General features: G+C 41.6%; 44 protein-coding genes and 1 other RNA gene. 14 read left to right on the forward strand and 31 right to left on the reverse strand.

All coding sequences use genetic code 11. From position 1 onward, the window contains the following. Positions 1-282: 282 nt before the first annotated feature. From H5203_RS15420 to H5203_RS15445, 6 genes are all read right to left on the reverse strand, one after another. Positions 283-732 carry a hypothetical protein gene (locus H5203_RS15420; RefSeq protein ID WP_145242981.1) on the reverse strand — a complete coding sequence of 150 codons (450 nt, stop codon included), beginning with the start codon at positions 730-732 and terminating at the stop codon, positions 283-285. Between the two features lie 91 nt (positions 733-823). After that, complete coding sequence (locus H5203_RS15425; protein WP_145242983.1) at positions 824-1063, reverse strand: hypothetical protein; 240 nt, start codon at positions 1061-1063, stop codon at positions 824-826. Between the two features lie 109 nt (positions 1064-1172). After that, positions 1173-1553, reverse strand: coding sequence for a hypothetical protein (locus H5203_RS15430; RefSeq protein WP_182819938.1), 381 nt, complete (start codon positions 1551-1553; stop codon positions 1173-1175). A gap of 726 nt (positions 1554-2279) precedes the next feature. Next, entirely contained in the window at positions 2280-3368 is a 1089-nt protein-coding gene (locus H5203_RS15435) for an IS91 family transposase (RefSeq protein ID WP_182819939.1), read from the reverse strand. Next, a complete protein-coding gene (locus tag H5203_RS15440) occupies positions 3365-3976 on the reverse strand; it encodes a tyrosine-type recombinase/integrase (protein WP_259401958.1) in 612 nt (203 codons plus the stop codon). The genes H5203_RS15435 and H5203_RS15440 overlap by 4 nt, the downstream gene beginning before the upstream one ends. Before the next feature lie 14 nt (positions 3977-3990). Further along, a complete protein-coding gene (locus H5203_RS15445) occupies positions 3991-4197 on the reverse strand; it encodes a phage integrase N-terminal SAM-like domain-containing protein (RefSeq protein WP_182819940.1) in 207 nt (68 codons plus the stop codon). Between the two features lie 307 nt (positions 4198-4504). Between H5203_RS15445 and H5203_RS15450 the strand changes: the two genes are divergently transcribed. After that, positions 4505-5476: an integron integrase gene (locus H5203_RS15450; RefSeq protein WP_145240522.1), complete on the forward strand. Its 972-nt coding sequence runs from the start codon at positions 4505-4507 to the stop codon at positions 5474-5476. 187 nt (positions 5477-5663) lie between these two features. Here the strand turns inward: H5203_RS15450 and ffs are convergent. Then, positions 5664-5760: signal recognition particle sRNA small type (gene ffs / locus H5203_RS15455), an RNA gene on the reverse strand. Between the two features lie 140 nt (positions 5761-5900). Next, a complete protein-coding gene (locus tag H5203_RS15460) occupies positions 5901-6776 on the reverse strand; it encodes a DUF3014 domain-containing protein (protein ID WP_145240520.1) in 876 nt (291 codons plus the stop codon). 184 nt (positions 6777-6960) lie between these two features. Between H5203_RS15460 and H5203_RS15465 the strand changes: the two genes are divergently transcribed. Then, positions 6961-8106, forward strand: coding sequence for a patatin-like phospholipase family protein (locus H5203_RS15465; RefSeq protein ID WP_145240518.1), 1146 nt, complete (start codon positions 6961-6963; stop codon positions 8104-8106). 14 nt (positions 8107-8120) lie between these two features. On the opposite strand, the gene H5203_RS15470 is transcribed toward H5203_RS15465, so the two are convergent. Next, the gene (locus H5203_RS15470) at positions 8121-10097 is read right to left on the reverse strand and encodes a monovalent cation:proton antiporter-2 (CPA2) family protein (RefSeq protein ID WP_145240516.1); all 1977 of its coding nucleotides are present in this window, start codon (positions 10095-10097) and stop codon (positions 8121-8123) included. Positions 10098-10247: 150 nt separating this feature from the next. On the opposite strand from H5203_RS15470, the gene H5203_RS15475 reads away from it, so the two are divergent. Continuing rightward, on the forward strand, positions 10248-11144 hold the full coding sequence (locus tag H5203_RS15475) for a GGDEF domain-containing protein (protein WP_145240514.1): 897 nt from the start codon (positions 10248-10250) through the stop codon (positions 11142-11144). 47 nt (positions 11145-11191) lie between these two features. Here the strand turns inward: H5203_RS15475 and H5203_RS15480 are convergent, their stop codons facing one another. The 6 genes from H5203_RS15480 to lpxB all read right to left on the reverse strand — a co-directional run bounded on the left by H5203_RS15480 (position 11192) and on the right by lpxB (position 19158). After that, complete coding sequence (locus H5203_RS15480; protein ID WP_182731388.1) at positions 11192-11539, reverse strand: hypothetical protein; 348 nt, start codon at positions 11537-11539, stop codon at positions 11192-11194. Beyond that, on the reverse strand, positions 11536-12843 hold the full coding sequence (gene tilS / locus H5203_RS15485) for a tRNA lysidine(34) synthetase TilS (RefSeq protein WP_182819941.1): 1308 nt from the start codon (positions 12841-12843) through the stop codon (positions 11536-11538). Before tilS ends, H5203_RS15480 begins: the two co-directional genes overlap by 4 nt. 107 nt (positions 12844-12950) lie before the next feature. Continuing rightward, positions 12951-13907, reverse strand: a complete 957-nt coding sequence (accA, locus tag H5203_RS15490; protein ID WP_145240508.1) for an acetyl-CoA carboxylase carboxyl transferase subunit alpha — start codon at positions 13905-13907, stop codon at positions 12951-12953. Between the two features lie 16 nt (positions 13908-13923). Next, complete coding sequence (gene dnaE / locus H5203_RS15495; RefSeq protein ID WP_182819942.1) at positions 13924-17415, reverse strand: DNA polymerase III subunit alpha; 3492 nt, start codon at positions 17413-17415, stop codon at positions 13924-13926. After that, on the reverse strand, positions 17415-18011 hold the full coding sequence (rnhB, locus tag H5203_RS15500) for a ribonuclease HII (RefSeq protein WP_145240504.1): 597 nt from the start codon (positions 18009-18011) through the stop codon (positions 17415-17417). Before rnhB ends, dnaE begins: the two co-directional genes overlap by 1 nt. Further along, positions 18001-19158, reverse strand: coding sequence for a lipid-A-disaccharide synthase (gene lpxB / locus H5203_RS15505; RefSeq protein WP_145240502.1), 1158 nt, complete (start codon positions 19156-19158; stop codon positions 18001-18003). Before lpxB ends, rnhB begins: the two co-directional genes overlap by 11 nt. A gap of 378 nt (positions 19159-19536) precedes the next feature. On the opposite strand from lpxB, the gene H5203_RS15510 reads away from it, so the two are divergent. The 5 genes from H5203_RS15510 to cydC are packed head-to-tail and all read left to right on the forward strand — an operon-like array spanning position 19537 to position 25940. Beyond that, entirely contained in the window at positions 19537-21138 is a 1602-nt protein-coding gene (locus H5203_RS15510; RefSeq protein WP_182819943.1) for a cytochrome ubiquinol oxidase subunit I, read from the forward strand. Then, entirely contained in the window at positions 21135-22274 is a 1140-nt protein-coding gene (cydB, locus tag H5203_RS15515) for a cytochrome d ubiquinol oxidase subunit II (protein ID WP_145240499.1), read from the forward strand. The genes H5203_RS15510 and cydB overlap by 4 nt, the downstream gene beginning before the upstream one ends. A gap of 13 nt (positions 22275-22287) precedes the next feature. Continuing rightward, the gene (gene cydX, locus H5203_RS15520) at positions 22288-22440 is read left to right on the forward strand and encodes a cytochrome bd-I oxidase subunit CydX (RefSeq protein WP_064667585.1); all 153 of its coding nucleotides are present in this window, start codon (positions 22288-22290) and stop codon (positions 22438-22440) included. Next, a complete protein-coding gene (gene cydD / locus H5203_RS15525) occupies positions 22430-24214 on the forward strand; it encodes a thiol reductant ABC exporter subunit CydD (protein ID WP_182819944.1) in 1785 nt (594 codons plus the stop codon). The genes cydX and cydD overlap by 11 nt, the downstream gene beginning before the upstream one ends. Further along, complete coding sequence (gene cydC, locus H5203_RS15530) at positions 24207-25940, forward strand: thiol reductant ABC exporter subunit CydC (protein ID WP_182778703.1); 1734 nt, start codon at positions 24207-24209, stop codon at positions 25938-25940. The genes cydD and cydC overlap by 8 nt, the downstream gene beginning before the upstream one ends. Here the strand turns inward: cydC and H5203_RS15535 are convergent. The 14 genes from H5203_RS15535 to rpsB all read right to left on the reverse strand — a co-directional run bounded on the left by H5203_RS15535 (position 25937) and on the right by rpsB (position 39298). Beyond that, complete coding sequence (locus H5203_RS15535) at positions 25937-26320, reverse strand: septal ring lytic transglycosylase RlpA family protein (protein WP_182758352.1); 384 nt, start codon at positions 26318-26320, stop codon at positions 25937-25939. The two genes, cydC and H5203_RS15535, sit on opposite strands and share 4 nt — an antisense overlap. Before the next feature lie 140 nt (positions 26321-26460). Next, positions 26461-27231, reverse strand: coding sequence for an acyl-ACP--UDP-N-acetylglucosamine O-acyltransferase (lpxA, locus tag H5203_RS15540; protein ID WP_145240493.1), 771 nt, complete (start codon positions 27229-27231; stop codon positions 26461-26463). A gap of 2 nt (positions 27232-27233) precedes the next feature. Continuing rightward, complete coding sequence (fabZ, locus tag H5203_RS15545; protein ID WP_145240491.1) at positions 27234-27686, reverse strand: 3-hydroxyacyl-ACP dehydratase FabZ; 453 nt, start codon at positions 27684-27686, stop codon at positions 27234-27236. A 13-nt stretch (positions 27687-27699) separates the two neighbouring features. Further along, the gene (gene lpxD / locus H5203_RS15550; RefSeq protein ID WP_182819945.1) at positions 27700-28737 is read right to left on the reverse strand and encodes a UDP-3-O-(3-hydroxymyristoyl)glucosamine N-acyltransferase; all 1038 of its coding nucleotides are present in this window, start codon (positions 28735-28737) and stop codon (positions 27700-27702) included. Between the two features lie 10 nt (positions 28738-28747). Then, positions 28748-29266 (reverse strand): OmpH family outer membrane protein, encoded by a 519-nt coding sequence (locus H5203_RS15555; protein ID WP_145240487.1) that lies wholly within the window; start codon positions 29264-29266, stop codon positions 28748-28750. 11 nt (positions 29267-29277) lie between these two features. After that, complete coding sequence (gene bamA, locus H5203_RS15560; protein ID WP_182731381.1) at positions 29278-31749, reverse strand: outer membrane protein assembly factor BamA; 2472 nt, start codon at positions 31747-31749, stop codon at positions 29278-29280. A 104-nt stretch (positions 31750-31853) separates the two neighbouring features. Beyond that, positions 31854-33206: a sigma E protease regulator RseP gene (gene rseP, locus H5203_RS15565; RefSeq protein WP_182819946.1), complete on the reverse strand. Its 1353-nt coding sequence runs from the start codon at positions 33204-33206 to the stop codon at positions 31854-31856. Position 33207: 1 nt separating this feature from the next. Then, entirely contained in the window at positions 33208-34413 is a 1206-nt protein-coding gene (ispC, locus tag H5203_RS15570; protein WP_145240482.1) for a 1-deoxy-D-xylulose-5-phosphate reductoisomerase, read from the reverse strand. Then, positions 34410-35276 (reverse strand): phosphatidate cytidylyltransferase, encoded by an 867-nt coding sequence (locus H5203_RS15575; protein ID WP_145240480.1) that lies wholly within the window; start codon positions 35274-35276, stop codon positions 34410-34412. Before H5203_RS15575 ends, ispC begins: the two co-directional genes overlap by 4 nt. Before the next feature lie 17 nt (positions 35277-35293). Next, positions 35294-36073 (reverse strand): isoprenyl transferase, encoded by a 780-nt coding sequence (locus H5203_RS15580; RefSeq protein WP_145240478.1) that lies wholly within the window; start codon positions 36071-36073, stop codon positions 35294-35296. Between the two features lie 58 nt (positions 36074-36131). Next, positions 36132-36653, reverse strand: coding sequence for a ribosome recycling factor (gene frr, locus H5203_RS15585; protein ID WP_215909106.1), 522 nt, complete (start codon positions 36651-36653; stop codon positions 36132-36134). A 50-nt stretch (positions 36654-36703) separates the two neighbouring features. Continuing rightward, positions 36704-37453 (reverse strand): UMP kinase, encoded by a 750-nt coding sequence (gene pyrH / locus H5203_RS15590; protein ID WP_145240474.1) that lies wholly within the window; start codon positions 37451-37453, stop codon positions 36704-36706. A gap of 159 nt (positions 37454-37612) precedes the next feature. Continuing rightward, entirely contained in the window at positions 37613-38464 is an 852-nt protein-coding gene (tsf, locus tag H5203_RS15595) for a translation elongation factor Ts (RefSeq protein ID WP_145240472.1), read from the reverse strand. Between the two features lie 105 nt (positions 38465-38569). Further along, positions 38570-39298: a 30S ribosomal protein S2 gene (rpsB, locus tag H5203_RS15600; RefSeq protein WP_145240470.1), complete on the reverse strand. Its 729-nt coding sequence runs from the start codon at positions 39296-39298 to the stop codon at positions 38570-38572. A 271-nt stretch (positions 39299-39569) separates the two neighbouring features. Between rpsB and map the strand changes: the two genes are divergently transcribed. From map to H5203_RS15620, 4 genes are all read left to right on the forward strand, one after another. Beyond that, positions 39570-40355: a type I methionyl aminopeptidase gene (gene map / locus H5203_RS15605; RefSeq protein ID WP_145240468.1), complete on the forward strand. Its 786-nt coding sequence runs from the start codon at positions 39570-39572 to the stop codon at positions 40353-40355. A gap of 53 nt (positions 40356-40408) precedes the next feature. Continuing rightward, complete coding sequence (gene glnD / locus H5203_RS15610; protein WP_145240466.1) at positions 40409-43027, forward strand: [protein-PII] uridylyltransferase; 2619 nt, start codon at positions 40409-40411, stop codon at positions 43025-43027. A gap of 9 nt (positions 43028-43036) precedes the next feature. Next, a complete protein-coding gene (gene dapD / locus H5203_RS15615; protein ID WP_145240464.1) occupies positions 43037-43864 on the forward strand; it encodes a 2,3,4,5-tetrahydropyridine-2,6-dicarboxylate N-succinyltransferase in 828 nt (275 codons plus the stop codon). A 240-nt stretch (positions 43865-44104) separates the two neighbouring features. Then, positions 44105-45118: a tetratricopeptide repeat protein gene (locus H5203_RS15620; RefSeq protein WP_259398305.1), complete on the forward strand. Its 1014-nt coding sequence runs from the start codon at positions 44105-44107 to the stop codon at positions 45116-45118. A gap of 535 nt (positions 45119-45653) precedes the next feature. On the opposite strand, the gene H5203_RS15625 is transcribed toward H5203_RS15620, so the two are convergent. Continuing rightward, complete coding sequence (locus H5203_RS15625) at positions 45654-46682, reverse strand: DUF2804 domain-containing protein (RefSeq protein WP_220494562.1); 1029 nt, start codon at positions 46680-46682, stop codon at positions 45654-45656. A 260-nt stretch (positions 46683-46942) separates the two neighbouring features. On the opposite strand from H5203_RS15625, the gene H5203_RS15630 reads away from it, so the two are divergent. Both H5203_RS15630 and H5203_RS15635 read left to right on the forward strand, forming a co-directional pair. Beyond that, the gene (locus H5203_RS15630) at positions 46943-50053 is read left to right on the forward strand and encodes an efflux RND transporter permease subunit (protein ID WP_149982999.1); all 3111 of its coding nucleotides are present in this window, start codon (positions 46943-46945) and stop codon (positions 50051-50053) included. 17 nt (positions 50054-50070) lie between these two features. After that, positions 50071-51141: an efflux RND transporter periplasmic adaptor subunit gene (locus H5203_RS15635; RefSeq protein WP_259401959.1), complete on the forward strand. Its 1071-nt coding sequence runs from the start codon at positions 50071-50073 to the stop codon at positions 51139-51141. Positions 51142-51203: 62 nt separating this feature from the next. Here the strand turns inward: H5203_RS15635 and H5203_RS15640 are convergent, their stop codons facing one another. Next, positions 51204-51788 carry a hypothetical protein gene (locus H5203_RS15640; RefSeq protein ID WP_145240458.1) on the reverse strand — a complete coding sequence of 195 codons (585 nt, stop codon included), beginning with the start codon at positions 51786-51788 and terminating at the stop codon, positions 51204-51206. Between the last annotated feature and the right edge of the window lie 89 nt (positions 51789-51877).

The following is a 51877-nucleotide window of genomic DNA, read 5'->3' on the forward strand; positions in this document are numbered from 1 at the left end:
TGTACCTGGCAATATTTGCTCAGCAAAATTGATTGGAATGAATTTATTTTGGCAGGATAAGTCAGGCTTGTAGTTGGCCATAACAATTTACCGTGGGTGAATAATATCTATTAGATCACAGTAACCCTGTGGGTTCAATGTCAAAAAACAATCAAGTCAATTGTGTAGAACCAGTTCCTAAAAAGAGTAATTCTACAGCCTCAACGCCCCGCTAAACGGCGAGCGTTAGCGAGTCCGGTGGAGGCCACGCTTTTTGTGGCCGGAACGAATTTGAGCGGCTTGTTAGAGGGCATTTTTTATTACCCCATTTGATACTGATAAAGATACATAATCCATGAACCGCTCAGCGATTGTAAGGCTCACACAAATATTACCCCAAAACCACCTTGCATACGGGTAACCATCATTTTCGCCTACCTCTTTAGGTGAACCAAACTTAGAAAGCAATATAGTCTTTACCTGCTCATATTCTTTTTGCACTGAATCTGCTTGGTCTTGAGTTTCAGGATGTAAAAAGAAGATGCCATTGCCTTGCTGCATTGCTTGAATTGAAACAACCAAGTCATCAAATATAGTTTCTTGCTCCCAGAATAATTGGCTGGTTTTTCCTTTTTCAGGTAACGGTTTTCCACCCATTTTTGTTATTTGGTGCAAGCTTTTAAACCACGGCAATACTTTCCCTGAGCCTTCAAGGCATAAGCCTTCAGATAGTTTGTATGGCACTGACTCCATAATGCCCTCTAACGCCCCAAGCAGGGGATTTTATGAGTGTTTTTCAGCGAGTAAAATTCCCGCTGACTTGGCTTGTTAGGAATGCCTTGTCTTACGACCATGACAGCTCCTTTGTAATGTTGTCACCAACGTAAAATTCGTTTACTTGTATATCGGCTATTGGAACAAGATTGCTATATTCCTCATTGAGGAAGTCAATCATTTCATCCAAACTCCAAGGCCCTAATGATGCCTTGTAATCAGGGTACTCTTTTTGAATTTGCATCCAATCATCATAATTTTTTTTTGACAACACAACATTGGTTTCTGTATAGATTAAATGTAGCTCCATTACTTCACTGGCTTCCTAACGCCTTAATAAACGGCGGAAAATAGCAGGCTAAACTAAGCGAAGAATGAGCGCAAGCCTGCTGTTTTACGTCCATTGTTTAATTAACTTGTTAGTAGCCTTTAGCAAATAGGCAATAGTCTCTGTTACCGTAAAACACCCAGCTTAAATTTGGGGGTACTAAATAGAAACTCAGGATATCTGTAGACTGCTGAAAATTGTTAAAGCTAGTCCAGTTTAAGTTGAACTCTGAATTTAGCCTTTTAACTACACCTGTAGTTTTATAAACCCGCTCAAACGTCTCAAAAGCAAAAACCTTTTCATTGCTTTGGTACTCTCCAGTAACTGAAAAGACTTCATGAAACTGCTCTTCCAAGATCCAATAACCACTTTCAGTAATTGGAAATTGCGTAACTTTCCAATTTGGCGATAGAAGAGTTAACTCATTTCCATTATCTATATCTAGTACTGACTTTAGCTCGTCAAATTGCACCAAAGCCTCCTAGGCTACTAACGCCTTGCTAAGCGGCGTGGAATAGTTGGCTAAACTTGCGAGGAACGAGCGTGAGCCAACTGTTACACGTCCGTTTAAGCAACTTGTTAGTTGCTCATTGTTAAAAGCACCAACTTAACAACAAGTTATCACGTCTATGGGATAAGCGGAAGATTCAAAAAACACCCCACTGCAACTTTGCCACACAACGTGAACTTTGAGCCTTAAACACATTTGCTGATTGAATTTACCTTACAAAGTTAAGGCGAAAACTGGGTAGCCAAAAGCGTAAAACGACTTTATAAAAACGATTGTTTGCCACAACAAAGGAAGGAAATAAACACCAGTCCTTTGATGTGAAATACCGCACGTTTAACAAATAAATATTAACGAACAAGTTGCGGCAACTAACATTTTAGTATTTATGCGACACGCAGTTTGTGTTGCATAATCGCTTGTTGGACTGAGGTGCTACCTGCTCGGTGTGTCAGAGTTGGTGTTGTTTATGCTATGGGTATTTGCTTTTTATGACCTAAGCTATATCAAGCCAATTTAATTGGCGTGCCTGTCGTATCTAAGCTGTCCCTGCGTTACTCAGCGTTTATTATGTATCCATTAAACCTAATGTTTAACCGTTAAGCAATTATATTTTTTGTACGCACAGTCGCCACTGACCTGAACAGTTAAGCAGGTTAACTAGTTGATTTGATGCAGCAAGCTAGGCCGCTAACTCGTTCGAACTATTTCATTCGTCGCAATATCTGAGGTTATCACTCCAATAAATCGTAATATGCCAACCTTACACCGCTGGCAAGGCCATTGCGGTATCAATGGTTCTTTTTCTGCCTTTGGTTTCACCAGTTTATATGTGTGTCGCGCGTGAGCCCTTATCAGCGCTAACTTTCGCTTGCGACATGCATTGGCTAAAAATCCATAGTGGCGAATACGCATAAATCCTTTGGGCAGTACATGCTGTAAGTAGCGCCGTAAAAATTCATCACAGCTCAGTGTCATTACTTTATCGCGGTTGTTATCTGCATAATCTCGGTATTTAAAACTCACAGATTGTTCATTCGCTGTCACCAAACGTGATTCTGACATCACGCCTTTTCGGGTATAACGAGCAAGGTAACTAACTAGCTTTTCACTGTACGTTAAACAGGCTTTACTATACACGCACCATTTGGTTGGCGTGTTTATCTTCGCGACTGAACTATCGCATTCATTCAGCGCCGTGAGCATTTTTCCCCTAAAAACTGTTGATAACGCTTTTACAGGGTATAAATAGCCTTTTTCTATTTCATGCCAGTGTGCTTTATCAAGCGCACCTGCGGGTATCAAACAATGCAAGTGGATATGCTGACTTAAGTTCTGCCCCCATGTATGCAGTACGCTTGTCATGCCTAACTGGCCATGTCTTTTTCGTTTCGCAAATTTGCTCAGCGTTTGCCATGTCGCTTTAAATAAACACTGATACAACGCGTTTGGGTTATAGTGAGCAATGATATTCAACTCATGAGGGAGCGTAAAAACAAGGTGGAAATACCGACACGGTAATAAATCTTCCTGCTGTTTTTGCACCCATTTAGCCGTGGCCATGCCTTGGCAACGTGGACAGTGACGATCTCGACAACTACACCCAATCTTTTGCGACTCACCACAGCTATCACATTGCCATGCTTGATAACCGAGCTGACCCGTTCTGCATGATTGAAGGTGCTGACAGACACGTAGCTGCTGATAGCTCATCGTATGATGTTGCCGATAATCACCAAGGCCTAAATTTAAAATATCAGCTAGGTGTAAAGCGCTCATTGTTGACTCCAACTCGCAAGTAAATCAATGCCGCCATGCCCTAATTCAGGTAACCAATGTAAGTAACTTTGCGTGGTTTTAATATGACTGTGCCCAAGCTGATGTTGCAGTTGATGAAGTGGCATACCTGATTCAAGTTGATGTGTTGCATAAGCATGGCGTAGTGCATGTGGATTACAGTGTTTTAAACCACACGCTTGTGCGTGTTTTCTCAATGGCTTCCTGAAGGTCGATGCTGACATCGGTTTATCCATTAACAATCGCGAGTAAAACATCCAACCCGTTGGGTGATACATTTTCCAGTAACAACGTAATTGATTCAGCACACTGTCTGATACAACTACGTAACGTGATTTATCCCCTTTACCTTGTTCAATTAAAATAGTTTTACGCTGTCCATCGATGTCTTGCACTTTAATGCGTAGCAGTTCGTTAATACGTAAACCACAGCCATAACACACCGCTATTAACGTTTTCAATCGCATGTCAGTGCAACTTTCTATAAGCCGCTGCATATCATCACGCGATAAATACGTGGGTGCGCGCAATTTCGCTTTTGGCAGTGCAATATCTAAGTTCAGTGGGCGATGTAAAATATTCTTAAACAAGAACCAAATGCTGTTTATCTGTACTTTTGGCTTGCTCTAGAAAGTTTACGGATAGCGGGATCGTTAAAAAAGGCGTTAAGCTCGTCATCAGTAATCGAATCGAGCGGTTTATTAAAATAATAACTGAGTTTTAGTAAATGTTCACAGTAGCTTTTACATGTACTTTGTGAATAACCTCGATAGGTTATTTCTGTTTTGACTTGTTCAATGAGTGTATTCATGACTTACCTCCAAGTTATGGGATAACCCCAAGGTAAGTGTGGCTCAACTGGTCAGAATAGGATCTCCGCGTAGCGGCTTAGTTCAACAATTTTATAGTGCGCGCGACGCGCATATTTCTGCCGATGTCACGCTCATGTATACAATAAGTATATTTTTAACAAATAACGTAATGTATTGCCAGCTATAATTTTTTATTGTTCCTAAAGATATTCAGAAAAAAGAAAATGCGCTCGTCGCTCATTTTCTTGAATATGGGAGCCAAACAACTACACTGTACACATATACAGCATGACTATTGGTGATGACATGAAAACGCGCTCCCCATTTTTAAATTATATCGCTGATTATATGTTGGTACGTCAGTATTCATTACGTACCGTGGACACCTACCTGAGATGGATTGCATCTTATATCCATTTTCATGATAAGCGCCACCCGGCCTCAATGGGAGACAATGAAGTCGAACGCTATCTAGAACACTTAGTGTTAAAGCAAAACGTTGCACCGCGTACGCAAGCAACGGCTCTCAATTCATTGTCATTTTTATATAAGCACATAATAAAAAATGAGCTGTCGTTAAACTTAAATTTTGCTCGCAGTAAAAAACAAGCAAAACTGCCTGTCGTGATGACCCCAGAAGAAGTCAAAATATTAATGGCTCATTTAAATAAACGCTATTATTTAATTGCTGCCCTTATGTATGGAAGTGGTTTAAGAGTAATGGAAGCTGTGCAATTAAGAGTGAAAGATATTGATTTTGATTATAAATGTATTCAAGTATGGAATGGCAAAGGCAATAAACACCGTATTGTTACGTTGGCCACAGAGCTAATTCCTATGCTGAGAACTCAAATTTTAAACGTTGATGACTATTTAAAACTTGATTTAAAGAATACCGATTATGCTGGCGTATGGATGCCATATGCTTTAACAAAAAAATATCCTTGCGCCGCAAAATCACTTGCGTGGCAGTATTTATTTCCCTCTCATATATTAAGTACAGATCCTCAAAGTGGTGAAATAAGACGACATCATTTTCATCACTCGTGCATAAGAAAAGAAGTAAAGAAAGCAGTTCAAAAATCGGGATTAACAAAAATAATAACACCGCATACCTTGCGTCATTCATTTGCAACGCATCTATTGCAAAGTGGCGCCGATATCAGAACAGTTCAAGCTCAGCTTGGCCATTCTGATGTCAAAACAACACAAATATATACTCATGTTTTACAGCAAGGAGCAAATTGCGTAGTGAGCCCCTTAAGTAAAATATTTTAAACTTTATCAATGTTCGCTTCACGCCAAAAGTATGATGAAAAAGCACGTCTATTTGATTAAAAAATAATGCCATTACAATTTTGATGAGAATTCACCAAAAAGCGCATTGTGAGAACGTAGTATTGGTGATTTTTAGATAATTTAAAAGGGAAATTTACAACACCCAAATGAGGAATTTGGGTGGCAGTCTTACCAGCCACATCTCGGCACACACGTCACAAACTGTGGCTGCTCCCTTCCGGGCCTGACCAGGTTCGCCTGCTAGTGTTGCGAGAGGACCAATAAGACTACCATTGAGGGCCTTGGTTGGCGCGGGAGAGATTATCTCTACTTTTGCTGTGTTATTCAAGGGGAAACACAAAAAGAAAGTGCGATTGCATGTTAAACATACAATCGCACTGTTTTTTAAACGATTTAAGTAAGATTATTGATTATCTAACTCTTTTTTTACGTTGCGTAGTACAGCTTTTATTTTTTTCATGTTTTCAGGGCCCATGCGTAGCAGTTGTTTTTGTGCCGCCGGTAGGCGTTCCCATTCTGAGTAAGCATATTGATAAGTTACTGAATCACGTAACAGTGGCATATCCCCTTTTGGCTCTGGGGTATCTAGCAGCAATTCTATGGCGTCAGTAAGTGTTTGATTAAACGCATCACCTTGATAGCCAATTTCTGTATACGCATCATTGATAAGTGGTTTGTACTCATCGTATAAACGTACGATTTGTGCTGCACTCATGCTAGTAAAGATTTTTACATAAGGGGTATAACGCTCATAGCTGTTTGGATCAATGGTAAGAATATCACCCTCTACTACACTAAAGCCTTCTTCTAACTTAATAACAGGAGTGTGTTTTTGGGCAATTTTACCTTTGGCAAGATTATCTATAAATACCACACCGCGACGAATAACATCGTCGTTTATAACCAAACTCATAGCTGCATCACCTAAGTATTCGTCTAACTTAGCAACAACGACAGGATCGCTTTCATCAAGAGTAGGTAGTGGTTCTACTTGCGGCTCAGGCTCTACTGGGCGTGGTGTTGGCACGGCTAAATCAGCAGGCTTTTCAGGATTAACAGATGGGGCATTAACAACCGGATCGTTCTCTGGTTTTAGCTCCATCATGGGGCGCTCTGCTACGGGTTGCTCAACTTCGGTTGCTGTTTGTGACTCATCACTTGAGTTTAATAACACAAACGCTGCAGCAATAATGATAATAATTAAAATGATGCCTGCAAATAAAAGGTTATTATTCGGTGGACGTTTTTGAACATCTGACGCTGATGGTTGATCTGACATACGAACTCCATAAATATTAAAATGCGATAACAGTAAGAGTACCCTAAATGGATTTAATTCATAGCCTACACTAATAATTATTAACGTAGCTAAGGTATCCTTTGATTCTTCTAGCTTAAAGACTTACAGTTAATAAATAAAGTAAAGACGCTTAACCGCTTAATTGCAACGACGAAACTCAACTATGAAAATCAAGCAAATCGATAAAAACAAACCTAAAGTTGCTCTGTTACTGACCGGTGGTGGTGCACGTGCCGCTTACCAAGTTGGGGTTCTTAAAGCGCTCGCGCAAAGTATGCCGCGTACCGCCCCGCTGCCATTTACTATTATTAATGGTACATCTGCCGGAGCGATCAATTCAGCCGCGCTAGCAAGCTATGCTTCATGCACCCATTTGGCGGTACGTAAACTGGAATCTGTTTGGAAAAACTTTTCTACGTCAATGGTATATAAAAGTGATTTTATCAGCGTGTTTGGCCATTTAATGCGTAACATGCTGACTAGTTTTCAATCTGAACATATTAATCATCCACCAGCGAGCTTGTTGAATAATCAGCCTTTACGTAATTTACTTAATGAAATTTTAGATTTAACTCGCATTGAGCGTAATTTACACCGTAATTATTTAGATGCGCTGTCAATCACCGCATCAAGCTATACCACGGGTGATTCTGTGGCGTTTTTTCAATCTAATACACAGTCACCTTGGCGGCGCGCTAAACGCGAAGGCCAAGCGGCACGTATTAACGTTGAACATTTAATGGCGTCCAGTGCAATTCCTATGGTGTTTCCGAGCGTAAATGTATACAACCACTACTTTGGTGATGGCTCTATTCACCAATTATCGCCTCTGAGTCCATGTGTCCATTTAGGCGCTGAAAAAATATTTATTATCGGTGTTGATCAGCCCAAAGAAGCTCATCCGCCGGGTTATCTACCTCACTTCCCAGGGTTATCCTCGATTGCGGGCCATTTGCTCGACAGTGTGTTTACCGACACCTTACAGTCAGATCTTGAGCGCCTTGAACGAATTAACCGAACTTTAGGTTTGTTACCTGGGCGTGATAAACACCAAGAATTAAAGCAAATACAAAGTTTTGTGATCAATCCATCAGAAAACTTTAATGCCATTGCTGCAAACTATTACAGTGATATGCCTTTAGCCATTAAAATATTACTGCGCATGATCGGGGTTAAAAAACGTTCTCAATCGAGTTTAACCAGTTACTTATTGTTTGAAAAACGCTATACCCAGCATTTGATTGAAATTGGTTATAAAGATGGTTTAGAGAAACTGCCACAGATACGCGAATTTTTAGAGCTCGATTAACAGTTAACTATTCACTAATCCGTACCATCGAGTAAATAGCACTCTACCCGCTCTACTCGTCGGGGTTTACCTTGTAGTACAAGAATATCTCCGGCGAGTAAAACAGTGTGCAGCGATGGACTATCAATTTCACGGTCTTTGCGTCGTAATGCTCGCACTGATACTTTACGTTTTTCGAGATTTAATTCATTAATATTTTTAGCAACCGCAAAGGCGTTTTCTGGCAGTGCCATAACGTGTAAATACTCAAGCCGCTCGGCGTTGTTTTCTTCACTATCAAATTGATCTCCAGCAAAAAAACCATGTAAAAATTGGTAACGGTTACGCCGCTCTTTGCTAACCCGCCTAACAATACGCGACATCGGCACGCCCGACATAGACAACACGTGCGACACTAACATTAAGCTCGCTTCCAGTGTTTCTGGCACCACCTCAGTCACGCCAAGCTCTTTGAGTGCTTCGAGATGACTATCATCGCGCATGCGTACCAGTATTTTCACGTCAGGAGCTATTTGCTTTATCGCATCGATCACGATTTGCGCATGTTCAAAATCGGTGAAAGTAATGATCACTAGTCGAGCTCGTTCGACTCCTGCTGATTTTAAAATATCTTTTTGTTTTACATGACCAAAAATAACGGGCTCTCCAGCTGCTTTGGCCTCTTGAACTAGTATTGGGTTACTTTCAACAGCAACGTACTCTATTGCTTCTGGCTTTAAAAACCGCGCAATAGTTTGCCCAACCCGAGAGAACCCACAGATCACTACATGGTTTTGATACAAGGTGCTACTGTTAGGCTGTTGCTGCCACTCACCGTTGGGATTTTTTAATACCCCAAGTTGTTTTAATAACCAAGGCGTCGATTCTATTAAATAAGGCGTTAAGCCCATCGACATGACTGCAATAGCAATTAAAAATGAGGCGTGATCTAAAGCTAATAATTGGTGTTTAGTAGCAAGCGCAATTAATACAAAACCAAACTCGCCCATTTGCCATAGCATGATGCCTGCTGCAATTGCATCTTGTTTTCGCTCGCCCATCAGTTGCGCTAAAAAAGTAATAACACCAATTTTTAATACTAGCATTAGCGCTAATGCAGCCACTATCCAATACCATACGCCAAACACATATAAAATATCGAGCTGCATACCGACAGTGACAAAAAATAGGCCCATTAAAATATCGCGAAATGGTCGAATATCAGCTTCTAATTGATGTCGGTACTGGCTTTCGCCGAGCATCATTCCTGCTAAAAATGCGCCCAGCGCCATCGATAAGCCAAATAAATACGTTAAGCCTGCGGCAAATAAGGCAACCACTAAGGTGGTCAAAACAAACAATTCATCGGTGCGCATTAATGCAACTTCGCTAAAGACTTTTGGCAATACCCACTTGCCTATCATCCATAACAACAAACATACAAATGCGCCTTTAGTTAAAGCGAAAGTCAGGGCCCAGGCAATGCCTTCAGTATCACTGCTTTGGGCCAGTAAAGGTAAAGTAATCAGTAACGGCACCACCGCAATATCTTGAAATAATAACATTCCGATAGCGAGCTGCCCTCGCCGCTGTTTAAGTTCGCCGGTTTCTTTAAGTAATTTAACCACCACCGCTGTTGATGACAGCGCCATTAATGTCGCAATAGTGAAACTGCTCAACAAAGACAAATCCATCAACAATAAAATCAGCATAAACACAATACTTGTGACAATTACTTGCAACGTGCCCAAGCCAAATACAATATTGCGCATTGCCATTAAGCGGCCAACAGAAAACTCCAGCCCTAAACTAAATAATAAAAATACAATACCAAGCTCAGCTACAAAATGTATTTCATGACTTTGCGCCATCCAGCCAATGCCATGACTACCCGCTAATAAGCCAGTAGCAAGGTAGGCGAGGATCGGCGGTAAGCCAATGCGCTTAAATAACCATACCAGCACCACAGCAGCCAGTAATAAGCCAAATATTTGAGCCAATACACTTTGCAAATAAACCTCCTATTTATACTGTTGCCATACCGTCAAAATTTTAGCTACTTAAGAGTTAACTATAGCAACTATCTGTTTTTCAGCCAGTTTGGAATAGTGGCACAAAAATCGCTTAGAAAAGTAATAACAAACTCCTAGGGGGAGAAAACCATGGAAAATGTCCATATTTTGACGCAGCGCATCTCGGCACGTGGCGAGTTTCTGCCGTTTTCGGCAGAGCATTACCGTAATAATGAACCTGCTGCTATTCATAGTTTGCTCGAAAAACTGCAAACAACGTTAAATATAGAAGAGCTATTAACGATTTATGCTGAGCATGCAAAACAAATCATAAATTTTTCAGGCTTGCAGTTTCAGTCGTCTCTTGGAGTGGCACAAATCCCTAATAGTGATAATAGTAAACCGCCATATTCATTTAATTTAGACATAAATAATGAACATTTAGGGCAGCTGATCTATTTTTGCCAATACCCGCTTTCGGGAAGTATCAAGCAAAAGTTAGTTGGCTTACACAGCGTATTGGTTTATCCATTACGTAATGCATTAATGTATAGCCGCGTGCTAAAGCTAGCTACTAAAGACACTTTAACAGGACTTAATAATCGTAGTCAGTTTGATGCTATTTTGGCTCAGAAATTAGAGCGTTTTCGCCGCCATCATCGTCCATTTAGTCTAATGTTGTTAGATTTAGATAACTTTAAACAAGTTAATGATAGCTACGGTCATAAAATTGGCGATGACGTATTACAAGAGTTTGCCAACGTTTTATGCAGTAGTATTCGCGGGACTGATTCTGTATTTCGTTTTGGTGGTGATGAGTTTGCAGTATTAATCGATGATCCTGAATTTACCACAAATAAAGTGATTGCTCAGCGAGTAATGCAGTTAGTGACTCAGTCAAGTTTAATGAAACAATATGAAGTCACCACCAGCATTGGATTTACTTTGGCAAACAGCAAAGATTGTGAGAATGAGATTTTTGCCCGCGCCGATAAAGGTTTATACAAGGCCAAAGCATCAGGGCGTAACTGCGCTAAAGCGTATTAATTAAAGGTAAGCCTAGTTCCCCCACTAGGCTTTCTTTTATAATTATACTAATTATCTGACTTGGCTAATAACTTATAACCTAATAGTGCTAAGCAAAAACCAAAAAAGAAACCACTAATTAGGTATAACAAAGCAGCCATGCTGGTTAGTGGTACAACAATGACCATTAATAATGGAATACTCACCCCAACAATAAAAAATAGTCCACCTTTACCTAACCAGTACGCAATTAAAATAATTGCACACACCAAACCACCTAAAACCGAATACGCTAACGTTAATAGCGCAAGCTCAAACATTACCGTGGCAATGCCCGCTATAACGGCTGTAACTATTAGCCCTAACGGTGCTTTATTGACTAGTGATAAACCAACATGTGGCTGTGACGTTGTCATGTTTTTATCTCCCAAAATATACCTTTTTCATCGGCGTGTTCTGCACTTATAAAATGCCCTACGACATAAACTAATTGCTCATTATAAAAAATAAGTGGCACATTAGCACGTAACCATGGCGCTACTTTTGCATCTTTAAACCAATGTTTAATGCTGTTGTGACCCGGTTTTTTAAGCGGTTTAATACGTGCCTGTGGACAATTAAACTGGACAGAAACGTGTTCATCAAGCAATGGTTTTCTAACTCCTATACCTGATAATTGTATTAGGGTACGACCATCTGAAAGTAACTGGTTTTGAGCAGTTAGTGATTGGCTGTCAGGAACGGTTGTTTCACGTACAAAATATAAAAATTTTTGATGCCGGCGAACTTGCCCATCCGTTAACTGAATAAGTAGCTGCGCATCAGCTTTTGCTGTTAAACCTTGTGTAAGTATTTGCTGAGTTTGTTGTTGTGATGGCATAAGCGTCGTAAATTGTCCAAGCCAACAACGCAAAACATTTGCTTGGCGCGCAGCGCTAAAATTTGCTAGCTGTAAACAACTTAACCCTTGCTGGGTGTTTTGGCATTGCCTTAAATCTAACTGAGTGTATTCATCAAGTACATCTTGCTGCTGTTGAAGAAGGTTAACACTACGCGCTGCGCTTTTCTCAAAGCCGGTAAATCGTTCACTTAATAGAGGCACTATTTGCTGACGAATAAAGTTGCGATCAAAGCGCTCATCCGTATTTGAATCATCGGTAATATGATCAAGCTTAAACTCGGTAGCAAATTGTTCAATACTGTGTCGTGTGGTGTTCAGCAGTGGCCTTAAACATTCTCGCCCAGAACTCAAGGTGCGAGTTTGCCGCATCGATGCTAAGCCTTGTAATCCTGAGCCCCGTTTTAGTCTCAATAAGAACGTTTCTAGTTGATCATTTAAGTGCTGCCCTAGCAAAATAATACTGCCGCTTGGGCTATGCTGATCAAGTGCCTGATACCGAGCATCGCGGGCGAGCTCTTCTAGACTCGTGCGTGATTTATTGGTGATTTTTACATGAGCCGAGTAAAAAGGAACTTTTACTATTGCACATAGTTTTTCGCAAAAATGCTGCCAATCGTCGCCATACTGACTTAAACCATGATTAACATAAACTGCGCTTAATTGCAGTTGCGGTATTTCAGCTTTTAGCGCATTCATTATATGCAGTAATACCACCGAATCCACACCACCAGAGAGCGCTACCGTAAATGCGGTTTTGTGCTCATCGGTATAAGGCGTAATGGCATTTTTTACTTGTTGGTATAACGATGTTGTTTGCATGAGTAACCATCAACTTAAATTTAGTAGTGCTCCAAGCTCCAAAGCATTCTAAAACAAAAAAGCCGCAATAGCGGCTTTTTTTCATCAATTTGGTTGTTTTGTTTATCTTAACAATAGCCAAACGACATTAAACGTTTATAGCGTTGATCAAGCATCTCATCCAGTGACAGAGCTTGTAAATCAGCTAAATCGCGCTTAAGTTGATTTTTCAGGTTACGCGCCATACCTTCGTAGTTACGGTGTGCGCCACCTAATGGCTCTTCAACTAAGCTGTTGATCAAATCAAGCTCTTTAACACGCTCAGCGGTTACACCCATCGCTTCTGCAGCAAGAGGGGCTTTATCAGCGCTCTTCCACAAAATTGATGCACAACCTTCTGGTGAAATCACCGAGTAAGTACTGTACTGCAACATGTTAACGCGATCACCTACACCAATGGCTAGAGCGCCACCTGAGCCACCTTCACCAATAACCGTACAAATTGTTGGCACTTTTAATGCTGCCATCACTTTAAGGTTACGTGCGATTGCTTCAGATTGGCCTCGCTCTTCAGCGCCAACACCAGGGTATGCACCTGGGGTGTCGATAAAGGTCATAATTGGCATTTTAAAACGCTCTGCCATTTCCATTAAGCGTAATGCTTTACGGTAACCTTCAGGCTTTGGCATACCAAAGTTGCGTTTAATTTTTTCAGCTGTGTCACGGCCTTTTTGTTGGCCAATAACCATCACTGGTTGACCTTCAAAGCGTGCAACACCGCCTAAAATTGCCGGATCATTCGCAAAAGTACGATCGCCAGCAAACTCGTCAAATTCCGTGAAAATACGCTCGATATAATCTCGAGTATAAGGACGCAACGGATGACGGGCTAACTGAGAAACCTGCCAAGCACCTAATTTAGAGAATATTTCCTCTTTCATTTTAGCGCTTTTCTCTTTTAATCGACTGACTTCCTCTTCTAACTCAAGGTCTAAATCGCCAGCGCGGCTTATATTTTGTAACTCTTCAATTTTTGCTTCTAACTCTGCGATTGGAAGCTCAAAATCAAGATAATTGAGGCTCATGCTCTAAACTACCTAATTAGTTAAATTCTAGTTCTACATCTTGCGCCGCCATTAACGATAACTTATGAATTAAGTCATCACTAGGCGTAACACACCATTCTGTCCCGAGGGTTAACTGTGCCAACGCATCTGGACGCTGATAGTAAACCTTAATCGGACAAGTACCAAACTTATAAGGTTCGAGTACTTTTTGTAATTTATCGAAGAAGTTGGCTTCGATTTGCACCATATTTAGCGTCATTTTAATCGCTTTAATACGTTTTTCGCGCGCTTGCGCGATGGTGCATATGTCTCTGGCGGTCATTGTAATACCACCGGAGAAGTTATCAAAGCTGACCTGTCCAGATATTACCAAGATATTGTTGATTTGCAGCATATCTTGGTACATTTCAAACTGTTCTGGGAATAAGCGTACATCAATACGGGCACTCTTGTCATCTAAAGTTACAAGCCCCCAACGATTTCCCTTTTTATTTACTAGTGTACGTGCAGCTATAACAAGGCCTGCAGCGGTTGATTGCACATCACGATTAGTTGGCTGTAAATCCACTAATTTACCACTGGTGTAATATTTCAGCTCTTTACGATACTGATTTATTGGGTGCCCGGTTAAATATAAGCCTAAGGTTTCTTTTTCCCCATCAAGCCATTGGTTATCAGTCAGTGGCGTGGCTTTTATAAATGCTTGCTCGACTTCATCCGGCTCTGTCGCTAATAAACCAAATAAATCAGTTTGCCCTAACGACTCTGCTTTATGATGCTGATCAGCCGCTTTCATGGCGTCTTTTAAGCTTGCCAATAACGTAGCACGCGCTGGTTGCGTTTTCTCGGGACCGAGTTGATCAAGCGCACCGGCGTAAATAAGTTTTTCGGTTACGCGTTTATTGATACGTTTTAAATCTACCCGCGCACAAAAATCGAATAGGTCTTTAAATGGCCCACCGTTACTTCGCGCTTCTAAAATTGCATCTACAGGCGCTTCACCCACGCCTTTGATAGCACCAATACCATAAACAATTTCACCCTTGAGGTTTACTGTAAACTTATAGGCACCGGCATTTACATCAGGCGGTAATAAAGTGAGTTTCATATTCTCACATTCATCAACCAAGGTGACGATTTTTTCAGTGTTATCCATATCAGCCGACATCACCGCCGCCATAAATTCAGCAGGATAATGGGTTTTCATCCACAGCGTTTGGTACGATACTAACGCATAGGCTGCGGAGTGCGATTTATTGAAACCGTAGCCTGCGAACTTCTCTACCAAGTCGAAGATTTTAATCGCCAGTTCGCCGTCAATGCCGTTATTTCGCGCACCATCTTCAAATGTTGAACGCTGTTTTGCCATCTCTTCTGGCTTTTTCTTACCCATTGCACGACGTAACATATCGGCGCCACCTAGGGTGTAACCAGCCAGTACCTGAGCAATTTGCATTACTTGTTCTTGATACAAGATAATGCCGTAAGTCGGCTCCAAAATAGGCTTTAAGCTTTCGTGTTGATATTGTGCATCTGGATAAGAAATTTCTTCGCGACCAAGTTTTCGGTCGATAAAGTTATCTACCATGCCTGACTGCAATGGCCCGGGACGAAACAAGGCTACCAAGGCGATCATATCTTCAAAGCAATCGGGCTTTAAGCGCCTTACTAAGTCTTTCATACCACGGGATTCAAGTTGGAATACCGCGGTAGTTTCTGCTCTTAATAGCAGCTCTATACTCTTTTTATCATTCAGTGGAATGGTGTTGATATCTATTGACTCTTTGCCCTCTCGGGTTAAGCGCTCATTAGTCATATCAACTGCCCATTGCAAAATGGTCAGGGTTCGCAGACCTAAGAAGTCAAACTTTACTAATCCGGCGGTCTCTACGTCATTTTTATCAAACTGAGTAACCGGAAACTTACCTTCATCGTCACAATACAGGGCGGCAAAATCAGTAATTGTAGTCGGTGAAATAACCACACCACCGGCATGTTTACCAGCGTTACGTGTACAGCCTTCAAGGATGCGACACATATCGATTAAGTCTTTTACTTCTGTATCGCCATCGTAAGCTTCTTGCAGGCGTGGCTCAACATCAAACGCTTTTGCCAACGTCATGCCGGGATCGCCTGGGATCAGTTTTGATATACGGTCAACAAATCCGTACGGGTGGCCAAGTACTCGGCCAACATCGCGTATTACCGCTTTTGCTGCCATAGTACCAAAAGTAATGATCTGTGATACCGCGTCTCGTCCATATAGAGCCGATACGTGATCGATTACTTCATCGCGTCTATCCATACAGAAATCGACGTCGAAATCCGGCATTGATACACGTTCAGGGTTCAAGAAGCGCTCGAAAAGTAAATCAAATTCAAGCGGATCAAGATCGGTAATTTTCAGCGCGTACGCCACTAACGAACCCGCACCTGAACCACGCCCTGGCCCAACTGGAATATTGTTATCTTTACTCCACTGGATGAACTCCATTACGATCAAGAAGTAACCAGGGAAACCCATTTGGTTAATTACATCGAGCTCGATTTGTAAACGCTCGTCGTATTCAACACGTTTTTCTGCTCGGTCAGCTTCATCAGGGAATAAAAACTGTAGGCGCTCTTCAAGACCGTCTCGGGATACTTTCACCAAGAAGTCTTCAATTTTTAATGAGCCGGTTGGGTAATCTGGTAAGAAATACGTACCAAGCTGCACCGTCACATTACAGCGTTTGGCGATTTCCACACTGTTTTGCAGCGCTTCTGGGATATCACTAAACAGCTCAGCCATTTGTGCTGGGGTTTTTAAGTACTGCTCTTCAGAGAAGCGCTTTGGTCGGCGTTTATCATCAAGCGTATAGCCGTCAAATATTGCTACGCGTATTTCGTGGGCCTCGAAGTTTTCAGGCTTCAAAAATACCACTTCGTTGGTAGCCACCACTGGCAATTGCTTAACGGTTGCAAGCTCAACCGCTAAGTGTAAATAGTCTTCTTCTTGTGTACGCTTAGTACGTATCAACTCAATATAGTAGTTATCACTAAAATGCTGTTTATAAAAACTAACCACCGACTCAACTGTGGCTGGGTTGCCTTTTAATAGCGCTTTACCTAAATCGCCATCTTTGGCACCAGAGAGTAAAATAAGCCCTTCTTTGTGCTCAACTAACCAATCTCGTTCAATAACAGGGCGATGAAATAAATGCCCACGTTGATACGCTTTAGAGATTAAAAGGGTAAGATTTTTATAACCGACATTATCTTTAGCTAAAATAACTAACCGACAAGGCCCTTCTGGAAACTCTGGGCTGTGTAACCAAAAATCAGCACCAACAATTGGTTTAATACCCGCATTATGAGCGGTGTCGTAAAAGCGCACTAAACCACATAAGTTCATTTGGTCGGTAATGGCCAATGCCGGTAATTGTAATTCCTGCGCTTTGGCGACAATCGGTTTAGTTTTCGCTAAACCATCGACCATTGAAAAGTCTGAATGTACCCGTAAATGCACAAAATCTGGAGCTGCCATTACTTCTCCTGCATCGCCAGTACACGTTGTACTGGTTTAAAGCTTTTACGATGTTCACTAATGGCGCCGTACTGCTCAAGAGCAGCAAAATGTGCCTTGGTTGGGTAGCCTTTATGACCTGCAAAACCATATTCTGGATAGCGTTTATCAAGTTCAATCATTTCATCATCACGGGCAACTTTAGCAATAATGGATGCTGCTGAGATCTCTGCCACTAGACTGTCGCCTTTTATTACGGCTTGTGCCGGCATACTGAGCGCAGGTAGGCGATTGCCATCGACAAATACAAACTCAGGGGTGGTACTTAAGCCTTCAACCGCACGAGTCATTGCCAGCATAGTGGCATGGAGAATATTTAACTCGTCGATTTCTGTGGGGCTACATCGGCCAATGGACCAACACAGCGCTTTTTCTTTGATCTCAATTGCTAGTGCTTGGCGTTTTTTATCGGTTAACTTTTTTGAATCCGCAAGACCAGCTATCGGTTTAGCTGGATCGAGGATCACCGCAGCGGTCACTACATCGCCAACTAATGGCCCACGGCCGACTTCATCAACGCCAGCGATAAAGCTGAGGTTAGGTCGTTCAATTTGCATCTATAATCTCCGCAACAGCAGTGGCTGCTTGCTCACTAGCATTTAAGCGTATTTGCTGGTGAATGGCTAAAAAACGCGCTTTTAACTCGCGATTATCACTATTTAGCATTGGTTCAAGGGCGTTCGTTAGGTTTTCAACGCTGCAATCATGCTGCATAAATTCAGGCACTAGCTCTTCGTCAGCTAATAAGTTTGGTAACGAAAAGTATTTAATATTAAAAGTGAATAAACTTTTAAAAATCCAATAACTTAGGGCTTTTATTTTATAGCCAACCACCATAGGTTTTTTATAAAGCATCCCTTCCAGGGTCGCGGTACCTGATGCAATTAAAATCACATCTGCCGCTTGCATTGCAAGGTTCGATTGCCCATCCAACAACTGAATATTTAGTTGTGGCGCTGTAGCTGCCAAAATAGCACTAAATTGTGCTTTGCGTTGCTCATTTACTAATGGCACCACTATTTTTAAATCAGGATTTTTAGCTTGTAGCCCGGCCGCTGTTTTAAGGTAAGTTTCACTAAGCAACCCTACTTCTGAGCCTCGACTACCTGGCAATAATGCCAGTACTTTATCATCAAGGCTTAAACCCAATTGTTGACGCGCTGCGCTGTCGTCATGCTCAAGGGCAATATCATCAGCCAGTGTATGGCCAACAAAAGTACATGGCACATTATGTTTATCGTAAAATGCTTTTTCAAACGGTAATAAAGCCAGCACCATATTGGTTGCAGCGCTGATTTTGTGGATACGTTTTTCTCGCCATGCCCACACTGATGGACTTACATATTGAATCGTTTTAATCCCAGCATCTTTTAACGGCTTTTCAACCCGTAAATTAAAGTCAGGTGCATCAATACCTATATAAACGTCTGGCGGGTTATCAATAAAGTGTTGGACTAGTTGCTTGCGAATTTTTAATAACCGCGGTAATCGGCCTAGCACTTCCACTAAGCCCATTACAGCTAACTCTTCCATATCAAATAAGCTACTACAGCCTTGCGCCTGCATTTTCGGCCCTGCAATACCTTCAAAAATGGCATCAGGGTAGCGCTGTTTCAATGCTTTAATTAGGCCTTCACCTAAAATATCACCAGAGAGCTCTCCAACTACAATCGCTATACGTAGTGGCTGTTTATCTTTATTCATGGCTGTTTTTTATTCACAAGTCAACAAGACGGTCATAGGCAGTAGTCTAGCTTGTTTTACTGCGCGATTAAATGACACACCCTGAATAAATTAGAGAAACCTTCAGCAACGTACCTTTACTGATACAATCAGAACTATTTGCCTGTTTTTCAAACATATATTGGTAAATAGTTAAGCTCTGTGTTTCACTAACTAAAGCCGATTAAAAAGCGTCGCATTAATCATAATGGGGTAATATTTATCCATGTTGTGATTGACAATAATTAACCAAAAGAGAATAATGCATAAAGTTTCAATAATTACTGAAACTTAATTAACTAACTTTTGCTTACTTTATTTGTTTTGTGACTCGCCCGCACATACAAGGAGCTATAAAAAATGATAGATGAAACCTTTGTGGATCTATCGCGATTACAGTTTGCTGTCACCGCCCTGTTTCACTTTTTATTTGTACCACTGACTCTAGGTATGACCTGGATTTTAGTGATCATGGAGTCGGTTTATGTAATGACCGGCCGAGAAATCTACCGTGATATGACCAAGTTTTGGGGTAAACTATTTGGCATTAACTTCGCCATTGGTGTAGCCACAGGCCTTACCATGGAGTTTGAATTTGGTACTAACTGGTCTTATTACTCTCATTATGTGGGCGATGTATTTGGCGCTCCCCTTGCGATAGAAGGGTTAATGGCATTCTTTTTAGAATCGACCTTTGTGGGTATGTTCTTTTTAGGCTGGGAGCGGCTCAGTAAACGCCAGCATTTAGGTGCAACCTTTTTAATGGCTATTGGTACTAATATGTCTGCGCTGTGGATATTAGTCGCTAATGGTTGGATGCAAAACCCTGTCGGTGCTGAATTTAACTATCAAACTATGCGCATGGAAATGACGAGTTTTGCCGAGCTTGTGTTTAACCCTGTCGCACAAGTTAAGTTTATTCATACTGTGTCTGCGGGCTATGTTGCCGCATCCATGTTCGTATTGGGGATCAGTAGTTGGTATATCCTTAAGGGCCGTGATCTCGCTTTTGCAAAACGCTCTTTTTCAGTCGCTAGCGGCTTTGGTTTAGCCTCAGTATTGTGTGTTATTTTACTTGGCGATGAATCAGGCTATGAAGTCGGTGAAGTACAAAAAGTAAAACTGGCAACCATTGAAGCTGAATGGCACACCGAGGAAGCACCCGCTGCGTTTACGTTAGTTGGGATCCCTGATTCCGATAAACAAGTGACCCATGCTGCCGTTAAAATCCCGTATGCACTAGGCTTAATAGCGACCCGCTCGCTAGATGAGCAAGTCATCGGCATTAATGATTTAGAAAAACAACACGAAGTGCGTATTCGTAACGGTATGATCGCTTATAAATACCTTGAAAAACTGCGCAGTGGTGATGACTCAGCTGAGAATATTGCTAAGTTTGACACCCTCAAAGCTGATTTAGGCTACGGCTTATTGTTAAAGCGTTATACACCAAATGTAGTGGATGCAACTGAAGCACAAATTCAGCAAGCCGTTAAAGATTCGTTCCCTCAAGTAGGCCCGATGTTTTGGTCATTTAGGATCATGGTTGGCTGTGGTGTGATTATGCTGGGCGTATTTGTATTGTCTTTTTATTACAATGCACATCGTGTGATTGAACAAAAACGTTGGTTATTGTGGGCTGCGGTGTGGAGTATCCCTCTACCTTGGATAGCAATTGAATTTGGCTGGATAGTTGCAGAGTATGGCCGTCAGCCGTGGGCAATCTCTGAAATACTGCCAACCTTTTTAGCGACCTCGTCACTGACTGTCAATGATATTTTAATAAGCTTAACCGGCTTTATCCTATTCTACACCGGCCTTGCTATTGTCGAGGGCTGGCTGATGCTGCGATTTGTAAAAATAGGACCAAGTTCATTGCACACTGGTAAATATCACTTTGAACATTTAGATGACCATACTAATGGCGACCAAATAACTGACGAGCAAGGAGCAAAATCATGATTTTCGATTATGAAACGTTAAAGTTACTTTGGTGGGTTATCATCGGCGTATTGTTAATTGGTTTTGCAATCACCGATGGTATGGACATGGGCGTGGCTATGCTTATCAAGTTAGTTGGTAAAACCGACAGTGAACGCCGTGTGGTGATCAATACGGTAGGTCCACACTGGGATGGTAACCAAGTATGGTTTATCACCGCAGGTGGTGCCTTATTTGCAGCGTGGCCGATGGTTTATGCGGCTGCATTTTCGGGCTTTTACTTTGCTATGATGTTGGTATTGTTTGCCTTATTTTTTAGACCTTTGGGTTTTGACTATCGCAGCAAAATTGACTCTCCACGCTGGCGTAACAATTGGGATTGGGGCTTATTTGCTGGCAGTGCCATTCCTGCTCTGGTATTTGGCGTGGCCTTTGGCAATCTGTTTTTAGGTGTGCCATTTAGTATTGATGAATACCTTAGAACCAGCTACCAAGGATCTTTCTTTGCATTATTAAATCCATTTGCCTTATTAGCCGGCTTGATCAGCGTAACTATGTTACTTGCCCATGGCGGTATGTGGTTACAGCTGCGTACAGACAGTGATGTTGCTCGTCGCTCAGCGCAATATGGTCGTTATGCACTGTTAGCATTCATCGTGTTATTTGCTGTTGCAGGTATTTGGATTGCTAATCTTGATGGTTACCAAATAATCTCGATGGGTGATACGCAAGGCTTTGCAAACCCACTAGATAAAACAGTAACCACCTCTGCAGGTGCTTGGTTAAACAATTATCAACAAATGCCTTTAACTATGCTGTTCCCTGCGGTCGCTTTTTTAATGGCTGCATTAGCGTGGATATGTTCAAAAATTAATAGACCGGGGCTGGCATTAATAGCAACAAGCTTAATGCTTGGCGGTGTGATCATGACGGCTGGAATGTCTTTATTCCCATTTATTATGCCATCAAGTAATCACCCTGATATTAGTTTAACAATATGGGATGCGGTTTCTAGCCATAGAACATTGAATGTAATGTTTATTGCAGTAAGTATTTTTGTGCCACTTATTTTACTTTACACCACATGGTGTTATGTGAAAATGTGGCGCAAAGTAACCGTAGAAGAAATTGAAAATAACAGCCATGGCAGTTACTAAGGAGATTTGATCTATGTGGTATTTTGCTTGGATACTCGGTGTTTTATTAGCCTGTACGTTAGGTGTGATCAACGTTATGTGGTACGAATTTGGCCAGAACAAAGACAGTATCGCTGACGACGAACAAGAATTACACGATAGGCTTAATCGCCAAAATGACGACTAACCCCCGACCAAATCGCGCGCAGCAAACTACGCTGCGCGCGTTTTTAAAAACGCATTCCAATCACGCTGGCAGTCTTTTAAAAATCAGTATTGCGCTAGGAACATTTAACGCATTATTGATGATTGCCAGTGCTTATTTAGTGGCACGATCAATTCATTTAGTGATGTTTGAACACGCCAATTTAGCCACTATTACCCCTTTACTTTGGCCATTAGCAGCATTGATTTTAGGGCGCGGAATATTGCTTGGATTTTCGCAGCGCATAAGTGCCCAAGCCGCACTTAAAATTAAAACTGCAATGCGCCATACTTTACTCGATAAACTCACCTTACTTGGGCCAAGTTATATTGAACAACAAGGTCATGGCGCGACTTTAAACACCCTACACAATGGTGTTGAAGCACTGCACGATTATTATGCTAATTATTTACCGAGCGTGGCTTACAGTGCGCTTATTCCTTTGGCTATCCTGATGGTGATTTTTCCTACCGATTGGAAGGCTGGGTTGATTTTTTTATTCACCGCCCCCCTAATTCCGTTTTTTATGATTTTGGTTGGCCACAAAGCAGAACAACTGAATCAACAACGTTGGCAACAACTAGCTGTGTTGGGTAATTACTTTTTTGACCGCTTACAAGGCTTAACCCAACTAAAGTTATTTAATGCGACTACGCGCGAACTAAAACAAATTGCCAAAATTTCCGATGACTTTCGCCATGCGACTTTAAACGTATTAAAAATCGCATTTTTATCATCTTTCGCACTCGAGTTTTTAGCGACCATTAGTGTCGCGTTAGTAGCGGTGATAATCGGTTTTCGTTTGTTTTTTGGTACCTTAGATTTTTCGACCGGCTTTGTTGTACTGTTACTTGCCCCGGAGTTTTATTTACCGCTGCGCCAACTCGGCAGCCATTACCATGCCCGATTAGAAGGGATTAGTGCCGCCGCTGATATGCTAAAAATATTGAATGAGCCACTCCCTGCTAAGGATCTTGAGAACATACAACCAAATACTCAAAATAGCTTAAACTTACCAAGTATCGAACAACTCAATATTGATAATTTAAATTTTCATTACCCACAAAGTAATGAAGGCGTTAACAATATAAACCTAACATTTGCAGGCACAGGCCTGTATGCCATCGTTGGTCAAAGTGGTGCTGGTAAAAGCACCTTACTCGATTGTTTATTAGGGTTTCATCCTCAGGTGATCGGTGCTGTTACGGTAAATCAACAACAATTAGCCGCATCACACATTAAGCAATGGCAGCAACATATTGCCTGGATCCCACAACAACCTACTTTATTGTTTAACAGTATCAAAGCTAACTTACTATTGGCCAAACCGGATGCCACACTCACGCAGCTAGAAACTGCAGCAGAGCAAGCTGGTGCACTTGAGTTTATCAATCAATTACCAGAGGGCTTTGACACTCAAATTGGTGAACAAGGCGAAGGACTCTCAGGCGGGCAAAAGCAGCGGATCGCTTTAGCTCGGGCATTTTTAAAACAAGCGCCAATTTTGATCCTTGATGAGCCAACCGCACACCTCGATAGCCAAACTGAGCAACAGGTGCAAGCGGCTATCAATCATTATGCACAGCAACATCTCGTTGTGGTGATAGCCCATCGCTTAAATACCATTGCACAAGCTAAACAAGTTATTGTAATGAAAGATGGTGCTGTTATTGAGCAAGGTAGCTTTAAAACCCTCATCGATAACCAAGGCGCGCTGTTTGATTTAGTGCATGCAAGGAGTAAACAGCATGACTAATTTTTTACGTTTATTAAAACTGTGTAGACCGCACCTAGGTGCAATGCTGTTAGGGGCATTTTTAGCAACCTTAACAGTACTGGCAAACGTTGGCTTATTGGCTATTTCTGGTTGGTTTTTAGCCGCCATGGCTGCAGCTGGCTTGGCTGGCACGCAAATGAATTACTTCACACCAGCCGGCACAATTAGATTTTTGGCAATCGTAAGAACCGCCTCTCGTTACGGCGAGCGATTGGTAACCCACAACGCCACCTTTTTATTATTAAGTGAAATTCGTGTCAGTGTTTTTAACACGCTAAGCCAGCTAAGCAATGTTGATTTAGCCATGAGCCGCAGCGCCGATCTATTTAACCGCATGCAAAATGACGTTGAAGCGCTCGATAAATTTTACTTAAACGTATTATTACCGATGATTGTTGCGCTAATCAGCGTGCCAATTGTGGTTGCAATTATGGCAGCCTACAACAGTAATGTAGCGTTACTATGCTTTACTGCACTCTTAATAGTAGGCGTTGCCCTGCCGATCATACTGAGTAAACAACTTCAGCAAACTGCCGACCTCGAAACTCACTATTCGGCGACTTTACGTGCTGAATTATCAGATACCCTAAGTGGCTTACGAGAGTTGGCTATCTATCAAGCCACCGAGCAACAAATTGAGCAATGTCGGGCAGCCAGTGAACGCTATAATCGGCAACTATTTGTTCGCCATAGCGCCGAAGCACATAGTAATGGCATATCACTATTAATAGTACAACTGAGTATGCTCGGTGCCATTGTGATAATTGCACCGCTAGTTTACAGCGGAGCTATGGCCAATGTTGAACTGGCAATGCTTAGTTTATTTGTGCTTGCTAGTTTTGAAACGGTGCTAACGCTACCAAATGCGTTTATTCAATTGCCCGTAGCGCTAAGCGCTGCAAAGCGTATTTTTGATTTAGAAGATAAACTGCGCCCTGAAACTACAAGCGTTCAGGAGTCGTTATCAGTGCAACCTTTAGGGCTTGAATTTAAAGATCTTAGTTATTGTTACCACAGTGATACTTTTGCGCTTAACAACTTAAGTTTTGCGATTGAGCCACTGCAAAAAGTCGCGATTGTGGGGCAAAGCGGCAGTGGGAAAAGTACGCTGGTTAATTTACTCAGTGGTTTATGGCCACAGCAAAATGGTGAGATAAATCTAACTTCAGCAGACAAAACCATAGCAATTAACACGATCAGTCAACAAAATCGCTGCGAACTGATTAACATAGTCGCACAACAACATCATATTTTTGATGGCACCATTGCTGAAAACTTACGCTATGCGGCGCCCTCAGCAACTAAACAACAAATGCGCACAGCCTGTCAACAAGCACAGTTAGGTGATTGGCTTAGCGAGTTAAAACTAGGATTAGACACCCGCTTAGGCACAGGTGGCAGAAGTTTGTCGCGTGGGCAATCGCGGCGTTTAGCGTTAGCGCAAGCCTTACTCAGAGCACCGGCTATTTTAGTGCTTGATGAGCCAACCGAAGGCCTCGACAATCAATCGAAGCATCAAGTTATGGATGCGATATTAACCAGCATGCAGCACTGTACTGTGATCAGCATAACTCACGACCCTGCCTTACTTGCCAATATGGATAACGTAATTTGGTTAGAGCAAGGGCAAATAAAAGCGATTGCAACGCATCAGCAACTATTAGCAGAGCAACCTGAGTACGTGAACTTGATCACACGCTTTTAATCAATTACTTCAACGGTTACGTTAATAACGCCCGAGCTTGGCTCTGCGAGTTGCTCAAACGCATGCTTTGTTAAATCGATGATACGGCCGCGAATAAAAGGACCGCGATCATTCACTCTAACGACCACTGAACGGTTATTTGCTGTGTTTGTGACTTTAACTTTGCTGTTAAAAGGGAGCTGTTTGTGCGCCGCAGTCATGGCTTGTTGGTCAAACTTTTCACCACTAGCGGTCAGCCGACCATGGTATTTATCGGCATAAAAGCTAGCATTTCCCTGCTCACGAATACCTGTGCTTGTTGCAGAATAGTTTGTCGGCGAGCTACTACAGCCAGCTAAAATAGCCAGTGCTAAGCTAATTAAAAGTGCTTTAATCAAAATTCAACGCTCCCTTAGAATGCATAAAGGTAGCAGGTATCAACTGAGCTGCAACTGAATTAAAGTAAATACAAAACAGTGAATACAAAAAAGCCACCAAGTTAACTTAATAACTGGTGGCTTTTATACACAGCATAAACGAATTAACGAATAATACCGCGTTCAGAATTTTTCACAAAATCAACCATTAACTGTACTGCTGGGTACTTAGCGGCATCATCAGCAAGCGCTGCAAGTGCCTCTTCAACACCTAAGCTCTTGCGGTATAATGTTTTATAAGCACGACGTGTTGCCATTACTTCATCGCTTTCAAAACCACGGCGTTTCATGCCTTCAGTATTAATTGCAACAGGACCTGCTGGCGTACCTATGGTTGTTACAAACGGCGGCACATCTTTGTTGACGCCAGAGTACATACCTACAAAGGCATGTGCCCCCACTTTACAGAATTGATGAATACCTGAATTACCCGCTAAGATAACCCAGTCACCAATATGTACATGGCCTGCAACAGATGCATTATTAGCAAAAATAACGTTATCGCCAATCACTGCATCATGAGCTACGTGAGTGTAAGCCATAAATAAATTATTGCTGCCAATCTTAGTCACACCTTGGTCTTGAATTGTACCTCGGTGGATAGTCGCGCATTCACGAATAACATTGTTATCGCCAATGATAAGTGTGGTTGGCTCATTATTATATTTTTTGTCTTGGCAGGCTTCACCTACAGACGCAAATTGAAATATATGATTGCCTGAACCTATTGTTGACGGACCTTTGACCACAACATGGGATTCGATAATGCAGTTGTCACCAATAACCACATCGTTGCCAATGTAGCTGTAAGGGCCAACTGATACATTATTACCTAACTTTGCACCTGATTCGATTATCGCTGTAGGATGGATCACAATTAAAGCTCTCTTCTCGCACACATGATTTCGGCACTACATACTATTTTGCCATCAACTTTTGCTTCTGCCGCAAACTTCCAAATATTACGACGCTCTTTTAAAAATTGAACGTGTAAATGCATGGTGTCACCAGGCGTTACTGGTTGTTTAAAGCGCGCATTATCTATCGCTGCAAATAAATATAGTTCATTTTCACTGCGATTTTCGACAGTTTTAAAACCCAATAAACCGGTTGCCTGTGCCATGGCTTCTAAAATTAATACACCAGGAAAAATTGGCTGGTTAGGGAAATGGCCGGTAAAAATCGGTTCATTAAAAGTTACGTTCTTAATTGCATGTAATGATTCACCAGGGGTGTAATCAAGCACACGGTCAACTAGTAGCATCGGGTAACGATGCGGAAGTAAGCTTAAAATTTCTTGTATATCAAGGCTATTTAATTCGTTTGCCAAAATAGCATCCTTATTAATGATCAACGTTTAATGACTTAGTCAGAGTCTCTAGCGCTTTAAGGCGAACTTTCATCTCTGGCAGATTACGTAAATGGGCAATGTTTCTGCGCCACTCTTTATTTGAAGAGTGTGGAAGCCCTGAGGAATAAACACCAGGTTCCGTAATCGCTTTAGTCACCATGCTCATACCCGTAAGTATAACACCATCACAGATATCTATGTGACCATTTATGCCTACAAGCCCCGCAATCTGGCAATTTTTACCAATAGTTGTACTACCAGCTATCACGGTACAGCCAGCAATTGCTGTGCCTGAACCAATTTCAACATTATGAGCAATTTGACATTGGTTATCGATAATCACATTGCTGCGAATAATCGTGTCGTCTATTGCGCCGCGATCAACCGTAGTACCTGCACCAATTTCAACCTTGTCACTAATAATAACGCGACCAAGCTGAGGGATTTTTATCCATTGTCCTTTATCGTTTGCATAGCCAAAGCCATCACTGCCGATTACGCTACTTGATTGAAATAAACAATCATTGCCAATCTCTACATCATGATAAACACTGACATTTGCCCACAGTTTTGTGCCATTGCCAATTTTTGTGTTTTCACCAATAAAGCAATTAGCACCTATTTGCACGTTATCACCAATTACCGCTCCGGCTTCAATCACCGCATTAGCGGCAACAGCGGCTGTGCTTGCAACCGTGGCATCAGGGTGGATCACCGCACTTGGGTGTATACCTGATGACGCTGAACGTGGCGTGGTATCGAGTAACTGAGCTAATTTCGCGTAGCAAACATAAGGGTTAGCAACGATGAGCTTATTACCTTGATAATACTCTGCATCTGCGGCAGATAAGATCACTGCCCCCGCTTGAGTATCACTAAGTTGTGAGCGATATTTCTTATTCGCTAAAAATGCAATATGCCCAGATTGGGCATTTGCAAGTGTAGCAATTTTTGAGATTTCCCAAGCGCCGTCACCGTCAAGCTCGGCGCCTAGAAGTTCCGCAATCTGCGAAAGCGTATAATTATGCATATAATAAGTTCTATTGCTTACTTACTTGATCAACAACTTTACTTGATAAATCAACTACCGTTTTAGGGTTAAAGTAGATAGTAGTATCTTTAACTTTAACTTCATCATATTTACCATCTTTGGCAATATCTTCGATTGCTTTGATGATAAGACCTTGAACTTTAGCTAATTCTTGATTTTGACGAACTTTAATTTCTTGCTCTAAAGGACGACCTTTTTCAGCAAGATTTTTTTGCATACCTTCCACTTTTTCACGTAGGGCATCTTTTTGCGCTTGGCTCATCGTAGTGCTTTCACGCTTGAATTTTTCTGCTTCAAAGCGGATATCGCCCTGCAACTTCTCAAGCTCTTGACGACGCTCAGCAAATTCAGCTTGTAATGTTTGCTCAACTTTTGCCATTTGTGGGATTTGTTTGTAGATTTCTTGCATATCTACGATACCTACTTTATGTGCAAAAGCACTTGCAGAAGTACCCATCATAAGTGTAGCTAAAATGGCAATTGCCGATGATTTAAATGATTTTTTCACAAAAAACTCCTTTAGAATGTATTACTAATGTTAAAGCTGATGGTCTTCGTATCGTCATCTTCTTCTTGTTGCAATGGATACGCAAAACTAATCAACATAGGACCCATAGGTGAGATCCATTGTAGTGATAAACCGGTTGATACCCTAAAGCGCAGCGGATCTGAATAATCCTCAAGCTTAGCGCGTTCATCCGGCCCTAAATTTTTATAACGATCAACGTTAAATTCAGTATCCCATACGTTTGCAGCATCAATAAAGAAGCTGGTACGTACAGAACTGGTATTATCTTCATCCAAGAATGGAGTTGGCACAATTAACTCCATGCCAGCAACCGCTTTAGCATTACCACCAATACGCCCTTGTGGTGTTAACACATCAAACTCTGGCGAACCGCCTATATTGCCTGTTAGGCCACCATCTGGCAACGAAGTGCCCGGAATTAACTGTGGCGTACGTGATATTGCGCGCGGCAATATAGTATTACGGTCAAAACCGCGTAATTCCATTTCTGTTATACGAAAGTACTCTTGGAATGGCAATGTTTGGTCGTAACCATTGGTTGTGCCATAACCGTTACCATAACCAAGCGCAGCACGGGTTGAGAATACCCAACGATGGTTATTCGAAAGCGGCCAATAAAAACGCGAGTCATAGTTTAACTTAAAGTAAGTTAAATCAGAGTTTGGCGTAGTACCTGTTAAGTTTAATGTTTGACGCGAACCTGCAGTTGGGAATAAGCCACGGTTTACTGTCACACGAGACCAGCCAACGCTGAGTTCGTACTTAGTAAAATCAAATCCTTTATCTGGATTATTCGGGTCTAAGAAGGTCTCACGCATAACACGAGTTTGCTCATATTCAGCAATTTCAGATAATTCTTCTTGGATCCAACGTACACCAAAGTTGATACGGTTTACCGCATCAATCGGGAATCCTATATTAGTACCAATCCCGTAGCTTTTCGATTTGTAATCGATGAGGCTAAACTTACTTGCATCGTAATTACTGTAGAAAATACTACTGCCTTGCGACACACCATCTGGGGTGAAGTAAGGGTCGGTATACGATAAACTAACACGTTCTGAACCACGCGAGGTATTGATGTTAAAGCCAATCTGGTTACCCGTGCCTAAGAAGTTAGACTCAGTAACACCGATATTAAATTGCAGACCTAAGTAAGAACCATAAGCAAGACCTGCATTAAAGCTACCTGCTGATTGCTCTTTAACAGTAAAATCGACATCAACTTGGTCATCTATACCAGGGACTGGCACAACATTAAAATCAACACTTTCCATGTAAGGAAGACGTTGAATTTGTAGCTTTGAACGCTCAAGATTCTGATTCGATAACCAGGCGCCTTCCAGCTGGGTCATTTCACGACGTAATACTTCATCTGCGGTATTTTGGTTACCACCAACGATAATACGACGAACATAAACACGCTGACCAGGATTAACTGAGAGTGTTAACTGAACTTCTTTGTTTTCATCGTCAATTTCAGGAATGGTGCGAACTTCCGCATTCGCATAACCGAAACGCGCTAAATAACTTTTGATAAATTCTTCAGATGAGGTAACCACTGAGCCATTATAAAGTTCACCGGCACGAAGTGGAATAACGCTTTTGATCAGTTCTTCACGGCCAAGTAAATCACCAATGAAGTCAAAGCCTTTCACTTTGTATTTAACGCCTTCGGTGATGTTAGCTGTTACATACACAGATTCACGCTCAGGACTAACTGATACTTGTGTTGAGTCAATATTAAAACGTAAGTAACCACGGTCTAAATAATAACTACGAATTTTCTCGAGATCGCCTTCAATGGTTTGTTTCTGGTAGCGATCGCTGCCCATAAACTGCCACCAAGGTAAATCTTGTTGTGACTCAGCAAGTGCTAACAAGTCTTCATCACTAAATAATTCATTACCAACTAAGTTGATCTGACGAATAGATGCGGCATCGCCTTCATCAAACTCAAGTTTTAGCTTAACGCGGTTACGCGGTAACTTAGTGATACTGACATCAATTTTAGCGTTGTATTTACCAATACTGTGGAAAAACTCAATTAAGCCTTTCTCGATGTTATCCACCACAGTTTTATCCAGTGGTTCACCTTGGCGAATATCTTGCTGATCAAGCGACTGAGTAAGCTGCTCGTCTTTAATGTCTTTATTACCTTCAAACTCAATAACACTAATAGTTGGGCGCTCTGTTACTTTAAAAATAACATTATTGCCATCACGTAGTGCCTTGATGTTGTCGAAGTGACCTGAGTTATACAAAGACTTAATCGTTTTTGAAATTGTGTAGTCATCAACATTATCACCCACATTAATAGGAATATGTGTTAATGCCGCTCCCAACGCAACGCGCTGTAAGCCTTCAACTTTTAAATCGTCAACAATAAAGGAGTTTTGGCCTAGGGCTGCAAAGCTAGCACCTAATAAACTTGTTACTGCCAAATGTTTTTTTATAGCCATTTTATTATCTTTATCCTTTACAACGGTATTACCGCTCAACACCTTAAAATTATACTTTAGCGGTGTTTTACAATCGTGTTTTAATTCGAGACTGTCGCAATTGCTTACAATCGCGATACATCATTGAACAAAGCGAAACATGTAAGAAAAATGAGTAGCAAGGCACCCACTTTAAAACCAAATTCTTGTGTCTTTTCAGAGACCGGCTTTTTACGAAAAAGTTCAATTATGTAATACATTAAGTGCCCACCATCAAGCACTGGTAAGGGCAATAAATTAAATACGCCCAGGTTTACACTTATCAATGCTAAGAAGCCTAAAAACGCTACTAAGCCATAGCTTACGCTAGTTCCCGCTCCAACAGCAATACCAACTGGACCACTTAAATTCTTCACTGATACTTGACCAGTAATTAAGTTACCAATCATATCAAAACTTAGGCTGATCAAGCGCCATGTTTCACTTACGCCCAGCACCATACTATCGAGTGGACCATAATGTCTAGTTTCAATGTAACCATCTGGCCATGTTTCAACCACCGGCGCGACACCTAAAAAGCCTTGTAGCAAGCCATCACTATTACGTTGTCCTTTCGGCGTAACATTTAGCAGCTCTATACTATCTTGTCTTTTTACACTAAATTGTAATGATTTGTTAGCGGATTGCTGAATAACATTAACTAACTGCGTCCAACTGGTTATTGTTTCACCATTTACTGCGATAATTTCATCGCCTGCTTGTAAATTAGCGTCTGCTGCAGCAGAGTTTGGCGAAATTGTGGCAACGGTTAAAGTCGCCTGCGGACGAAACGGTACAATACCTAATGAAGCTAATGGTGGCACATCTTGTTGATCAAGTTTCCAACCATCAATATCAAGCATTTTAACCTGTTCTTGAAATTGCTCGTCACGCACGGTAACTGCAACGCTTTTATCACCTAGGCTGGCCATTAACGCAAACGTAGCATCTTGCCAGGTAGCAATATCATCATCGCCAATTTTTATAATTTGCTGACTTGGCATAATACCGGCTTGCTCAGCGCGGCTACCCTCATTTACTGAGCCAACCACCGGCTTCACCGATTGAACTCCAACCATGTACATCGCAGCTAAAGCAAAGATAGCAAATATAAAGTTAGCCAGCGGCCCTGCCGCTACAATCGCGATACGCGCTTGTACTGACTTGGCATTGAATGATAAGTGGCGTTGGTCAGCAGGCACCTCATCAACACGTTCATCAAGCATTTTCACGTAGCCGCCTAAAGGAATTGCTGCAATAACATATTCAGTGTCGTGTTTATCGTGCCATTTTATTAGCGGTTTACCAAAGCCAATAGAAAACCTTAATACCTTCACACCCGCTTTGCGGGCAACCCAAAAATGGCCATATTCATGCACTGTTACTAAAATTCCCAGCGCTAGAATAAAAGAACCTAAATTCCACAGAAAATCGAACATATTAGCGTACTACCTTTGCAATGAGTTGCGTCGCTTGAAGTCGAGCTAAACGGTCACATTCAAGAATTTCATCGAGCGTGTGTACGTTTACATCAACCGTTGTGTCTAATGTTTGTGCATTAATGCGGTATATATCAGTAAAGCCTATCTGCCCTTGTAAAAATGCCTGTACAGCAATTTCATTGGCAGCATTAACTGTCGTTGTAGCACCTTGTCCAGCATTACACGCAGCAATAGCTAATTGTAAATTGGGGTAGCGGGCAAAATCTGGTTTCGTAAAAGTAAAATCAGCAAGCTGTGAAAAATCCAGTGGTGTTACTCCAGCATCAATACGCTGTGGGTATGCTAAAGCATGAGCAATCGGTGTACGCATATCTGGATTCCCCATTTGCGCTAGCACCGATCCATCTTGGTATTGCACCATTGAATGAATAATACTTTGCGGGTGAATGACCACTTCAATATCGTTTGCCTGGCAGTTAAATAGCCATTTAGCCTCAATAAACTCAAGGCCTTTATTCATCATAGTGGCTGAATCAACAGATATCTTTTGTCCCATCGACCAATTTGGATGCGCTACAGCTTGTGCCACAGTAACGTCTTTTAAAGAGGCAATATCACACGTTAAAAAAGGCCCACCAGAACCGGTAAGTAAAATTTTACTTACCCCATGCTCATGTAACTGTGCGTTGGTTTTAGAGCCTTGCAGTGCACTTGGCAGGCACTGGAATATGGCATTATGTTCACTGTCAATCGGTAGTAAAGTGGCTTTATGTTGTTTTACTTTATCAATAAACAACTGACCTGACATGACTAAAGATTCTTTATTCGCCAGTAATACTTTTTTACCTGCTTCTACCGCACTAAGTGTAGGTATTAGCCCCGCTGCACCAACAATCGCCGACATTACCGCGTCAACGTCTGGGTGAGCGGCCAGTTCACTCATGGCGGCAATGCCACTGCGGATCACTGTTTTGCAGCCACTGCCCGATAAGTGTTGGCTTAACTTAGCTGCAGCGCTGTCATCTGCCATCACTGCAAAGCGTGGTTGATGAGCAATACACAATTGCGCCATCAATTCACTATTATTACCTGCCGCAAGTGCAAATACAGCAAACTGTTCTTGATTACGCGCAACAACATCTAAGGTACTCAAACCAATGGAACCTGTCGCGCCGAGAATGACGAGTTGTTGTCTACAACTCATAAACTAAGTGTCCATGCATAGCACAACACAAAAATGGGGGCTGCAGCAGTTAGGCTGTCAAGGCGATCTAAAATCCCCCCATGGCCAGGCAAACATGAGCCACTATCTTTAAGACCAGCTTCGCGTTTAAACATACTTTCGAGTAAGTCGCCAATAGCTGAGAATAACGCGATGAATACAGTCATAATCGCGTAAATTGGCCAAACAGACATATCTACATTGGTAAAATGACAAAACGCTAAAACAAAAATTACCGCAGCAACTAAGCCACCAGCTAAACCTTCAATGGTTTTATTAGGGCTCACTTTTGGCATTAACTTATGCTTGCCAAAGTTTTTACCCGTAAAGTATGCACCAATGTCAGCACTCCATACGATCCCCAGTACCACTAAAATAAGCATCGAACCAAAGTGCGTTGATTGCTCATAGTTAGCACTGCGCAGTGTATTAAGCGCAAGCCACAGCGGTACTAAGGTGAGAATACCGGCAATAGCGCGCATAACCACTCCTTCGTTCCATGCTTTAGCCATTGCTGGGTAGCGCCACACTAGGTAGGTGGCTACAATCCACCACGAAAATGACAGTGTGAATATATAATTTGCGTCTCCTACGAGCTGGCCGTCGACCCACAGTCCATCAATTGGCCAATGCCAATTAAGCAGTACCAGTAACAAGCCAATAAACGTCACAAACGAAAAACGTTTAACTTTATCGCATAACCCCATAAATGCCGACCATTCCCACGCGCCTAATAAAACAATCGCGCCAGCGATGTAACTAAACAATGTAAGAGGTGTATAAAAAACCAACACCAGTGCCAAAGGCGCTAGCACTAAAGAGGTTAAAATTCGTTGTTTTAGCAAAGTGTTACCCTTTTTAATTAGGTTTCAGCGAGTAATTGTTTTATTTGTTCGCCAGTACAACCAAACCGTCGCTCTCTGGCAACGTAACAAGCGATAGCATCAGCAAAAGCTGCTTCATTGAAGTCAGGCCAAAGCGTATCGGTAAAGTAAAGTTCAGCATAAGCAGCTTGCCACAATAAAAAGTTGCTTATGCGTAAATCGCCACCAGTACGGATCAACAAGTCAGGTTCAGCCTGATCTTGCATACTCATATGGGCGGCTAAATCGTGCTCTGTAATATCATCAGGGTTTAACGTCCCTGCAGCAATCAGCTTACCTAATTGCTTTGCAGCATTTGTTATATCCCATCGACCACCATAATTTGCCGCTACATTCAGTTGCAAACCAGTATTATTAGCCGTTAATTCATGTGCTGCATCAACCTTGCTGCGCAAAGTATCTGAAAAACGAGATAAGTCACCAATAATGGTTAACTTAACATTATTTTTGTGTAGCTTTTTAACTTCCTTACTCAGCACAAACAAAAACAGCTCCATCAAGGTACTGACTTCATCTTCGGGGCGATGCCAGTTTTCACTACTAAAAGCGAATAGAGTCAATGACTCTACTCCTAATTTAGTACAAAACTGCACAGACTGACGAACCGCATCCACGCCTTTTTTATGACCGTACACACGTGGCCTATTCTTGGCTTGTGCCCAACGACCATTGCCATCCATGATTATAGCGACATGCTTGGGTAAACATTGCTGGGAAATTTTATCAGCGTTAAGAACCATAAATATCGAGTATTCCATAAAAAAACGCCGCCTAGTATACCCCAGACGGCGTTTCAAAACTAATAAATTTACTAGCTTAGATTTCCATCAACTCGGCTTCTTTCGCCGCTAATTGAGTGTCCATCTCTTTAATGAATTTGTCCGTAAGCTTTTGAATTGCATCATCAGATTGACGCGCTTCATCTTCAGAAATATCTTTATCTTTCAATAAGTTTTTAACGTCACCGTTAGCATCACGACGAATATTACGGATTGCAACACGGCCGCTTTCAACTTCACCACGAACGATTTTAATTAAGTTTTTACGACGTTCCTCAGTTAGCGGAGGAAGTGGTACACGGATCACAGAACCTGCTGACATTGGGTTTAAACCTAAGTCAGATGCCATGATTGCTTTCTCTACCGCTTGTGCAAGCGATTTATCAAATACACTTAACGCAAGTGTACGTGAATCTTCAATTGTTACATTGGCAACTTGGTTCAATGGCGTTGGTGCGCCGTAATATGGCACCATAATGCCATCTAATATTGCCGGATGAGCACGGCCAGTACGGATTTTAGATAGTTGACTGCTAAGTGCCGTTACACTTTTCTGCATACGTTCTGCAGCATCTTTTTGAATATCGTTTATCACGGTTCAATCCTAATCTAGTTAATAACTTCATCTGAGGCTTGTGAAGAGATAAGAGTGCCTTCTTCTTCGCCCATAATTACACGCTTTAAAGCGCCTGATTTATTCATATTAAATACGCTCAACGGCATCTTGTGATCACGCGCAAGAGTGAATGCCGCAAGATCCATTACTTTTAATTCTTTTTCAATGATTTCATTGTAGCTCAAGTGACGGTAAAGTGTCGCCTCTGGATTTTTTACCGGATCATCACTGTAAACACCGTCAACCTTGGTGGCTTTAATCACGGTATCGGCTTCAATTTCAATACCACGTAAACACGCGGCCGAATCCGTTGTAAAGAATGGATTACCAGTACCGGCTGCAAAAATAACTACACGGCCCGTTTTTAATAAGCTAATTGCCTCAGCCCAATTGTATGCATCACACACACCGTTAAGTGGGATAGCTGACATTAAACGACAATTTACAAATGCACGGTGCAACGCATCACGCATTGCAAGACCATTCATGACAGTTGCTAGCATCCCCATATGATCGCCAACTACGCGATTCATGCCTGCTTCAGCAAGTGAGCCGCCACGTAAAAAGTTACCGCCACCGATAACTAAACCCACTTCTACGTCGAGTTCTACAAGCTCTTTGATTTCTTGCGCCATACGATCTAATACTTTTGGGTCGATGCCGAAGCCTTCGTCTCCCATCAGTGCTTCACCGCTTAATTTGAGAAGAACGCGTCTAAAAATAGGTTTACGATTGATTGTCATAGTATTTGGGCCAACTTTATAAAAAAAGGATAAAAAATAACCGCGCTTATGATTTTCACATAAAGAGCGCGGTTATTTTAAAGAATTTTCAGCGATGACGCAAAAGCAAATAACAGAATAATTTCATCTAACTCACTTTTTCGTCAAAGGAAATCGATTTTATTGACCTTTAGCAGCAGCAATCTGTGCAGCAACTTCAGCAGCAAAATCTTCAGTTTTCTTCTCGATACCTTCACCAACTTCTACACGTACGAAGCCAGTAACTGTTGCGTTTTTCTCTTTAAGAATTTCGCCAACAGATTTTTTAGGTTCCATGATGAAAGCTTGACCAGTAAGAGAAACCTCACCAGTGAATTTTTTCATGCGACCAACAACCATCTTCTCAGCGATTTCAGCAGGCTTGCCTTCGTTCATCGCGATTTCGATTTGTACTTGCTTTTCTTTTTCAACAACGTCAGCAGGTACATCTTCAGGTGCTAGGTACTCTGGGTTTGAAGCAGCAACGTGCATTGCAACGTGCTTAAGTGTTTCTTCATCAGCAACACCAGCAACAACAACACCAATACGCTCACCGTGACGGTACTCAACTAGTTGCTCACCAGCAATGTACTGTAAACGACGTACGTTAATGTTTTCGCCAATTTTAGTAACTAGTTCAACACGATCTTCTTCGAACTTAGCTTGTAAGTCTTCGATAGAAATCGTTTCTGCAATAGCAGCATCAGCAACTTTGTTAGCAAATGCTAAGAAACTTACGTCTTTTGCTACGAAGTCAGTTTGACAGTTAACTTCAACTAGTACTGCAACACCTGCATTTTGCTTGATGATGATAGTACCTTCAGCAGCAATGTTACCTGCTTTTTTAGCAGCTTTTGCAGCGCCACTTTTACGCATATTTTCAATCGCTAACTCGATGTCACCATCTGTTTCAGTTAACGCTTTTTTACAATCCATCATGCCAGCGCCGGTACGCTCGCGTAATTCTTTAACTAGGGCAGTAGTTACAGCCATTAGTAAATCCTCAAATCTGAATTCAGGTTTAGATAAGCGGGTTACCCGCTCTACAAGAATAGCAAGTCTTCATCTAAAATTAGATGAAGACTTGATGACAGCTAATTACTCAGCTTCTACGAAGTCGTCTTTCTCAGCTTGAGCAACGATATTGCTCTCACGACCTTCAGTGATTGCTGCTGCAACTGCGCCTGTGTAAAGGTTGATTGCACGGATAGCATCATCATTACCAGGTACGATGAAATCAACACCGTCTGGGTTAGAGTTAGTATCAACGATCGCAACAACTGGAATACCTAGGTTGTTAGCTTCACGGATAGCGATGTGCTCGTGGTCTGCATCGATAACGAAAAGTGCGTCAGGAAGACCACCCATGTTTTTGATACCGCCAAGGCTCTTTTCAAGCTTTTCCATTTCGCGGTTAAGCATTAACGTTTCTTTCTTAGTTAACTTCTCGAAAGTACCGTCTTGGCTTTGGATCTCAAGGTCTTTAAGACGCTTGATTGATTGACGAACTGTTTTCCAGTTAGTCAACATACCACCTAACCAACGGTGATTTACGTAATACTGATCACTAGCGATAGCGGCTTCTTTAACCGACTCGCTTGCTGCGCGCTTAGTACCAACGAAAAGAACTTTACCTTTGTTTGACGCAGCACCAGTTAAAAACTTAAGTGCGTTGTTGAACATTGGAACAGTTTGCTCAAGGTTGATGATATGAACACGGTTACGTGCGCCGAAGATGAAAGGCTTCATCTTAGGATTCCAGTAACGTGCTTGGTGACCGAAGTGAACACCAGCTTGAAGCATGTCGCGCATTGAAACGTTTGCCATTTTGTATTTCCTCTGTTTAGTTTAGGGTTAGGCCTCCACATACCCCATAGCACCAACACCGCAGTTAAATGAAACTGAAATGCACCCAAGTGTATGTGACGATACGTGTGTGTGTTAAAATAAAATTGTGTTTGCCTTAAATACAAAAAATCATTTAAGAATTTATTTGTAAAAAGACGGCGCGCTTTATACCATATTAAAAACAAATATTCAACGTCGCGTGCAAAATTTGTGCGACGATAAATGTGTAAAACTCGACAATGGAGCCTCCATGAGTGCTGTGATCAAGACCCCTGAAGAAATAGAGAAAATGCGTGTAGCCGGGCGCTTAGCGGCAGATGTCCTGGAAATGATAGAGTCACATGTAGTTCCCGGTGTAACCACTGATGAACTAAATACAATTTGTCATAATTATATTGTCGATGTGCAAAAGGCAATTCCTGCCCCACTAAATTACCATGGTTTTCCTAAATCAATTTGCACCTCAGTAAACCATGTAATTTGCCATGGTATTCCTAACGACAAAGCATTAAAAGATGGCGACAGTGTCAATATCGATATCACGGTTATCAAAGATGGCTACCACGGCGACACATCAAAAATGTTTCATGTTGGCACGCCAAACATCCAAGGCAAGCGTCTTGCTGAAGTAACGCAAGAAAGCCTTTATTTAGCAATAAAAATGGTTAAACCAGGCGTGCGTTTAGGTGATATCGGCGAAGCGATTCAAAAATATGCAGAGAGCTTTAACTACTCAATTGTTCGTGAATATTGCGGCCATGGTATTGGTGCAGAGTTTCATGAAGAACCACAAATAATGCATTATGGCCGCGCTGGTACTGGCGAAGCCCTAAAAGCAGGTATGTGTTTGACTATTGAGCCAATGGTTAACGCTGGTAAACGCCAGTGTAAACTATTAAAAGATGACTGGACTGTGGTTACTAAAGACCGTAGCTTGTCTGCGCAGTGGGAACACACCTTATTAGTAACTGAAAATGGTGTTGAAATTTTAACGCTTCGATCAGATGATACGATTGACCGGATCATTGAACATTAAATACTGACTCACCCGACTTAGGGTGAAATTAGTATGCTAAGGAGCCAGCCCACGTGGCATTACCCAATAAAGTTAAAAAATTGCTCAGCGATGCTGAGCAATTAACCGATTATCGCGATTGTTCTAATTATTTTTATAAATGGTTACAAAACGAGTTTTCAAAACAGCCAGTCGGTAATTTGATTAATGCCCGGGCTGAGTTTATCGACCGCTTACTGATTAAACTGTTTCATGTTTATGATTTAGCCCATGAGCCAGATTTAGCCTTGATCGCCGTTGGCGGTTATGGTCGCGGTGAGCTGCACCCCTATTCAGATATCGATTTTTTACTGCTAGTTACTGAGCAACCTAGTGATGCCGTGTGTGAAAAAATCGGCCAATTTGTGACCATGCTCTGGGATCTTAATTTAGAAATTGGCCACAGTGTGCGTACCATTGAGCAAGCGATTGAGCAAAAACGTGCTGACGTGACTTTTGCCACTAGCTTGCTTGAAAGTCGACTACTGTTCGGTAATCACATTGAATATGAAAAACTCAAAGAGCATATTCTTGATACGCCTGTATGGCACTCTGACGAATTCTTTTTAGCAAAAGTACATGAGCAACAACTGCGTCATAAAAAATGTCACGGTACAGCATACAACCTCGAACCAAATATTAAAGAAAACCCAGGGGGGCTGCGCGATTTACAAACCATCATTTGGGTTGCTAAAAAACATTTTAGAGCCGAAACCTTACAAGAGCTTATTAGCCACGGCTATCTCACTCATGAAGAATACCAAGAGCTCCTAGAGTGTTTAGAAAATCTCTGGAATATCCGTTTTGCGCTGCATTTAGCGGCTGGACGCTCTGAGAACCGGTTGTTATTTGATCATCAACCACTGGCCGCTGATTTACTTGGCTTTGGTAGCGATGGTAAAGCTTCAGTTGAGCGGATGATGAAGCGATTATTTAGGATCATGAGCCGGGTCCGTGAGCTAAATCAAATGTTGTTATCATATTTTGAACAAAGCATTTTACCGGAAAGTAACGAACAAGCAGTGGTTGAACTCGATCGTAATTTCGAACGTGTTGGCCATCAAATTAGGGTAAAAAATCCGTCCGTGTTCTTTCGCCGTGATCAACTATTTGTATTGTTCGAACACATTGCCGATAACCCTGAAATTACCCATATTTACCCAAGTACTATCCGTACCATTCGCCAAGTGCGCCGTCGTCTGTTAGGAGATTTGCAAGATTATGCCGCCTGTCGCGAAGCATTTTTACGGTTAATTAAACACCCTAACGGCATGGGCCGTGCATTTACTTTAATGCACAAACACGGCATGCTTGCCGCTTATTTACCCCAGTGGCGAAACATTTTTGGACAGATGCAATTTGACTTATTTCACGCTTATACTGTGGATGAACATACTCATAAGTTGATCAATAACATTTATCAATATTTTGATAAAGCAAACGTCAGTGAGTTTCCTATTTGTTGTGAAATAGTCACCCGCATGGACAAGCCCGAGCTACTGTATTTAGCGGGCATCTTCCATGACATTGCCAAAGGCCGTGGCGGCGATCACTCAGAACTCGGTGCTGTTGATGCCATTGCTTTTGCCAAATTACACCGTTTTTCAACTTCCGATGGCAAATTGATTGCTTGGCTAGTTAGTAACCATTTACTTATGTCTGTAACTGCACAGCGTAAAGATATTAATGACCCAGATGTGATCAAAGACTTTGCTACTCGAGTTAAAACCGAACGACAACTTGATTATCTATACTGCTTAACCGTCGCAGATATTCGCGCCACTAACGACAACTTGTGGAATGATTGGAAAAACACCTTGTTGCGTGAGCTTTACCTGCATACTCAAAGGGCGTTACGGTTAGGCCTTGAAAATCCTATGGATCAGCGCGACCAAATTCGCGATAAAAAGCATCAAGCCAAACAACGGTTAATCAACAATGGCTATGATGAAAATCAGATTGATTTAATTTGGAGCCGTTTTAAAGCAAATTACTTTACGGCCTTTAGTGAGCAACAACTATCATGGCACACCGAACATTTACTAAACTGCGTTGATTTAAGCCAACCCAGTGTTGCGGTATCAAATACAGCCATGCACGGCGGTACACAGATTTTTGTTTATAGCCCCTACTCCGGCGGTTTATTTGCCCGTTTAGTAAGTGTGATCGGCTCTAAAAAAGCGCAAATTCAACATGCTCAAGTGCTCACCACTCGCGACGGCTATGTGCTGTTTAGCTTTGTAGTACTTGAAGTCAGTGGCGACCCGATTGCCAGCGCTCAAGCGCAGTCAATCAAACGCGGCCTTGATCAAGCGCTTGCTGATCCGAAAAAGAAAATTCGCTTTAAAAAGAATCGCTCACAACGCTTTAAAGATTTTAATATTAAACCAAAAATTATCCTGCGCCCTCACCCGCGTAAAGACCGCAGCTTAATCGAAATTCAAGCGGTAGATATTCCTGGCTTATTAACCAAAATTGCCGAAGTGTTTCAAGCCCATTTATTACATATACACGCCGCGCGGATCACCACCGTAGGTGAACGTGCAGAAGATTTCTTCGTGGTATCGAATAACGAATACCAAGCTCTTACCGACGAAGAACAAGCAAAAATTCATCAAGCATTGCGTAAAAAACTCAACGCAGAAACCGAATAAGAGGATCTTATGTCAGATTTAAAAACCACCATTGAAAACGCCTGGGATAACCGTGATAGCATCAGCCCGAGCACAGTACCTAGTGATGTAAAACAAGCCATAATCGATGTACTTGAGCTACTTGATAGTGGTGCCGCACGCGTTGCTGAAAAAATCAGTGGTGAGTGGGTTGTCCATCAATGGCTAAAAAAAGCCGTGTTACTGTCGTTTCGTATTCGTGACAATCAACCAATGAACGACGGCGTAAACCAGTTTTATGACAAAGTACCACTGAAATTTAGCGACTATACACCGGAGCAATTTCAGCAAGGTGGCATGCGCGTTGTACCAAACGCTGTTGCCCGTAAAGGCAGCTTTGTCGGTAAAAATGTAGTATTGATGCCATCATATGTAAACATTGGTGCTTACGTTGATGATGGCACTATGGTTGATACATGGGCCACTGTAGGCTCGTGTGCACAAATTGGTAAGAACGTACACTTGTCAGGAGGTGTTGGCATAGGTGGCGTTTTAGAGCCATTACAAGCCAATCCTACTATCATTGAAGATAACTGTTTTATTGGTGCACGCTCTGAAATTGTAGAAGGCGTGATCGTTGAAGAAGGCGCTGTTATTTCAATGGGTGTTTACATCAGCCAAAGTACTCGCATTTACGACCGCGAAACTGGCGAGATCCACTACGGCCGCGTACCAGCAGGTGCAGTGGTTGTTCCAGGCGCACTGCCATCAAAAGACGGTACTCACAGCTTGTACGCTGCAATTATCGTGAAAAAAGTAGATCAGCAAACCCGCGAAAAAGTAGGGATTAATGCATTATTGAGATCGATAGACGAATAATAGAGAGCTGAAAAGTTCTAAACAATAAGCTGATTGACATTAACAGTAAATAAATGAAAGCCCTAAATCTATATAGATCTAGGGCTTTTTCTATCTGTGTTATTTTCTCTTTTATGATAAATATCACCTTTAAATACAACATACTTGATAGCTGAGAACTTATTCTGGTTTATTAGCTTTGATTTGTATGACTGCGGCAACTATAATTATCAATCACATCATTAAGTAATTGAGATCAAGTTGTTACGGCTTTTCGTTATATGTTGGTTCCTGTTACTTGGTTTTCAGCAAGCTTTTGCTACTGAACTAAGCACTTTTGAAAATAAGTTAAACGAAGCTGAAGACTACCTTGTGGTCAACCCAGCGCAATCTATTATTATTCTTGAAAATCTTGACGATATCGATAAAGTTTCACCTGAGTTATTTATTCGTTGGCATCTTATTAACGCCCGAGCAGCCGTTCCGACCAGTCAATTTGACCGCCTTCATCAGTCTGTAGATGCGATATTTAGTCAGCAGCAAGCCCCTTATTTCAAAAAGAGAATAACGTCTATTATGAGTGCGTTAGGTATTTGGCTACGCTATGCAGAGTATTTAGACGATGCCCAACTAAGTTTTCAATGTGGTTATAAATACGCTGAAAATGATCGTCAACGCTTGACGCTTACCAACAGTATGGCACTGGTCGCTATGGCACAAAATAACAATGACGAAGCGCGTAACCTATATGCCGAAAGCTATAATTTCACGGTGCGTTTAAACCTCCCTAACGTTGTCGCCATGATAGAAAGTAACTTGGGCTATTTGGCACTTGATGAGAATAAAATCCCAGAAGCTGAACATTATTTTCGTAGTGCCTTAAGCCGTTATCAAATTATTGACAAGCGAGCGGGACAAATTTCTGCAGGATTAAATCTGTTAATGGTATTTTTGATCCAAGATCAAACAATAAACTTTGAAAGATTATACGGACCCACATCCACTTTAACCCATGCCTTTCCCAATGAGGCTAAACAAGCTTTATTACTGTGGCTGGAAATGCGTTTTAAAAAACTTAAAGGAAATTATGTTAGCCGAAAGGACATAGCACAATTGCAAATAGCTTACGAGCAATTAGAAAGCGATCAAATGAAAACCTTTGTACACCGTTACTTTGCTAAAAAGCTCGAAGTCCCTATCGTACCACCAAAGAAAATCCTCCCTAAAAAGTTTACTCGTTCTTGGTTTGAGTTAGTTAAAAAATGTCAGTGGTAATTGTTGGTGGCACTTTACAACATTTCCCTTTTTTCTTATTACCAACTGGGTGGATTTAATTTCGCAGCGCTGGGGTTCACGCCTGAGCAATTTGGTTACAGTGAGATTTTTTGGGGACTTGGCTCACTGCTGGGGAGAACGGCTTGCTGGCGAAGCATGTGTCGCAGCATTTGCTGTTGCAAGCTGCCGCGACTTTACTCACGTTGGGTGCTGTCGGTGTTTACCTAATACAAGATTCGATTTGGTTTATCACACAGTGCATTAAGCACTATAGTCGTTGAACAAATCGATTGAATTTAGTGACGCGGCAACGAGCTGATCTTGGGATAGATGTTAAGTTCATTTTTAAACGATAGTCAGGTTATACCAATCGTGTAAAGTTACTGACCATTTATAGCGACAGATAAATGGAGTGATAACAAGGCATAAATTTTGACATGCAGTTGTTCTACTTGAAAAAATTATAACGCAGTTAGCGCTTTATTTAGCTCGCTAGGGTGGTTAAATATTTAAGTCGATTGGTATTAAGTACTCTTTACCACTTCGCATAGTGGTCTTCGGTAAATCCCCATTCGCCGTTAAGTGTGATAACTTCGTCTGCAAGAGTTATTTCACCATAGTAACGGCCGAAGTGTTGAGTGAAGTTAGTCGCGATAATAATTAAGTTGGTTTTATCTTGGCGTTTACCTATTGGTTCGAAGTATAAATTGATGATACCGTCGTTTGAACGCAGCCGCCATTTACTCGTTGCTTTAGCATTACCATAGCGCTCAAATTGAAAATCGACCATATCAATTTTATAAAGCGTGCCATCGAGCCACAAGGCGTTTTCGGTAAAACCTGTTTCAATAACCCCCGCACTTAAATTTAAACCTAAGCGGCGGCCATCAGCTAATGTGCAGGCTAAACTCCCCCAGTTCCAAAAGGTTTCGCGACGCATGAAACCCGCGCTCCAATCAACACTTGCCAGTATTTTAAGCTCTTCAAATACATATTTGTTACCACGCCACTGAAGTGTTCCAGTACAGGGTAATGCGGCAGTTTTTTGGGTAAAATGAAAGCCTGTAAAACCGGCACGAACACACACCGCAAGCGGGTTATAATTTATCGATTCATCAATACAGGCACTAATTTTCAGCCCGGACTTTAAATTTACCTCTACCGAGCGTATTTGCGGCTTAGCGGTTGTATTAATAGTTACGCTGTTACGCCCTTTTCGAAAAGTCGCTTGCCCGGTGTTTGGTGTGCTATCAATACACGTATTTAAAGCCAGTAAGCTGATAAAACTGACTTCATCGAATTCTGTCGTTTGTGGGTCGTATACATATACAAAACAGTGACTCGCAATTTTTAAATCAACGATCGCTAAACCAATAATTAACTGCTCACAACTCAAACTAATAAATTGAAATTGATTAAAGCTTAACTTTTTAAAAAGCGTACTTCTGGATTTACCCATAGTACTACGCAGGTCAAAATCCAAGTAATTGATGTCATCTACTCCATCTGGAAAAATACCAAAGTCGGCTTGTCCATCTTGGTCAATCAGCTCATGCTTTTTCATGATAAGCTCCTTGCTTTTTAAACAACATTTTATCGATTAAAAATATTGTTGGTAAGTCTAACTCAAAACAACTTAAAAATGATCGCTTAAAAAATTGCCACCTAATTTATACTTAAAGTGTTACAAGTTATTACAAAATTGCCTCTTTTGGCTGATTTAGTGGTTTCTTGGTTACTTTTTGACATACATTCTATTTATGATAGTGGCGCTTTTTTTACATATCACTACAATGCACAAAAACAAATATTGGAAGACACACAATGAACCTGACACGTAGTTCGCTAAAAAACCCTGCGAGTGTCATTGTTATCTTGGTGCTAATTATGTTGTTTGGCATATTAAGCATTTTTAAGTTGCCGATTCAATTAACCCCTGATATTGAACAACCGCAAATTACAATTTTCTCTGGTTGGCGACAAGCTGCACCCGAAGAGATTGAATCGGTTATCATTGAGCCCATTGAAAATGCAGTTAAAAATACACCTGGCGCATTAGAAGTAAATACCAATATCAACCGAGGTAATGGCGCTATTACGCTAACCTTTGCTGTTGGCCAAAATATGCAACAAGCCATGCTTGATGTATTAACCAGCCTTAATCAAGCTCCCCCTTTACCTTTAGACGCATTCGACCCTGTTGTATTCGCTGGCGGAAATAATGGTGAGGCGGCAGCAACCTTACTGATCACACCTAAAGATTATCAATCGGATAGTTTAGATTTTGATATGTCGCAGTTTCAAAAACAAATTGATGAGTTTATCGAACCACGATTAGCGCAAATTCCAGGTGTTGCGCGGGTGGATCTGGCCAGTGAACGCCCGAAAGAATTGCGTATTACGTTTGATCCGCATAAAGCAGCAGCCTTAGGAATAAGCCTAGATAAAATTAGTAACGTACTTGCCAGTTCACGAGATACTTCAGGTGGCTTAGCTAATGTAGGTAGGCGCCAATATACAGTGCGTTTTACGGGACAATATGACTTATCTAGCATGGCACAAATGCGCGTTGGTTACTCAGATGATAGGCCTATTTATTTAGGCGATATAGCCAGTGTTGAACGGACTTACTCTGACCGCTTAGGTATGAGTGGACGTAATGGAAAACCAGCCTACTACATCCGTATTTCTCGCGCTAATAAAGCCAATACGGTTGCGTTACTTGACGATATTAATCTAGCAATAAAAGAGCTCAATGAAGGGCCGCTGGCAGCGAATGGACTCTCTATTGAGCTTAGTTTTGATGCCTCGGTGCATATACGCAATGCACTGTCGTTAGTTAAAAGTAACTTAGGCCTTGGCGTTATTTTGTCTTGCTTAATTTTATGGTTATTTTTTAGAGGCCTGAAAGCTACTTTAGTGATTGCAGCGACTATTCCAATCTCATTGATGGTGGCATTTTTAGCGCTTAATGTTTTTGACCGTAGTCTAAATGTTATATCACTCGCGGGTCTGGCATTTGCTGTTGGCTTAGTGTTAGATGCGGCTATTATAGTACAAGAAAATATCGCCAGACTTCGCGCTGAAGGCCTAGATAATAAAAAAGCGGCGCTTAAAGGAGCGGCCCAAGTTACTGGGGCGTTATTTGCATCAACAACAACGAGTGTTGCAATATTTTTACCTATTTTATTTATGGCTGGTATTGAAGGGCAATTGTTTTCTGATTTAGCACTGACACTCTCTGTAGCGGTTATCACATCAATGATATGCGCAATTACACTTATCCCATTAGCGAATCATCTATGGCCCGATGCGCAAATCAAAGCGGACCCATATCATTACTATTGGCAAAAGCTCAGTAATTTTATTATGAAGTTAACGAACACTCGCGTTAAGCAAATTATGTGGATTATCGTATTACTTGGCGGCTCAGTGATAGCAACATTAACTATGCTACCGAAAACCGATTTTATGCCACGCGCGCCTACTGATGGCTTCTTTTTCAATTTGGTCACGCCACCAGGTGGGAATGTGCAATTTATGGAAGAAGAGCTCTTACTCAGAGTTAAAAAACGACTCATGCCCTACTTCAATGGCGAAAAAGAACCTGGTATTAAAGATTTTAATTTTTATGCTTTTGGCTCAAATGCAGGTGGCTTTATTTACTCAGCCGATCCACAACGAGTCGAAGAGTTAATGAAAGTAGCCAAAGAAGAGATTTTTATTGATTTACCCGACACGCAAGTATTTTTCTTTCGTGGTTCAATGATCCAAGTTGCAAACGGTGGTGATGGCCGCGATATCAATATTGACCTAACCGGGCCGAACATGGATGACTTAGTTAATGCAGCACAAATTGCACTAAACGCCGTCAATGAAGTTCTACCAGATGCTACCGCCCAGCCACAGCCTCGTCTTGATATGGCTGAACCTGAACTTAGACTAACACCTAATGATCGCCGTATTACCCAAGCAGGCCTGACTCGTCGAGATGTATCGCAAGCAGTACAAGCATATACTGGTGGTTTATTTGTGAATGAATATTTTGATGGTAATGAACGCATGAATGTCATTTTACGAGGCATTCCTTGGCAAACCCCAGAAGAACTAAAAGCACTGCCGATTGTTACCCCACAAGCAGGTATACAAACCCTTGGCGAGCTTGCCAACATTGAACGTACTGTGGGACCCACTCAGTTACGTCGGGTAAATGGTCGCCGTACAGTGAGCATAGTCGTAACTCCACCTGCTGATATGAGCTTACAACAAGCGCAAGCAATTTTAAGCGAACAGGTAATGCCTAAAGTCAGAGCTAGCCTGCCAAGTAATGCGGGAGCAATATTGGCTGGCAACGCACAAAAAATGAATTCGGCGATGACCGAAATGGCGCTGAATTTTGTGTTGGCGTTGTTTATTTTATTTTTATTAATGACAGCACTGTTTAAATCCGCAAAAGACAGTGCGTTGGTTTTACTGGTTATGCCTCTAGCCATTGCTGGTGGCGTATTAGCGCTGTTTATTTTAAACCTATTTACTTTTCAATCGCTTGATTTGCTCACCATGATAGGGTTTATCATTTTGTTAGGGTTAGTAGTTAACAATGCCATATTATTAGTGGATCAAACTAAGGTAGCGATGACATCAGGTTTAAGTCGTGAGGCGGCGGTCAAACAAGCGATATTACTAAGGGCAAGGCCTGTTTACTTAAGTACGCTTACGAGCTTATTTGGCATGCTGCCATTGATGCTAATGCCCGGTGTAGGCTCTGAAATTTACAGAGGGCTTGCAACCGTTATAGTCGGTGGTATGGCGATCAGTGCGTTGTTCACTCTCATTTTAATGCCTAGTTTGTTACAACTAGGCCGAAGCACACCGCCTGCGTCAAATAATCAATCAGTAAACAATACAGCAAAAAGTTTAGCTACAAGCCAATGAATATAGAGAATCTAATCATGAATAGAATTAAACTAGCCATGCAGTCTTTCATCCTATGTAACTGTTTATTTATAGCACCTGTTTTTGCCGTTATTCCTGTGACTGTTGCACAGGTCACTAAAGCGCCGTTAACCAGTGAAATAGAAGTTAATGGTACGCTGTTTGGCAAAGACGATGTTACTTTAACAGCAGGCATTAGTGGCCGTCTTATCTATGTTGCCGAGCCTGGCAGCGTGATTAAGAAAAATGATATTTTAGTTCGTATGGATACCTTACCTTTAAAATTAGATAAAGCACGCCAAGAAGAAATGCTCAATCGCGCTAATATTAATTTACGTTTATATCAACAAGACCTAAAACGCTTAAAAGAGTTAGAAAAATCTAGCAGCGCCGCACTAAGCCAAGTAGACGAAGTGCAAAATAAGCACGATCTGGCTCGCTCTGACATAGCACTTGCGAAGATCGAACTTAAAGTAATCGATGACAAACTAACAAGAGCAACTATTCGTGCGCCATTTGCTGGCGTTGTAAGCGAGCGCTTTAAGCGCGCAGGTCGTGAAATAAACCGTGCTGATGAGTTACTTACGCTACTTGATATTCATCATTTAGAAGTACGTATATATGTACCCGTTAGATACTTAAAATATTTACGAACAGGCATCGAACTTCCCATTAAAGCGGGTGACTTATCGCAACCAGAAACAGCTGCAGCAATAATAACTGCGGTAATTCCATTTACAGATCCACGCTCTCAGACAGTTGAAATACGCGCCAATTTACAAGCAGATGCACAACACGCTTGGGCAATTGGCCAACTTGTTGATGTAACCGTGCCATTGACCAGCAAAAATCCCGTATTATTGGTAAATCGAGATGCGTTAATCATCCGTAAGCAAGGCATACATGTGGTTAAAATTGATGCGAAAAGTCAAGCGATAAAAATTCCTGTAACCGTTGGCAGTGGAAAAGGGCCACTTGTCGAAGTCTCGCCAATTGCAGATAACGGTTTAAATGCAGGAGATAACGTGGCTGTGCGTGGTGCTGAACGTTTACAAACAGGGCAAGATGTCGAGATACAGATAAAATAATCAGAACTCTAACTAGTAGGCCGTTTCATCCAGCAACTTTTCCCAAAGTTGCTGGGTACAACTCAGTATTTACAGCCAAATCCACTGATATCTATTGGTTTAATTTGTTCGCCTTTACCACTGTGATCGTCATGCTTGATGATTAAGGTATTCGCTTTTTCACTAAATGTGAACGACCCTAACCAATCGAGGGTGGCAATCGGTGTTAAAGTATAAAAGCCATTTTTATCAGTGCATTGATAAGAAAAATAATGCGTTGCTTTGCCAAACGCGCCAACATCCGAGGTATACACACTAATATTCCCCTGTTGCCGGTAGTCGTCGGCTTGAGTGCCAACCACTAGATACAATGCACTAATGATTGCTAGGACAATAAATTGGATCCCTGCCAATATAAAAAAGCTGATATCAAATAATTTAGCATACCAAACTCGGGGCTCGTCATGATGGGGATGACCGTGGCTTGCTAACAAAAAGCCACCGATAGTCACCAATATTAATTTAATCGGCATCATATAAGCACTGAGTAAATACATGCTTTTTGCATTATGCCATTGCAGCCCAAAAGCCGTTGGTATAAATAAACTATCTAGCAACGGCAATAATATCAGCAAGCACGCGATAATAAGTTTTTTATGTTTTAGCATTTATAAGTGATGGCAGTTGATGATAGGTTTGAGTGTACAAATAAAAACCGTGAATAAAAAGCCCGTTAAAGTAACTTAACGGGCTGATA

It is taken from the genome of Pseudoalteromonas sp. SG41-1, assembly GCF_014164575.1.
Classification (GTDB): domain Bacteria; phylum Pseudomonadota; class Gammaproteobacteria; order Enterobacterales; family Alteromonadaceae; genus Pseudoalteromonas; species Pseudoalteromonas rhizosphaerae.

Excerpts from the sequence above, each read along its gene's own strand:
- cydD (WP_182819944.1), top strand. The coding sequence starts at position 22,430 with ATGACGACTAACCCCCGACCAAATCGCGCGCAGCAAACTACGCTGCGC.
- H5203_RS15445 (WP_182819940.1), bottom strand. The coding sequence starts at position 4,197 with ATGAATACACTCATTGAACAAGTCAAAACAGAAATAACCTATCGAGGT.
- H5203_RS15580 (WP_145240478.1), bottom strand. The coding sequence starts at position 36,073 with ATGGAATACTCGATATTTATGGTTCTTAACGCTGATAAAATTTCCCAG.
- H5203_RS15630 (WP_149982999.1), top strand. The coding sequence starts at position 46,943 with ATGAACCTGACACGTAGTTCGCTAAAAAACCCTGCGAGTGTCATTGTT.
- H5203_RS15450 (WP_145240522.1), top strand. The coding sequence starts at position 4,505 with ATGAAAACGCGCTCCCCATTTTTAAATTATATCGCTGATTATATGTTG.
- tilS (WP_182819941.1), bottom strand. The coding sequence starts at position 12,843 with ATGCAAACAACATCGTTATACCAACAAGTAAAAAATGCCATTACGCCT.
- dnaE (WP_182819942.1), bottom strand. The coding sequence starts at position 17,415 with ATGGCAGCTCCAGATTTTGTGCATTTACGGGTACATTCAGACTTTTCA.
- map (WP_145240468.1), top strand. The coding sequence starts at position 39,570 with ATGAGTGCTGTGATCAAGACCCCTGAAGAAATAGAGAAAATGCGTGTA.
- H5203_RS15635 (WP_259401959.1), top strand. The coding sequence starts at position 50,071 with ATGAATAGAATTAAACTAGCCATGCAGTCTTTCATCCTATGTAACTGT.
- H5203_RS15625 (WP_220494562.1), bottom strand. The coding sequence starts at position 46,682 with ATGAAAAAGCATGAGCTGATTGACCAAGATGGACAAGCCGACTTTGGT.
- pyrH (WP_145240474.1), bottom strand. The coding sequence starts at position 37,453 with ATGACAATCAATCGTAAACCTATTTTTAGACGCGTTCTTCTCAAATTA.
- H5203_RS15425 (WP_145242983.1), bottom strand. The coding sequence starts at position 1,063 with ATGGAGCTACATTTAATCTATACAGAAACCAATGTTGTGTTGTCAAAA.
- H5203_RS15465 (WP_145240518.1), top strand. The coding sequence starts at position 6,961 with ATGAAAATCAAGCAAATCGATAAAAACAAACCTAAAGTTGCTCTGTTA.
- rpsB (WP_145240470.1), bottom strand. The coding sequence starts at position 39,298 with ATGGCAAACGTTTCAATGCGCGACATGCTTCAAGCTGGTGTTCACTTC.
- lpxD (WP_182819945.1), bottom strand. The coding sequence starts at position 28,737 with ATGCATAATTATACGCTTTCGCAGATTGCGGAACTTCTAGGCGCCGAG.
- dapD (WP_145240464.1), top strand. The coding sequence starts at position 43,037 with ATGTCAGATTTAAAAACCACCATTGAAAACGCCTGGGATAACCGTGAT.
- accA (WP_145240508.1), bottom strand. The coding sequence starts at position 13,907 with ATGAGCCTCAATTATCTTGATTTTGAGCTTCCAATCGCAGAGTTAGAA.
- H5203_RS15435 (WP_182819939.1), bottom strand. The coding sequence starts at position 3,368 with ATGAGCGCTTTACACCTAGCTGATATTTTAAATTTAGGCCTTGGTGAT.
- H5203_RS15510 (WP_182819943.1), top strand. The coding sequence starts at position 19,537 with ATGATAGATGAAACCTTTGTGGATCTATCGCGATTACAGTTTGCTGTC.
- H5203_RS15460 (WP_145240520.1), bottom strand. The coding sequence starts at position 6,776 with ATGTCAGATCAACCATCAGCGTCAGATGTTCAAAAACGTCCACCGAAT.
- bamA (WP_182731381.1), bottom strand. The coding sequence starts at position 31,749 with ATGGCTATAAAAAAACATTTGGCAGTAACAAGTTTATTAGGTGCTAGC.
- cydX (WP_064667585.1), top strand. The coding sequence starts at position 22,288 with ATGTGGTATTTTGCTTGGATACTCGGTGTTTTATTAGCCTGTACGTTA.
- H5203_RS15480 (WP_182731388.1), bottom strand. The coding sequence starts at position 11,539 with ATGACAACGTCACAGCCACATGTTGGTTTATCACTAGTCAATAAAGCA.
- rnhB (WP_145240504.1), bottom strand. The coding sequence starts at position 18,011 with ATGCAAATTGAACGACCTAACCTCAGCTTTATCGCTGGCGTTGATGAA.
- cydC (WP_182778703.1), top strand. The coding sequence starts at position 24,207 with ATGACTAATTTTTTACGTTTATTAAAACTGTGTAGACCGCACCTAGGT.
- lpxB (WP_145240502.1), bottom strand. The coding sequence starts at position 19,158 with ATGAATAAAGATAAACAGCCACTACGTATAGCGATTGTAGTTGGAGAG.
- H5203_RS15475 (WP_145240514.1), top strand. The coding sequence starts at position 10,248 with ATGGAAAATGTCCATATTTTGACGCAGCGCATCTCGGCACGTGGCGAG.
- frr (WP_215909106.1), bottom strand. The coding sequence starts at position 36,653 with ATGCAGAAAAGTGTAACGGCACTTAGCAGTCAACTATCTAAAATCCGT.
- ispC (WP_145240482.1), bottom strand. The coding sequence starts at position 34,413 with ATGAGTTGTAGACAACAACTCGTCATTCTCGGCGCGACAGGTTCCATT.
- cydB (WP_145240499.1), top strand. The coding sequence starts at position 21,135 with ATGATTTTCGATTATGAAACGTTAAAGTTACTTTGGTGGGTTATCATC.
- H5203_RS15420 (WP_145242981.1), bottom strand. The coding sequence starts at position 732 with ATGGAGTCAGTGCCATACAAACTATCTGAAGGCTTATGCCTTGAAGGC.
- H5203_RS15640 (WP_145240458.1), bottom strand. The coding sequence starts at position 51,788 with ATGCTAAAACATAAAAAACTTATTATCGCGTGCTTGCTGATATTATTG.
- tsf (WP_145240472.1), bottom strand. The coding sequence starts at position 38,464 with ATGGCTGTAACTACTGCCCTAGTTAAAGAATTACGCGAGCGTACCGGC.
- rseP (WP_182819946.1), bottom strand. The coding sequence starts at position 33,206 with ATGTTCGATTTTCTGTGGAATTTAGGTTCTTTTATTCTAGCGCTGGGA.